We start from the raw sequence: 56,272 nt of genomic DNA on the forward strand, positions 1-56,272 counted from the left end.
CTCGATTACGTTACGATCCATTTTCCCGCGTTCCAGCATCTTTCTCACCACCTGCTACTTATTTTACCTCTTATGAACGAAAAAGCCCAGCTTATGCTGGACTTTTTCGACAGACTGAGCTGGGCAACCCATAACAGGGTTGCCCAGCTCTTTTGTTTTCATGTTACTATGTTACTCTTTCTCACAGCAGGGTCTGCGGAAATACTAAGCAATACTAACAGAAAGTGTGATAGGATCCACCGTCCACACAGTTTTTCCTGAAGAACGTGCGTAGGTTACTGTCATGCCTGTGCCACTTGGGCTTCCATCCCAAACAGCTAAAATTAGGTCTGCTCGTTCTACCATATAGCGGTTTCTTTTCATCATACAATCAGATGTGTAGTGCGTTTGAAGCATGGTTTCCTTATCGCACATCTCGGCAATTCTAAAATACCGATCTCGAAGCGGTTCTGACCATTTGGAAGCCTGTGTTTCACAAGGAATTGCCGCTTCTAATGTAATATGGGGGTAAATCGCTTTTAATTGAAGAACAATCTCGGCAGCGTACATATCCACTCCAATGGCCATGCCTGTAATAAAATGCCAGACGTTTTCTTCTTCAATCATTTTCACAATGCATTCACGAAGCTTGGACTTCAACGCAGCACATCGTTCGTCGCTCTCGTTAAACCGAAATGGAAGATTTTGAGGGCGATGACCTGTAAATGCACAGGTGCGCTTATTTTGAGAAGTTCTGAAATGAAACCTCTTTAACAACATTCTATCTCCTCCTATGTATTAGCGTGTTATTGTATGTCGCTCATACACAGTATAGCATACACTATATATAATTGTGTCGAAAAAAATCGAGGGCCGCAAGATATTCTTGCAACCCTCAAAAAAGTCAGCCTTCTTTTCTTTTTGCCTGTTGAATCAAAAATTCTACAATTTCTAATATCCGCTGCTGCTCCTCATACGGGAGCTCCTTCAGCTTCTCAGAAAGAATACCGGATCGGTATTCGATAGCATGTGTTATAACATCGCAGAAAATCGCATCCGCAGAAGTTTCAAGTCCGTTGATAATGGCGATCAATTTTTCGTATCGGGGAAAAGAAGCACCTCGTTCGACCGTGGAAATGTAGTTCGTTGTCAAACCAAGCTTCTCAGCAAATTGGTCTTGTGTCAATCCCAAGCTTTCCCGACATTGCTTAATTCGCTCACCAATACGCTTATCAATCATTTTACTCTCTGCCTCACCTTCCTATGTCGTTTGTAATTAGTATAAGGATTAGCGGCACATCTAAACAGAAACGCTAATACGTAGTACATGGATTAGCGAATTATAAATTGAAAAAGTTTTTAGACTAAGTCACGTCGGTTAACAATGCGTTAATTTGCCAAGTCAATCAAAATATATCTTCCAGAATGCTAATTGATATGATATAATTTGCTTAAATTATGCCCTCAACTGGCTCAGTGTTTGGGCATGATTATAATTGAAGAGGTCATACCATGAAAGAAAAGCCAGCGCAGTTATGCACTGCATCTTTGATATATGAGGAAATAATCTTGTCTGTTGAGGAAACCACATCTGGCAGTAGATGTGGCTCCTCTCTCGCGGCCTTTTCACGCCCTGCGTCAGCCTGTCCAAATGACAGGGTGTCGCGGGGCATTTTTTATTGTTCGGAAAGAGGTGGCCTGATATGAATTTACCAAAACGAAATAGTGCGGACGGGCGCTGTTACTGGATGAAGCCCGAGGTACAGGAAGAACTGCAACCGCTCTTTGACCAGTGCATCCAGGATGCCATTGACAGGAGAATCACGCGGCTTGATTCTCTCTGGCCTCCGGTAGTGGTCAGCAGCGAAGGCGCGCCCTTTGAGGTGTGGCAACTGCTTCGGACATGGACCGAAGCGCAGCGGGCTGAGACCCTTGACGCGGAAAAGGCCATCGCCTTCAGCGAAAACCTGCGCCGCCAGAGCCGGTGGGGTGAAATTGACCACCATCTACTTGATATGCTGCAACGGGAGCTACAGGAGAAATATTTTATCGTGACAGGCAATGAAGATGACCACTTCTGGGATCGGGAGTATTCCCTAAAACCAGGTATCCGTGCAGAGCAGGTCCCGGAGCCGCTGCTGCGTTTCGCCTGCTATGTGGCGGTGAGCTATAAGGTATATGGTATGGACTTTCAGTATCTGGACGCCAATTACCTCTTTGGATTGGTGGAGAAAGTCCGTCCGGATATGGTGAAAAAGCTCCGGGAACATGGGACCGGCAGGCTGCCGATCTCTCTGCAAAAGAGAAAAACAGAGCACTTCACCGCATCGGCCAACGATGCCTTTGCTGTGATCCGTATTACTGCCAGGGACAACACAGAGGAATGCTGCCGTGAAGTGCTGAACTACCTGTGTGAGCTTCTGGAGCAGGAGGATTTTCCCCGCAGCTATGCGGTGGAGTTCAGAGGACCGGAAAAGAGGTATCTTCCCATCACAGGTCTGCCCAAAAAGGGAGTAAACCAGCTCTGTGCCTGTGCCGTGCAGTACCCCGGCCTCCACCCCCTGATGGAACAGTACGCCCGGCTTGCCATGCGGCAATATGAGCAGTACACCAATCTCAGCGATGAGCAGTGCGCGCTCCCCGGAAGTTTTGCCGTGTTCGCCCTGGGAATGCTGGGGCAAGAGTGGCGGCAGCTGGTATGGGATTATCTCGATCTCTGCGATGATGAGCACTCCCACTTACAGGAAAAATTCCTCCGGGAGTATGTGAAACAGTTCGGATTTACCGCCGATACCGTCCCTGTATTTGTCCGTGGGGTGCTGTCCATGCAGAACATGAAGTATTCCAAGGACTATACCGCGTGGATGGCAAATGCAGAAAGCCTGGGCGCTCTGCTGGAGGCAAAAATCCACCTGTCCGAGATCGTTCCAAGCGGTTTTTCCTCCGACGAGGATGATGACGAGGACGAGGAACCCGCCGAGGAAACAGAAGCCAGCCCGGAGGAAGTGCTGCAATACGCATGGGAAACGGTCTGCTATGTGATCTGGGGCAAAGCCAGCGCCAAGGGTGGTCAGAAAGTGGTGGAAGCAGCTTCGGAGGAACTGAAGGAACTTTACCGACAGATTTTTATTCCGATAACGAAGAACCTGGAAGGAAGTGGTGGCCTGCTATGAGTTTGCCGAAACGCGACGGCGTACAAGGTCGTTATTATTTGATCCAGAAACCAGATACGAACCCCGAAGTGCTGGAACACGCCGATCAGTGCATCCAGGATGTGTTGGATGGAACTGCAAAAGAAAACCATTCCGGCTATCCGGTGGTCGTTCGGAACCAAAGCGGAACGCCCTTTCTTCCCAGCCAGCTCCTGGAGCGGTATCTGTCCAAACTGCCTTTGAAGGGATTCCCCTATGAGGAAGCTGTTACATTCTGCGATGCCCTGCGGCGGTTGGTGGGCTGGAGGGAGATTGGCCACACCTTGGGAAAATACATCAAACACCAGGTGCAGGAGAGGTTTTTTGAGATTGGAGAGAATGAGGACTACTTTTCGCCTTTCCCGCTCTGTACCGCATGGCCGGAGCTGCGTCCGGAGGATGTGGACGAGAACCTGCTGCGCTTTACTTGCTATGTGGCGGTCTGTTATACGGTGTATGGGGCCAGCGATAATACGATTATAACCGAACACTACCTTGATCTGGTTTCCCAGCTTCGCCCGGATATGGTGAAGCAGCTGAAAACAGCTGGCAGCGGCAAATTGCCAAAGGACATCCAGCGGCGTAAGACGGAGCATTTCACCGCATCGGCCAATGATGTGTTTGCTACCATCCGCATCACCGCCAGGGACTCCACGGAGGAGTGCTATGCTGAAATCCTGGACTACCTGTGTGCGGTGTTGGAGCAGGAGGGATTTCCCCGCAGTTATTCGGTGGAGTTCCGTGGGAAGGAAAAACTCTATCTGCCCATTCCCGGTCTGCCCAAAAAGGGCGTCAATCAGCTCTTTGCCTGTGCTGTGCAACACCCCAATCTGCATCCGGCTATGGCGCGATACGCTCGTCTGGCTATGCGGGAATTTGAGTGGTACCAAAACCTCGCAGATGAAGCCTGTGCGATGCCCGGAACCTTCGCCGTGTTTGCCCTGGGGCTGGAGGGAGAACCGTGGGCACCGCTGGTGACGGAGTATCTGGATCTCTGCGACGACGAGCACTCCTCCCTGCAAGGGAAATTCCTTCATGCCTTGATCCGAAAGTTTGGGTTTCAACCATGGACGCTGGGGGTATTGGTGCGGGGCGCATTGTCCATGCAGTGGCTGGAGCCTGCCAGAGAATTCCGCAGCCTGATCGCCAATGAGGAAAGCCTGGATGCACTGCTGGCAGTCAAGCGACGCTTTTCCGCTTATCTCCTGCCGGAAGAAAACGAAGACCCGAAATTCCGGGCCATCGCTTGGCAGAGCCTACTCTGGGCCATCTGGGGGCAAGCCTCTGAAAACGGCGGCAGCAAGGTCATTAAGACGGCTCCGAAGGAACTGAGAGAAAGGTATCAGGAAATTTTTCAATAGACTATAAGGAGGACTCGGATGAGTGAAGTAAGCTATTCAAATGTACCTCCCATGATGGCTGCCATCAAAAGTGGTGACATAGAGGCGATTCGTTCCCTGCTTCACGCAGGGCATTCTCCCAATGAGCCACAATGCTATCAGGTAATGATTGGAGATTGGCCGCGGGATGACGAAGCCTCTCCGCTGGAATTGGCTGTACTGGAAAATCGGATGGACATGGTACAGCTCCTGATCGAATGCGGAGCAGATTTGACCCATAACCCGGAAGAATTGCTTTGTGGTTCCCTGCGCAGTCAAGACCTGACCCTGTTTTCCTTTTTGGTAGATGTGGGAGTCAGAATCCCCGCAACGCAAAGGGATATATGCAGGCTGTTTCTCCACTTGGTGGATCGGGATGAGCCTAATGTACTCCCCATTTTGAAAAGGATGGGCATGGATTTGAAACAATACGGCGGTGAAGCCCTGCGCAGTATGGCGAGCCATGGAAATCAGCTGCTGGTGGAGTATCTGATTCAAAACGGGGCGGACATCAACTATCACAAGCCAGATATGGTGTTTCCCTACGCTTCGACTCCTGTCACTGAAGCTGCATGGCACAACGATTTTTCTATGGTGCGCTGGCTTGTGGAACAGGGTGCAGACATCACCATCCCGGATAAATACGGTGACCGGCCCTACACCGTGGCAGTACAGAACAAAAATCAGGAAATGGCCGCCTACTTAAAAGCTCTGGAGCCGGAGGAATGGCATAACGAACAGGAAAAGGCGCGTCAACTCATGCCTTACAAGCTGCCTGCCAAGCTGGTGGAATACTTAAAGACCGGCCCCTTGCGTCTGGAATTTCCAGATCGGGAACTGGTGAAATGGGCGGAACTGTACCCCTACATGGATTTACAGGAGATGACCTGGAAACGTAAAAAGTTGCTCTCCCTTATGGCGAAAATGGACAATTACAGCGACTATTTGCTGCTGTGGAGTCCCAGAGATAAGAAACTCTGGTATCTGGACATTGAGCATAAGGAGTTTCATCCGTTAGCCAAATGGGAGGAATTTATTGCTGATCCCGGAAAATATCTTAATGGAATGATTGAGGGCGAGTTTGAGGAATAAGGAGAGAACACAAATGACAAAAGATCAACTCTTATCTTTATGGAATGCGGATAACTGGGAGGTAATGAGTTGCGGGGTCTACTTTACGGCTCACCGGGCAGATAAGGAACTGCATATCAACTGCAATGATTATACCGAGGCAGAGATTCTGGCAATGCCCTTCTGGGAGCGATTAGCTCAGGAACTGGATGAGCTGGACCGGCAGGCCCACGAGATCTTACAGAAAGAATTCCCTGATGATGAGGACATCCCCGATCTGCCCCTGACCGACATCACGATAGACAAGTCCGGCTGCTACGGGACATTTTCCCTCTGCTACGATACTGGGGACTCTCCGGCTGGGGAACTCTATCTCAATGTGTCCTTTGACGAGCAGTTCGTGCCAAGCCCGAAGGTTGGCTACGACACCTTTTGATACAGGGAGGCTCCCCTATGGCATTAAAATTGAACTTTCATGAAGTCACCCCGGAAGATACCGAAATTCTTCGTATGATAGCGTTGAGAAACGGGAAAGCAGAAGATTACCTCTGCTGCGATGTTACCAATGAGGATGGTGTAACGCAGACTACCTGGTATAGTAAGGCGGATGTGGCCCTCTGGGGGGAGGATTATATCCGGGCGCACACCACAATGAATTACAGCGATTATAGCGGATGGATCATCATTCTGGATATGGAGCCGTGGAACGATACACAGGCATCACCACGAAAAAAGAAGAAACGGGATTCCTTTCCCCAAATCCCTACCTGGCTGGAGGGCCATGTCAAAGAACGGAAACAAAAGCGCCTGCCCACCGTGACCCTCTGCTCCTCTGCCGGAAATGAACTGCTGGAAGTGTGGTATTACGGAGATTTGCTCACAGTGAAGGGAGAGTCCCAATCCTATATCATAGATAGAGACGAGACCCCCGGACTGGTGGCAGCCCGCGACCCAGAGAGCGGCGAGGAGTTCGTCATCTTCGACGGTGGGCAGCATGGTTATGATAATATGTTCTGCGATGAACACAATCCAGCCCAGCTGGCGCATCGCCCCCTCCAGCGGTATGAGATCCCTGCCTCCAAGTTGGTGCTGGAACTGGGCTACAATATCGACTATGAGGATGAAAAAGAGAGCTTCGAGGTAGACGAGGCTGATACCGTGGAACTGGTTAACGGTGAGCGGATGCCCTGGGAGCAGGTCAAACGGGACGGCATTGACTACATTGCACTTTACTATGTGAATGATAAAGGAAAACAGTTGCAGATTCTGGATGCGGAACTGGCATGAGTACAATAGGACTGTTTTGGTAAGAATTTAATGATTACTGGTGTTGATGATGTAAGCCGAGAAAAGAAGTAAGGTGTGTGATCAATGATTACTGGAAAGTATTTGGAGAATCCAGCATTATATAGTCCCGATGAACTCGAACGATTGGACAACCATATCGAAAAATATTTTGGAAAAGCCACAACAGTGGTTCATGAGTTTTTCAGCGAAGATATTCATGTTGATGTCTCCATCATTCCGCCCCATGAGGAACATAACTATTATACTTTGGTAACCACAGGCATGGGTGCGTTTTCGATGAAGATCCCAAGTGAATACCAAGAGGATGGCCTTCCCTCTCGGATAGAACTGATGATGTGCCTTCCGCCTGAGTGGAACCCTGAAAGTAAGGAAAGCCAAGAAAATTGGCCAGTAGAGTTGCTTCGCTATTTAGCGAGGTTTCCAATCATAGAAAGCACTTGGCTGGGCTATGGGCATTCTATTCAAAACGGAACACCATACGCAGACAATACATTGCTGGCAGGGTGTGTTCTTTTAGGCGTACAGGATGCGCCGGAGGGTGCTGCCGTCTGTAAGCTCTCAGATGGAAGTTGGGTCGGTTTTTATCAGGTGATTCCTCTGACAGAGAATGAACTGGAATACAAGATTCAGCATAGTACAGATGAAATGCTGGAATACATGGAAGATGTAGACCATGTTGTATATTTCCAAAGACCGGATACTAATTTTGAATCACATTAGCAGAATAAGGAGAGAAGCAAAATGGAACAGGCATACTGCACCGCAGTTTTCTGGCGCGGCGGAGAAAAGATTGATCTGAATGGACTAAAACCAGATGCGGTACGGTGTCTGTCTGTGACGGGAGAGCGGAAGGTGAATCTGTCCTTCCTGCGAGATTATCCCAATCTGGAGGAACTGACCCTAATGGAAAAATGTGAGGGTGTAGAAGTTCTCTCCGAGCTAAAGCAGCTTCATACACTGTCCCTATGGCTGTCGGCCCCTGTTTCCTGGGACAATGTTTCTCTCCCCGGCCTGCGTGTTCTCCACCTGCGTGGGGAAAAGAATGGCGACATCACCCCGTTTCTCTCCAGCATTACCAATCTCCATTTGGAGGAAATGCGGAAAACGGAAGATCTCACCCCTTTCCTGACTCCGGCGACCCGGCTTCAGAAACTCTATCTCCAGTCACTACCAGCTGTGCAGAAACTACCGGCTCTGGATGGGCTTCCTTCCCTTTATGCCCTGAAACTCTATGAACTGCATAAACTCAGCGATTTGTCCGCCCTCTCTCACAGCCATTTGCGCTACTTTGCCGCCTCTCTGATCGGGGATAAACTCTCCGCCCAGGCGCTGGCAGATGCTGTGCTGGCAATTCCCGGTCTGGAGGCAGCCGCGCTCCAGCTGGTAGACCGCTCCGGGCGGCGCTATGGCAGTATCCAAAAAGCCTTTGCCGCCGCTGGGAAATCCGGATTGCTGCGGGAGGAAATTAGTGCTTTGACCACATGGCTGTCGCTGTAACCTGGGGATTGGGGCAAGAATGATATGGAACAGTTTTTTGAACATTCCGATTTGGGATTGGGAGCACTGACCTTTCAGAAAGGACCAGGGACCATCCACTGCTGGACTGGAAGAATCGCAGACACAGAGATCCTGTTTTCCATTATTTTGAACACATCTGAACTTCAGTCGGCAAACCTGGATTTTATCCGTTCTGTGCTTCAAAACTGGCGGGAGTATCTTTCAAAAGCGGAGCATGAGATTCAGGCGCAGATTGGTAAAAGCCCTGAGAAGTTTGGATTGCAGCGCGCTCCATTCCCTGAAACGGAGATTCCCGCCGAGCAGCCGCAATTTCTGTTTTATGATGAGACAGAATGGGGCCTGCACTTTGAGATTTGTACCCTTCCTGTGGGGGAGCCATTTGGACTTATGGTTGAGTTTTCAGGGGATACGCCAACGGATGTATATGGCTTGTCGGAAGCGGAAGAAATAGAAGAATAAACGGAATAAGGGGGGCAGTTGGTGTTGAACTTTGCAGAACAAATCGCAGACGCATTGGACATTTTGAAATTTGACGGAGCCCTACAGGACACTCTGGCGGAACTTCGAGGGAAATGGGGCGCACAGGTCCCGGCGCTGCTGGATGAACGCTTTGATGCCGTTGGCGTTCAATATATGAAACTATCCCATGAAAAAGGGGCGGCGGCGTTGGGGCAGGAGCTGTCTGCCTTCGGCTGGGCACTGTATAACCTGGACGATGAGGACGAGTATCTGTTTGCCTTGATCCCAGAGGAAGAACGCAGCGAATGGGAACGCTACTGCAAAAAGCAGGGGCAATATTGTCACCTGATGAAACAGCAAGGACGAAAATGGGGCGACCATGCCAAGGAGCAGGACCCTGGAAAGCTAATGCCCTGCGAGGAATACATACTTCAGGATGAGTACGATTATTTCTTCAACTCCCTGGCGGGTGATTTTGCGGCGGGCGAATGGAAAAACCAGGATGCAGAAGAATGGAAAAACGGCTGTGTGGCCGATCTGCGCCAGCGTCCGCCCCAGGTGACCCGCGCCCACAATTTGCCGCACCTTGGGTGCCTCACTTATTCCGCAGAAAATGGACTCTATGCCGCGTCCAGAGCCGCTGGCAGCGGGACTATTGGGCGGGCATTACTGAGCAAGAATCCGGCTACCCTCAACTGGTTCGAGCCGTCCCCCATTGGATATGACGGTCCGCCCCGGACCCTGTGCTGGGCTGACCATTCCCTCTGGGTGGGCGATCCCACCAACGCCACACGGATTGAACTCACCGACCGGGGCACCTGTCAGGATGTGAAAAACTGGCCCCTGCCGGAAGATGGATGGAGCACCAAATACCATTGTGGCATCGTGACAGACGGGCTGGGCCGGGTCTACTTTTCCAACGAGTGGTACATGGGGCAGATTTACCGCTGGGAAAACGGCAAGGTAACAAAACACACCTTCTCTCTGGACGGATACGACCATCTCTCCGAGGCCGTTCCCGTTCCCGGCACAGGCCGCATTACCATGATCCACGCAGTTAGTGGCAAGGGGCGGATGGAAGAATGCCTGCTGGAACTGGACATGGACACCGGGCGGTGCCGCATCGCCCCCCTGCCCGGAATGGGCGAGGGGCTGAAACTACGCTGGTTTACCGGGGACTGGCTGCTGGTGCAGGGAAACGGCGAAATCCTCTCCGATGACTTTGCCCAGCTCATCAATAGGAACACCCGTGAAGTGCTGCGTATCCGTCCGGAAATGTTCGGCGGGGAGAAAATGCAGCACATTGGAATACTCACCGATGGCACGGTGGTCATCGTCACCCGGCGGGACAGGGTTGGGCCGGTATTTCGTTATCCCATCGACTTCTGGGGCTTCCTTCGGACGGCAAACAAGCCCAAAAAGCTGGAATGGCGGGAGTACAAAGAAGTGTACCCGAATCTGCCCATCTTTCTACCGTCCAAGGCCACGGAGCGAAAAATCATTCTCAAAAAAGACAGCCTGACAATCCTGGGGGCGGTATTTACGCCGCCGCTTACTCTGTCGCAGCTGGCGGAAAAGTTGGGGCCTGCCCACATTGTCCTGCAAAATGGAACACGAAAAAGCCCCATTACAGGCCGAGAGAGTCCCTATACCCAGGCACTTGCTTTGTGGGACGAGCTTGGACTACAGGGCTGGTTGGACGAAGATGAGCAGACCATCAAAACCCTTGGTGTCCGGGTAGCGGCACAGGGAGAGTATGCGGTCCGGCAGACATTTGACGGAGCAGTTTGGATCGGGTCCAAGGACTACCGAGAGGCCAGCTGGAAGGATTTCGCCGGATTTGCCCATACCCTCAAATTAGGCGGCTTTACCGTTTATACCCGCTTGCCGGGTCCTGTTCCAGAGGAGCAATCAGCGCAGAAAGCAAAGCTGGAGGCCCTCTCCGCCATGGTACAGATCAGCTGGAAAGAGCCAGAGAATAAGGCGGCGAAAGCGCAGAAATACAAGTTATCCAAGCCGACGGAACCAGTGCTCACCTTTACCAGCTTCAACTTCAAGCTGGCGGTTATGGAAGTCCTGATGTACGAGAAAGGCTTACTGGCTCCTAAACTGGATGCACATGAGTTTGCCAGAGAGTATAGCCGACGCAAGATCGACATTGACGCGGAAGGGTATGAACCCATCCCAGAGATTCGAAAGTGGCTGGAACAATACCCTGTCCCGGAGCGGCTGGCCCAGTCGGTCACAGAGATCGAGATGGATGGCGGCAGCGAGATTTATACCCAGCTCTGTCCGTTCTGGGATGGCGAGGATGGAGCCTTTGATCTTAATACCATTACGGAGGCGGAACTGCGCCAGTTCCCCAATCTCAAACATATTACTCTCATGTCTTCCAAGCCGGAAGAGGTGCTGCCGGTTCTGGAACGGTGCGGTATCAAGGTAGACTTGCTGTAAGGTGAAAGTATGAAAGCGAAACTAAAAGTGATAAAGAACTGGGAGTTCGAGGAATTTGAACTGACGGGAACTTCCTTCAAATACAGCCCGACTGGATGCAAGGGTATGGTAGCCCGCGGTGAGGATGAAATTGTGTTTTGGACCTATCATCTCGCGCAAAAGTGCAGCGGCGTTTTGTGGGTCAAAGGCGAAGTTTCCAGGTGGATTCCCAGCCCGGAGCCGAAAGAGCAGCAAGATGTTTGGGAAGATCCAGTCTTGCTCTCATGCGACAGAGGAATCCTGTTGGTTTGCCCGGCCAGTAAATCCCTTTGGTGGATGCCGCAGATGGATGGAGAGTGGATTCCGATCCCCATGGATAACTGGTGTGCCCAGGGTATTCCCAAGCCGGTGGCAGTCACCGGAAGCCAGGGCGTTTTCCCTATTGTGTGCCGAGTGGACAACTCCGCTGATGCGACCAACAGTTTTACCAGCCTGACGGTAGACTTTGAAACCATGACTGCACACTGGGCAGAAAGCGGCTCTTGCGTATACAGCAAAGCAGGAACCCGACAGACCCATTTGGCGGCTGTAGAGCGTGCTGGCGGAAATTTTGCCCAAGCAGACTTTCACTACAACTATCCTATGATTGGCTCCATACTGGAACAGAATGGACAGTTTTATGCCTTTTTGGAAAGCAGCACCATCAATCCGGCGGGTCTTTCTCTCATGGGCTACTATTGGTATCTGGAACTGGAGGAAAACGGACTATTCAAAAAGAAACTGTGGGGCAAAGATAATTTAAGCCGCCTGCCCGGAAAACACGGGATGCGCGGAAAATTCTCCGGTGACAGGACTTGCCTGATCCTATCTCCCATTTTTAAGAATGATGACTGGAAGGGTAAACAAAAGGTGCTGCGCCTTTCGGATCTGGTGCTGATCGACCTTGCCATGCCCCGTGGATACGCTTCCTTCCATGTGTTGGATGTATGGGGAAATCGGGCATTTCTCAGCGATGAGAAAGACAAGCTGGTTCTTTGTGAAATGACCTTGGAGTAGTTATGAGGGCTGAGTATGTTTTTCAAAAAGAGTAGGAAAAGAAGAATTTAATTGCTGTGAGACGAGGGAAAATGATATGGCATTACAGGAAAAGAAAATAATGCCTCCCCCTTGGCTGGCCCACCGGGAGATCGAGCGATACTCTATTGGCTGGCGCATGGGCTACGGGGAGGATTACATATACCGATTTGGCGATTGGCTGGACACCCTCTCCCCGGATGAGCGGACGGAATACCGCACCCTCTTTCCCGAGCCGGTGACCTGGAAGGGCTGGTGGGATGATGAAGATAGCAGCGAAGTGCTGGAACATGGGGACTTCTGGGTGAATGCGTGGCAGCCGGAAGGAATCCCTAAATACACCCGGCAGTGGCTCCAGCAGGAGTTTGCCGCTGGGAGAAAGCGGGAATTTTGCTTATTCTGGGGCCATCAGCCTTCCGAGGACGGCCAGCTGACAAAAAGCTGCCTCAGCCAGTGGTGGATGGAGGATTTCTGGTCCATTGCCAATACCTATCTTTGTATGGAGCAGTATATGATGGCGGCCAAGGCGGAGCTCTTTGGCGATAGTGAAATCCAGGAGCAGATATTGAAGTGTAGTGACCCTAAACAGATCAAGGCCCTGGGCCGCAAGGTGCGGGATTTTGATCAGAAGGTATGGGACAAGTTCAAATACGCCATTGTATTGAATGGCAACTGGTGCAAATTCAGCCAGAACCGCGACCTGCGTGAATTTCTTCTCTCCACCGGAGATAGTGTGCTGGTGGAGGCCAGTCCCTATGATAACATCTGGGGTATTCGTCTCGCAGCCAGCTCCCCCGAGGCGCAGGACCCGATGAAGTGGCGGGGGCAAAACCTACTGGGCTTTGCTCTAATGGAGGTACGGGACGAACTGCGCCGGGTCACGCAGAATGAAATGTTGTGCGACTGGAACGCAGTCTGAGGTAAAATGATGGAATTATTTGCAAAAAGAATGACTTGGGAGCTGGACAATGAGGAAGGACTGTCCTGCCTGTCCTTTGAACTGGAGGATGGCTACTTTACACTCTCCCGCAAGACCGGCGCGGATGCACTCCGCTTGGAAATGAATGATCCAGCCAATGGTCAGTTGATTGACCCGGACTGTTTTGAATATGCCCTTGATAATACCAGGTTTCGTCTAAATATCGTGTGGAACAACCGAAAGGTTCTGCGGTATCTGGAAGAACACCACATCAACACGGAGTTGTATGGGGAAATCGTCCTTCACTACACTCCTCTCAGCAAGCCACAGCTTGAAACATTATCTGCCGTGGTTCTTAGACTGTTTTTCGGTGAACTGCTTTTTTAGGCGGAAACAGAAGTGTCGTTGGCAGAAATCATACGAGGGGATAACTATGGTTAAAATTCATCGTATTTGGTTCAATACGGAGAGAATGGACAGAGAGGATCACTACAAAATCACATTATTCAGTCGCCCTCGTGTATCTATTCATGTGGACGAGTACATTTGGAGTTTCATCGAAGAAAATATTCTGAAGCCACACAAGCTTATGCGCAGTGAGAAGTATGGGTATCTATTGGACATTTCGTTTGACCAGTTTGACCCGGCAAAACACCGATATTTTCCGCTTTCCTCATACAACGGCTTGCTTCGGGAAGGGGTCGAGATGGACAGCGCCAACAGAAGCTATTTCCGCGAGGACTTTGCAGGCGGCAAAGATCGGACTACCTGGTTCTCTCCCAATAAAATATGGACAAACTGCGGCGACAAGGTTCTGAATGTGGACATCAAAGCTGCCAATGTGAGCGAGAATATTACCCCCAGAGAATACGCAGATTTGCTTTTCGATGGAATTGGAGCGGCCTTAGTGTTCAATTTCAAAAGGCTCAAGCGCGAGGAGTTTGATGGACTGAAGCCCAAGATTGACTGGAGCATCGTAGAAAGCTTCCCCTTTCCCGCACCCTTTGAGGAACAGCGGTACATTGGGGATGAAGGCGAAATTCATGTGTATTCCTGGGATGGCCGAAAGGAAACGACCCTTGTTGGTCCCTATTCCGTGCGGAAGTTGTACCTGGAGCATTTCAGAGAATCGTGAGGAGGAATTTTGCCGTGCAAGTCTGGTCAAAGATGGATTTTGACACTGGAAAGGTCATTTTTCTGGATGCCACGCGAAAAGAAGATATGCTGCAAGTGGAATATCCGAACTGCTTTCTGCTGGATATGGGCTGGTATCAGGACAGATACATCATTTCTGTCATTCATAACTTCGATTGGGCGAATCCAGTCCAGCAGTATGAAACGACAGAAACAAATCAGCTTCCCAAGCTGTTGACGGAGGCGGTTCGCCTTGTGGAAAAGGAATCACAGTCTGCCGGAGCAAATTGAAAGAGGTCTTGTTATGAACGAGAATTTATTTCGCCCACAATTTGATACATTAAAGCTGTCAGATAAGCTCTGGCTGATGCAGACGCTGGCGACTCGTTATAATTTGACATTCAAAGAACTATACGCCTTTTCCCGCTGGGGACAAAGCTGCACCACCGGCCTGTTTGAAAAAGGTGGCCGGGAGTTTGTCTTTGTCCCAGGTGATACCGTGATTCTTGGCTGGGAGGGCTTTGTCCAAGGGATGGACAAGGCCAACCAAGAGGAACTGGCGGATATGTTTGCGGAAATCGAATATGAGGGCACTGCGGAGGAATTTCTCCGGCAGGGTATGACCCCAGTACGCCAGGTGACCATTGGCCCCATGTTTGTGGGCAGAAAGCTGGAGGAGATCGGCTGGGAAAGTGTACCCATGAACGACCCTCGCATCACCGCCCACCCCGACTGGCTGGAGAACTTGCAGAAGTGGGCGGGCCAGAACAGCCAGAGTTTTGAGATACATGAAACTGTCCGCTTTGAACGCAATGGTGATAGCTGGCGAGCGTGGCTGTGCCATCCAATGACCTACCCAGAGTTTCAGCGATCCCTGTTGTGGGAGGTGGCAGCCAGCCTTCCCACGCCGGATGAGTGGGCCTATCTGTGCGGAGGCGGATGCCGCACCCTGTTTCCCTGGGGAGATGGACTGGATTACTCCATGCATCTGCACCACTTTGAAAGCGAGGAAGATCAGGGCAAGCCATACAACATGGAGCAGGCTAACTTCTTTGGTCTGTCTATTGCCTACGACCCCTATAAGCGAGAGTTGGTAGACGGGAAAACATTGACCACCTGCGGCGGTGACGGTGGCTGCAATGTCTGCGGTGGCATGGGTCCTTTGCTTGGATATTTACCCTGTTCCCCTCACTGTAAACCGGAGGTTCGGGAAGATAACGAGATTCACAATGACTATGACTTTTTCCGTCCTGTTATCCGGGTGCAGACATCCGGGTGGAGAATGGTAATAGATAGAGCGCAAGAGTAAGGAGGTAAACCATGGAATGGCCAAAACGGACACGAACAGCGGATTGGGAAAACGGTGTCCTAACTTTAGATGGAGAAAAGAAATTTGATATTCCGAAGCTGACCGCAGAGATTATGGAGCGGTTGGCCGGTTACACCCTGGTGGGCTTCCATGTGAAAGGGTATCCGGTGACGGATGAACTGCTGGCCCCCTTTGCCGGGCATAAAAGCATGGTCAACTTCGGCGTGGAAAACGGCACCCTCACCGACGCCTGTTTCCCCGTTTTTTCCGCCATGCCCAAGCTGCGCATCCTGCTGCTGACCGGGAACGCCGGGATCGACGGCAGCGGCCTGTCCGCCCTACAAGGCTGTAAGCTGGACCTGCTGACCCTTGACCACACTGGGCTGGATGATGCCGGTCTGCTCCAGGCAGCCTCCATCCCCAAGCTCTCTCATATCTGGATCGACCACACTGCTGTTACTTATGATGGACTGCTGGCTGTCGCCGGCAACAACTACATCAAGCCGGTGGCCCATGTGCAATTTAGCAAGGAGCAGATGGAACACTTCTCCCAGCTCCAGCGGGAAAAGGCCAAAAAGCCCGTCCAGCTGGATGAGCAGGCAGCGTCGGAATGCCGCAGTGTGTTGTCCGCTTTCTTTGCCGAAATGACAGAATGGGAGCAGTACATGGAGCAGGTTGGGTTTGAAGATGCCGAGGCTGTGCCCCGCCTGCTGGCGATCTGGGAGAAGTATGTGAGCGAAAAGCCCCGTCTGGGCTATCGGCCTCTGGCCCTCTCATACAGCGCCCAGGGCACCTACAACGGGGAAGAATTCCTTGACGCGGAGCAGATCACCAAGAACAAGCTCTATATCTACACCAGAGAGAAAAATACCGGCTTTGACCGCCGTTTCCTCATGAAGCATGTGGGCGAGGTTTGGATGATCGACGCGGTGCAGGAGCGGCTGAACGGCTGGCAGCGGACAGGATTGTGAGGCATCACATGGCTTGGAAATATGAAACCTTTGGCCCAGACGGTCAATGCAAATTGTTCGGTGTGAACATCTTTGACTACGACTGGCAAACCACCGGCAAGCGAGTAAAAGTCAAAGACCCGATCTACCACCAAGACCATACCTTTGAGGTCTGGCAGGTGGAGATTGACGGGCAGAATTACCGCTTTGCCGCTGGAGAGTTCTCCAACTGCGTATGGGGATTCTATTTAGAAACTCAATCATAAACGAGGGGGTCATGATATGGATTTATTGAAACAATGCCAGCAATGGTTTGAACAGGATGAAGCGCAGAAGGTAATCGACGCCCTGGAAGTGATTCCTGCCGAGGAGCGCACCCCGGAACTGGACAGCGAATTGGCCAAGGCATATATTGCTGTTGCACATATAGGAGAACGGGAGCCTTTTGAAAAGGCGCTGGAACTTCTGGCTCCCCATGAGGAGTATTTTGCCGAAGATCACTGCTGGAATTATCGGATCGCTTCCGCTTATTATTTTCTGGATGAGGAAGGCCCCGCCCTTCGTTACTTTGAAAAGGCTCTGAAAGCCCGCCCCGGAGACAAAGATACTCAGGAGTACATAAACGATTGCCGCCGTCGTTTGTCCCTGCCCCGCTTTGAAAAGAACTTCCATGAAAGGACGCAGGACGCATGGGCAGCCTTTTCTCAAATTGAGGCAGAACTGCGTCAAATCATAGATACTGACGAAACACACCAGCGCGGCGAAGAACTGGTTGAAAAATGTGGGAATGCACTCAAGACGGCCCTGCGTGATACTTCCTTTGAACTGGGCTTCAATGGCGAAAAGCATGAATTGATCCTCAGTCCAGAGGGGCTTCGCTCCCGCCTGTTCCCGTTGGTGTACTTCCAGAAGCAGGCCCCGGAATCGGTGCTTGAGCATTGGAATATCTGGGTAGGCCGCCAGCCCTGTGAGGGGTTCGAGCTGCGGGCTGGAGAGATCGAAGTTCGGGCTGATGATGTGCAGATGTGGGCAGAGGAAACAGAGGATCATCAGGTAAGTCTGGTCCTTTACTGTGAAAAGCTGACCCCGATCTTGAAAGAGGACACAGACAAGGTCTGGTGGGCACTCTCTATGCTGGTGGATCAAACTATCGGAGAAGTTTCCGCTATCGCCTTTGTTGCTGGGTTTGATGTTTATGCTCAGCCGAAAGACGAACCGGCCAAGCTGCTTTCTGAACTGCCGGAGTTGCTGCAAAGCATGGGGCTTTCTCTCTGGCGGGATGGCAGCGACTACCTGGAAAACAGTTATCTTGCCTATGAACTGGAACCGGTGGAGGACCCGGAGGCTGACTGGCGGCTGGATGTCTATACTGGAAGCTGCCGCCTGCCAGTGCTCATCAACGACTACCTGACTGCCCGCAGTGATATGGTGGATGAGTACCACAAGGATGGCATTGCCGCTGGATTCCTCCTGTACCCGCTGTCCGGTTTTACCGGTGAGGAACGAGTGAAAGCCATTCTGGATTTCCGGGATAACCTGCGGGATGCCATCCTACGGGATGCAGGAGAGGAAGCCGTAACCTTTCTGGGTGGGGCCACTGGTCTGTATTGCGGGTATCTGGATTTTATCGCCTGGGATCTGCCCGCTGTACTAACAGCGGCACAGGCATTTTTTGAGGGAAGCGACCTGCCCTATGCCCACTTCCACGCATTTCGGCGGGACGTGGGCGGTGTGCCGCTGCTGGATGAGGAGAAAATAGAGCCTGATATTCATGAGGAAACTGGCTCCCTGCTCTCGGCAGAAGATATTGAAACGCTGGAATCCTTTGATGAAGGAGTTTCCGGCTACTTTGGGAAAATGCTCCGCTGGCTGGAGGATTTTATCAAAAGCGGCGTAGAAGAAGGAAGATTCACCGAAAAACAGGCCCATCAGGATTTGCAGATCGCCCTCTGGTATTCCTTCGCCAGCAACAATCTGGATGACTATATCCACTACTACCGTGCCGCGGAGTGGATGAAGGATTCGGAGAAAAACGCCGCAGGCTGTGCCACCTGGTACTACCGGTATTCTGTGGCGCTGATGTACTGCGGCAGGCTGGAAGAAGCACTGGAATATGCGCAGCGGGGCGCCCAGGAGGAGCCGGACTACCCCTGGGTCTGGCTGCAGGTGGGCAAGCTGCGGGCGCATTTTGGCGATAAAGCGGGTGCACTGGATGCCGTCAAACAAGGGTTAAAACTGGAACCGGGAGATTATGAGTTCCTGACCTTAAAAAAAGAGATCAAAGCCGGAGCCACCCTGGAACAGATGGAATATCATTGGATCAATCCCGATGCTGACCAAACGCTCCAGCGGGGACTGGACGAGAATGCGGATGATAAACAATGCGCCATAGCCTGCATTCGGGTGGACGAAGCGGGACTTGCCGAATTTTATGAGCTGTTCTGCCCGGAGCGGTATGGCTATGAGAAAAATGCCCCCTGCTGTGAATTCCGATACCCGGTGAAGGAACACCTCGTGGAGCTTTCCTTCCGTATGAACGAAGCCGGACTCTCCAAGATGGGAACGGAATGGCTACGGCAGCTCAAGGAACGGCTGGACAGCGGGGAATGGCTGACCCACAACCCTGAAGGAGAACCAGAGGGCATTCTAACAGGTGTGTTTGTGGACCAGACCCGCCACATTGGTCTTGTCTATCAACAGCCTGGAGAGGAGCAATATTTTCAGATTTTCCTGAATCCAGACGGCACAAAGGCAGATGCCATCTGGTCCTCGACGGATAGCAGGGGCCCGGAGGTTTATACAGAAGATGAGATGTCCGCAATCGAGCAGCACATCAAAAACACCTTTGGCGAGTTTGAGAATGTGTTCCATGAGCTGGTTTCCCCCGACATTCATGTGGACATCTGCGTTGTTCCACCCTCTGAGTCGCGGGACTACTACACGCTGGTGACCATGGGCATGGGCGCCCACCGGATGAACGTACCGGAGGAGCTGGCGGAATACAAGCTGGAGCGGGCGGAGCTGGCCATCGCTCTGCCGCCGGACTGGAAACTGGATGAGGAATCCCTGAAGGATGAGCGGTGGTACTGGCCTATTGGCCTCTTGAAGGTGTTGGCCCGCCTGCCGATTTCCGGTGATACCTGGCTGGGCTTTGGTCACACGATGGACAAGCAGTCGCCGTTTGCGGAGAACACGATGCTCTGCGGCGCACTTCTGGTGGGCCCGCAGGATGTTGTCTGGAACGGAGGCGAAGTCTGCACTTTGCCAAGCGGCGAGGAGGTCAACTTCTATCAGGTGATCCCGCTCTATCATAATGAGATGGAGTATAAGATGGAGCATGACGCGGACGCTCTGCTGGAAAAGATGGCAGGCATCAGTTTTGTGGTCAATCCCACCCGACAGAATGCCATTACCAGAGGAACGCTTGCAGAGGAGGAGTTCACCGGCGATATGGACGATGCCGCCTGGCACCTGGAATCCATTCAGGAAAAGGGCCTGCCGGTGGATGAGATCAATGCATACAACCACATGGCAATCTATCTGCGCTGGTGCATGGAGCATGATCTGATGAGCGCGGAATTTATGGAGCGGTACTGGGAACAGGTGCAGCCGTTTATGGCAGATCTGAGCCGCGCCGATCTGCGTGGCTTTATCCGGGACCAGCTGAAAGGACAGCTCTTTGGGGCACTGTTCAACAAGGAGGGCGCAGCCTTTGCTGGATATTACTATGGCGAGGCGGACAGCCCGTACTTCCCCAGCGACATTGATAACTATGCCCTGGAGTATTTCGGTTCAGAGCAATATTATTCCGATAAGTTCCAGAATGAAGCCTATCTGTTCATCCCATTTGATGAAAAGTATTATCAGGCTATGGCAAAGGTCATGGAAAAGCGATTCGTCAACTGGCAGGGACAGGATTTTGACGAGGACAGTTTGGAGCCTTCCGATTTGGCTCAAGCCATCATGAAGTATTTGGGCTGTGAATGTACCTATTTCCCCTCAATGACGGATGATGACCCCATCATGTCGGCATACAACTATGCCAAACGGGAAAGTGTCAAAGAGGGCTTTGTGCCGGTTCTGATTAAGGCGGATGACGAAATCCTGTGGGAATGCCTGATTATGAATTCTGACCCGGACAGTGATGGCGAGGACGACTATGCTTTCGACCCGGACAAAGTTGCCGAATACCGGAAGAAAATGCTCTCCGCCCCTGTCGAGAACAGTAAGGCAGTCCTGGAGGAAATGATTGGGCAGCGCAAGGAAGAAGCCGAGGATGACGATATGGACTGGGATGAGGAGATCCTGGGCGAGATGGAGGGCGGATATGATAACCGTCGTTTTTCAAGCTACTGGAACTCCGATAATAATATGACCTATCCTCTCATTCTGGCTAAAATCCCCGTGAAGAATCCTTGGGAGATTTTTGCCTATCTGCCCTTTGGTGGCTGGAATGAATGTCCTAACACGCCGAAGTTAATGGCAGTTGCGAAATACTGGTTTGAACAGCATGGGGCGGTGCCCGCTGCCATGAGCCACGACGAGTTGGAGTTCCTGCTCCCGGCTCCCGTTTCCGAGGAGAAGGCTATGGATGCAGCAGTGGAACTGTATGGCTTCTGCCCCGATGTGATTGACCAGGGGCCGGAGGACGCCACCGTGGGCGCTCTGGCCGATGTGCTGCGGCAGTCCACTGTTTGGTACTTCTGGTGGGATTGAGCCGGAGGATGTGTCTATGAACGAATACCTAAAGCAATATATTGAACTCCAAAAGCAGTTTCGAGAAACAAAAGGAAAAGCGGATAGTGTTCGTGCGCTTTATGCGTTCAAAGAAGAATTAGAGCAGAGCGAAGATACACAGGCTAAAGAAGTATTGGTATATGTCTGGTATTCACAGGAAGAGAAAATAGTATCGACCCAGCCAAGGCCAGGTTATCAAGAGATCGGCTTTGCATCCCTTGAAGAATGGTTTAATTTCATTCAGGCCCTGACAAAAGACGGATATCGGATCACCTGACATACCATTCTGGGAAATACATGAAGCATAATATTTCATTGTCAAAGGGTGTCATCAAGGAGAAGTCCCCTCTCCCCTACTCTCATTCAATTTTCTGCAATACGGAGAAATGAAAGTTGTGAGTTCTGTTTCCCTATGCTATACTGAACATACCAACTGGAACTAACCGAAAAGGACTGGTGAGCTTAATGGCTGATTCTGAAACCAAGCGTGTACGCCGTACACCGGAGGAAAGAGCCGCAGAGATTGACTCCAAAATCGGAGTAATCACCCAGAGCATTGAAGGACTCGAAGCAAAGAAACAGTCCGCTATCGCCTCTTTTGATGAAAAAATTGCGGCTGCCCAGGAGCGAATCAAGGTATTAGAAGGAAAGAAACAAGAAATCCTTGCGCCAAAACCGCCACGGAAACCGCGTAAGACTAAAAAGCAAAAGATCCAGGAGATTTTGAAAGAAGCGCAAAAAAGCGGGATGAAGCCCGAAGAGATTGCGGAGAAATTGGGCATCAATCTTTCTGAATAAGTAAACGCCGAGCATTGCGTCACATCCGACCCATGCTCGGCGTTTATTATTACTAATTTCTCCTGTTTCTGATTTTACGACAGGACTGGTGCAAAGTTATAATAGGAGCATCGAGGCAACGGCTGAGTTGCCTCTTCTTCACAATGAGGAGCACAAAGAATTCAGGAGGAAAATGTCATGAGCTACACAGAAGCCGAGAAAAAGGAACTTGATAAGGTGCAAATGGTTTTCGCCGCACACCTTCAGCAGTGTCCAGACTACGAGCTGCTTTGGTCAGATAAGGTTGGCTATGTTTGGTTGGCCATCGGCCTCGAACCGCTTTATGTGGATACCGGCCGGCGAATTGAGTCCGCAGAAGATCTATGCCGTGAGTGCCTGGAGAGTATAGCCACCGATGTCCTATACCTTACTGACAATGACCACGGGTTGGAGAACGCAGATCCTCTGGAACGGGCTGAAATCCGCAGGCGCTGGAAACCCTTCATTGAGCAATTGCCGCAATTCTCTTACCTCTGCAGAGAGATTCTTCCTTCAAAAGACTGATAGAAAAATGCGGACCTTCTCCACCCTTTATTAGTCTTGCCGCATCCGCTGCGCCCACAGAGCAGGACACACTCCCCATCCGCGATGGTCAGGTCAATGTCCCGGAGGCCATCATGCTCCTGCCCCTGATAGGTAAAGGATACCTGTTTCAGTTCAATCATCCAAACACCCCCTTCCCATAGAGGCCCGCCGCGAAAAAGGCGCCAAAACAGAGGATTGCCGCCGCATCCGCCGGCCCCATGCGGATCTGCACCAGGCAGGTCCTGGGTTTTGGGTTCTCGATCCCCCGGGTGATGGAGGCGATGGACAGCTCATCCGCCGCCTTGGATGCCGCCATCATCAGCGGGACATAGATGCACTCTACGGTCATGCCGGGATGGGTCAATAGCCCTTTCAGGGAAGGCGACACGTCCCGCAGCCGCATGGCGTCCTTGATGAACCGCCAGTCCTCCTGAATGGTGGGGATATAGCGGAGCATGACCGCCAGCGGGATCACCAGATTTTTCGGCGCATGGACACGGTTCATGGCTGACAAAAACTCGCTGACCTTAGTGGTGGAGATGACGATGCCTGACAGCATCCCGCAGGGGTACACCTTGTGGAACAGGCCAAGGAATGCGATGAACATGGTGCGCCAGGTCCCGGTCATGGTGTCCATGATCCAGAAAGTGAGCAGGACAATCAGCCCGTAGAACGCCGCGCCCTTCCAGGCGTACTTCCACTTTCCGCAGCAGGCGCCAAACAGCCCAATCAGCACCACGAGTCCCAGCTCATAGTACAGAGACGGGGCCATCATGGCGGAGAGGATGCAGAGCAGGAGCAGCAGGATTTTCGTCCTTGGATCCAGCCAGAGTCTTTGCCGTGGAGATGTTCCGCCGTTCATGCGGTGATCCCAGCCTTCTCGAACTGTTTCTTCAGCATCTTGCCGCCGACCCACCCGCTGAAGGCCGCGATGACCAGCGTGCCGACGACGATGACCGCCAGCAGCCAGGAGGGCGCGGAGGCGCTCATGGTGTCAATGTAGGACTGCTCCGTGCCGTTATCCAGCATGGTGCTGGCCCAGCCCTCCGGGTCGATAAAGAATACCACATAGGTGTAGATGCCGCCCAGGGAGATCAGCATGTAGGACAGCAGGTTGATGGCCTTGTTGCGGTAGTGGCCGGCGCCGGCCACAAGGTCCGCAATGATCCCCATGCCGATGTACCCCAGAGAGAACGCCCAGTGCATCCCCGTGGCAAACCAGATGATTCCCATGATGATGCCGAGGATGGTGACGCTCCAGCGTTTCTGCACCTTAGCGACCATCAGCAGATAGATGGGGCCGCACAGCAGCGCCGCACCCATGGGCATGTAAAAGGTCAGAACCGGGTTTGGCGCAAAGGGCAGACCGCCAATCAACGTAAAGACAAAAAAGATGGCGCTGAAAATGCCAGTGGTCACAAGGTCCTTGACCGTAAGGCCCTTCTTCAGTGAATTGGCTTGGTTGCTCATAGTTTTCCTCCTGTTTCATAACGTGTTGACTTTTCATAGGCGATGTGCTACCATTCGGTTAGATGCCGCTAACCACCGCCTATACACTACACGCGGTCTGGACATCTTGCAAGGGTTTGAGACGAGGTTCGTCTCTTCGTTGCAAAAGTTCGTCCAATCGTTGTAAAGAGGAGAAGAGTCTTTTGTTATGCCCGAAATGACGGAGCCATACTATGTATCCATGCTGAAGGGCCACGGTTTTACCCCCGACCCCGACGATCACCAGTATGGGGCCTTGGGCCTCTGCTGGAAAATCTCCCAGGAAATCGGGGAGGGTTCCTACTGGACCTATGGACAGAAGGACCTCTACGACATTAAGATCCACAACTTTTCCTTTCATAAGGACTCCCTGCTGGAGTTCTCCCTGCCGGAGTGCCTGAGCATTACTCGCTATGACTCCATCTCCGGGGAAGAGCTGTCGCCCTACCGCCGGCTGTCCGCCGGGTGCATCAAGACCTATATCGGCGGGTATGAACCGTATCAGGTTCTGATCCACAAGAACATCCCCATCCGCTCCATCGGCATCGAGATCATGCCGGCCTACTATGAGGACTACCTCAAGAAGCAATACCCGGAAGAATACCGAAACCCAGTGGAGGCGTTCCGCAAAATCGACCAGACCACTGATTTCCCGGAGATGTCCAGACTGCTTTCTGAAGTCCAGAACTATCGCGGGGATGGGATCGCCGCCAAGCTGTTCTATGAGAGCAAGGTGGCGGAGGCCCTGTCCCTGGTGGTGGAGTACCAGAAAAAACGTCCAGCGGCCCCCAGCAAACTGTCTCAGGCGGATCTGGAGCGCATCCAGACCGTGGCCGCCTATCTGAGCGACCACTATGCCGCAGAGATCCCCATGGAGCGGCTGACGCAGATTGCCTGCATGGGAACCACGAAACTCAAGAGCAGTTTCAAAAAGGTTTACGACTGCACCATCACAGAGTACATCCAGCAGCGCCGCATGAGCCAGGCGGAGTACCTGCTGACCAACACAGACTTATCCATCGGCCAGATCGCTCAGACCGTTGGCTACTCCACCTCCAGCCGCTTTGCGGAGCTGTTCCGGAAGAGCACCGGGCTGCTGCCGGGAGAGTTCCGGAAAGTGGGAAGCCGGTAATAGGGCATGAAAAAGGAACTGGATACCGCCCTTTAATGGGTGGCATCCAGTTCCTTTCAATCTTCCATTCCCGATTGCCTGTTATGAATATCTATTTTATAGCCTGCACCCACCACCGTCTTGATGTATCCCGGATGTTTGGGATCCTCCTCCAACTTTCTTCTCAGACGCCAAATGATATTTTCCACGGAGTTTGTTCCGTGGAGATATGCCTCCCCCCAGGCGGCCTCATAGAGCTGCGCTTTGGAGAACACCTGCCCTGGTGAGCTGGCCATGCAATAGAGCATGGCATACTCCCCATGATTGAGTTCCACTTCCCTGCCTGCCATGAGCACCCGGCGGTGCTTATGATGGATCTCCAGTTCCCCGATGCGCAGCACGGAGGTGGACATATTGGTAACATCGACCACCTCTGCCCTTTTACCGTTCAGCGCGTCCATGATAGCCTTGAACACGCTGCCGTCCGGGTCAGTGGCCCGGATGACGATAATCTTCTCCATGCTGCTCACCTCTATTGTTTCGTTATCTGGATATCTCAATTCAATACAATAAAGATTATGATTCAAAATGAAGTGATTACATCCTTGTCGGGGTGGCTCCAAAATGACTCTGATTTAGATGATTCATTGTAAATGCGGTGACACTGGCCACCACATGACTGACCAGAACCGCAACCCAAATTCCATTTAGGCCAAGGCCCAGATAGGAAAGTAAATAGGCCAGAGGAATCCGGACTGCAATGTAATAGAAAATCATCAAAAACATACTCTTTGACGGCTTTCCCATGCCATTGAGGGCGCCTAAATAGCAATTTGTGACGGTGTTAAGAACATATCCAATGCTGACAATCAAAAAATATGTTCCAACGATAGTGGCCACATCCTCACTGCGAACAAATAGAACGGAAAGCCGTCTTGAAAACCCGACCACCAAAACAGAAAGAATTACAAGCAAACCACAGCCGTAACCCAATGCACATTTCAGATAGTCTTTAGCCCTGTCGTATCGACTTCCGCCAACGCACTGCCCGATGATGGTAGTTAAGACCATGTTTAGCGCCATCGCCGGGTAGAAAAGTATGGTTTCCAATTTTCCTGTTACCCCATAAGCCGCTATTGCAGTGACGCTATATGTGCTGACAAGTGCGGTGAGAGAAGTTGTGCTGATGGCCGGGATGCTTTGCTGAATGACAGAAGGAATTGCCTTCTGAATAAGTGGCAATATATCACTCTTATCAAATGCAGAGATTTTGAACGCAAACAGATTCTTCTTTTTCAGATAGGCCAGCATGAACAGTAAGCAAATTACCTGAGAAAGTAGTGTAGCAATCGCCGCGCCGTGAAATCCGATGAAGTGGATAAAAATAGGATCGAGGATCGCGTTCAAAATTGTTGACACCAGCATGGCTACTGCTTGAAACATAGAATTGCCGAAGCTCCTCAATACAGCGGTAAAATAAAGGTAAAGGTAAACCGCCAAATATCCGAGGATATAGATCGCCAAGTAGCTGTATGCCATATCATAAGTTTCAGCTGGGGTGTTCAAAACCTTCAAAATTCCCGGAAGCAAAGCCTCAAGCAAAATCGTCACGAGAAAGGAGAAAGCTACCGCAACGCTGAATGATGTAGCAATCAAACTCTCTGTTTTTTTCTTATCCTTTGCACCAATCGCCTGGGAGATCAGGATCGATACACCATTAGTCGCTCCCATCGCAACGGAAGTCAAGATTAGAATAATGGGAGTGGAGTTTGTCAAAGCGGCATAAGCCGTTTCTCCGAGCAAATTTCCGATCCACAAACTGTCTACGAGGTTATACATCATATTGAGGAACATGGCGGCAATCATCGGAAGGGCCATCGCCATAAGGCAACGCTTTGTGTTCCCGCCTATAAAGTCGATTTTAGTTGGCATGACAATCACCTTTCTTAATAATTGAATGAATAACATTCATTAACAGGTCCTTAAAAATCCCCCGCCCCAGAGCGGGGGATCAGTTTCAAAGGTGTAATGCAAATATAAGAAATTCACGGATCCTTTTTGACTTATCATCTTGTGTCAAATCGTCTGCCAGCAGGATACCAAGCTGCCCATATACACAGAACATCGCAGCGGCCTGAATATCATCAAACTGGATTTCACCCTTTTGCCGAGCGCGTAGCAACAATTTTTCTACAAGCGGAACCAACTTCTCACAGACTTTGAGAGAAAGCTGATCGTGGAATTTCTTGTTTTCTGCGCCGTGAAAGACTGAATAATATTTTGTGTCCCGTTCTTCCATAGTGGCAGGCATATCTTCAATGATCTGCCGTAAGGTCTTGTGATCGTCCTTTTCAGCACCGATAAACTGCTCCACCAGGACATCCGCATATTGTTCAATCGCGCTGTCAAACAGCGCCTCTTTAGACGGAAAATAGCGATAGCATAGACCCTGTGCCACACCGATTGCTTTTGCTATATCCGTAATCGAGGTCTTTTCATATCCATTTTCCCCGAACAATTTGAGGGCAGTATCTAAAATCTCCTGCTTGCGTATTTCCGGCTCCTTTGTAACCCGCATAGTCTGAGCCTCCTTTCTTTCTATGATAGCACTCCCTTTCTAAAAAATCAATGAGTGAATATCAATCATTTTTCACCCATAGCAATACACGCCGTGTTATCAACCTTCTCCCATGATACATTATGAAAAAATGCTGAAAGCATGGAGACGAGTTCGGCTTCAGAGTAAATCTTCACATCTCCTTCTTTACTATGACGCATATAAAAATTCATGATCACGCGACCTACAAAAGGTTGCCAGCAATCTCCCATCAGGAAAGTGCCGCCCGGCTTCAATACTCGGTTTATCTCCCTTAATACATCTTTCGGTGCAGGATAATGATGAAAAGAGTCGTTGCAATACACAACATCAAAGGCGTTGTCCGGGAAAGGGAGTGCCTCGCTGTCCCCCAACAATAGCTTGACTTGTTCCGGTAGTTTCGATTTCGCAACAGCAAGCATTTCCTCTGATAGATCAATGCCGCACAATTCTTTATGGGGATCTTTCTGCAAAATGAGCTTTAGCATTTCACCAGTCCCGCATCCCAAATCGAGGGCAGATTGAAACGGAATGTGCGACAGCTTTTCCAGCAGGACGGGATAAAGAGAGCGGGCGTGCTGGCCCTTAATATCTTTATCATAGGTGGCAGCCTGCTGATTAAATGCAGCTTTCGAGTTTTCTTTTATGGTGTTCATGGTTTGACCTCCTTTCCACCAATTAGTATAGCACCCTTTTTTGAAATGTCAATGAATAATGTTCATTCATTTTTGCTAATTACAAGTAAAAGATTAACTATCGCTTCTCCCCTCTTCTTCAATGCGGATAATCCAGACGATACCCTGTCCCCACCACTGTTTTGATGTACGCCGGATGCCTGGGGTCCTCCTCCAGTTTTCTTCTCAGCCGCCAGATGGTATTCTCCACGGAGTTTGTCCCGCGTAGATATTCCTCGCCCCAAGCGGCCTCATAGAGCTGCGCTTTGGAGAACACCTGCCCTGGTGAACTGGCCATGCAGTAGAGCATGGCATACTCCCCATGATTGAGTTCCACTTCCCTGCCCGCCATGAGCACCCGGCGGTACTTATGATGGAGCTCCAGTTCCCTGATGCGCAGCACGGAGGTCGCAGGGGCAGCAACATCGACTACCTCTGCCCTTTTACCCTTCAGCGCGTCCATGACGGCCTTGAACACGCTGCCGTCCGGATCCCTCGCCCGAATGACAATAATCTCCTCCAAGCTGCTCACCTCCCCGGGATTTTCTGCGGCATGATCAGTTTTGCAGAATTGCCGCCGCCTCTTCCTCGCCGAGATGCCCGTATTTCACCATCTGCTGGAGAACATACTGCTGCCGCTGCGCAGCCAGATCTGGGTTCGCCGTCAGCGAGTAGACGGATGGCGCATTGGGGATTCCGGCCAGCAGCGTGGCTTCCTCATCCGTCATGTCCGCAGGCTCCTTCCCAAAGTAGCCCTCGCTGGCGTCCCGGACACAGTAATAGCCGTCGCCAAAGTAAATGGAGTTGACATACAGCTCCAGGATCTCGTCCTTTGAGTAGGTCCGCTCCAGCCGAAAGGCCATGAAAACCTCCGCAGCCTTACGGATAAAACTCCGCTCCTGGGTAAAATACAGGTTCTTGGCAAGCTGCTGAGTGATGGTGCTGCCGCCTTCCCGCAGGCTCCAGGACTTGATGTTGTTCCAGGCAGCTCTGGCGATGGCGATGATGTCGATGCCGCAATGCTGTTCAAAGCGGTGGTCCTCCACTGCCACGACCGCATCAAGATAGATTTCCGGCAGGTCTGCAAGCGCCGTATAGCTGGGATCTGCCTGCACCTCTGCAACCTTGTCCTCCAAGCTCTGCTCCTTGAGTGCGTCACGATACATCAGGTAGCCCAGAACAGCCACCACACTGCCGCACAAAATCCCGGCGGCTACGATCAGCAGAATGATCCGCACCAGTAGTTTTTTCAGTATCCGCATGACGCACCTCACAGTTTACTCGATCTGAATGGACACGCTCCCGGTCACGCCCACGGCCCAGACGCCGAGATAGACGCTTCCACCGCCCACCTCGATGGTGCCGGAGTAATCCCCGCTCTCGGACAGCAGGAGCACCGGTTCCTCCGAGCCGGAGCACAGGAAGATGGCGGCCTCTCCTTCCTCAATATCGAGGGAGCAGGTGAGTTCTACCGTGTTCCCGGCCTCCCGGTTCAGCGTGGTGCCACCGAAGAGCAGTTCCGTACCGGAGAAGTCCTCGTAGTCAGCCGCATAGGTGCCGGTGTAGTCGTCCTCGCCCCGGACACGCTCCCCCTGGAGGGAGCGGTCCGGCGTCAGCGCCCAGGAGCCGGCGGTATCCATCAGCGAACTGTAGGCATCCAGAATGGCGTCCTTCACTGAGTCATCCGTCGCGTCGGCCGCGGCGTCGAGGGCTGCATCTGTCATATCCGCCAGAGCGCCGGCGATCTGATCCGTCCCCTCCGCCAAGCCATTGAGTACCGCGTCCGTCCCATCCGCCACTGATTGCATCATGCTGGAACAGCCGGACAGCAGAAGGGCGCAGAACAGGCCGCAGGTCAGGAGCGGCGCACATCGTTTCCGAGTCTTTCTCATCGTGTTCTCCTCCCTGCCTGCCGACGGCCCCGGCCCTTGGCCTTTTTCGGTTTTACCTGCGCTCCCTTGTTGCTGGGGCGGGACATCAGCAGGAGCACCGCAGTCAAGGCGATGACAGCCCCCATACCCAGAAGGGACAGTGGGATGCTGGGGGCCTCGGTGGCCCCGTTGTATTCCTGCATATCAAAGCCGGCCAGCACCAGCGCCGCGGAGAAAGGGTAGGCGGAGAGCAGGAACCCGCTCTTAAAGAACAAAATGCAGTATCCCAGGAAAAAGGTCAGGATGGAGCCGCCCAGATAGGCGCCCCGCATCTGCCCGAAAATCAGGATCATGGGCATACACACCAGGAAGGTGGTCAGCGACGCAGCCACCACCTGTCCCCCCTGCTGGAGGATCACCCCAAGCGTCAGCCCTGGGAGGCCCGCCCGCGTTCCCGTGAGTACTGTCACAGCCACACTGTAAAGGCCGAACAGCAGGGACAGCAGGCCGGTGACCGCCAGCTTGCCCCCAAGGAGTTTTGGATAGGACACCGGGACGGTGAGCAGGTTCTTCATGGTATCGTGGGTATTCTCCCGGTCGATCAGCCACCCGCCGATCATCACCAGGGAGATGGGGAGAAACACCTGGGTGTTGCCCCACACTACACTGGAAAACAGGTGGAGCATATCATAGTTGGGGTCCCGGATCTCCGGGTTCACAATCAGCTGGGTGCCGTACTGCACCACCGGACAGAGGGCCAGGGCCACAATGCCCACCAGCAGGATCTGGCACCGCCGCAGCTTCCACCACTCTGTTTGAATCATCTTCCACATACGCAACACCTCCTCAAACGCCCTGGCGCTTGTAGACCAGCGCGATCAGGGCCATGAACACCGCAGCCTCCGTCCCGGTCACCAGAAACGCCTGGGCGGTGGTGACAAAATAGGGGCTGACCCGCTCCAAAAGTCCCAGCATCTCGGCGCCGGCGTTGGAGAAGTCGAGATACTGGAAGTACCACCGGAAGGTCAGCGGCCCGGGCAGCAGCGTCCCCAGGTTCAGGCCGAAGGGCTGGGTGATAAAGAGGTCGTTCAGGCCGAAGATGTAGTTGACAGATGTGTAGAAGAAGGTGATGATGACGGAGACGATATAGCTCCGGTTCAGCAGCACCACCAGCAGGATGCAGGGCAATGCCCCGGCCCACATCATGATCCCCTGGCCGACGCCCACAAAAAAGAGCCGCCAGAAGCCCACCGGCTCCCACCCGGCGGCCAGCACGATCAGCAGGATCACCAGGCCGCCCACCGCCATGAAAGCGATGGAAAAGAGAAACAGCAGGGCCATTTTTGCCAGGGCCAGGGTCGGTTTGCTCACCGGCACGGTCATCAGGTTCTTCAGCGTGTCGTTGTCCTGTTCCTCAAAAAGCAGGTTGGAGGCCAGCACTACCAGGGCGGGCATGAGCAGCAGATAGGCGCTCATCTGGAACAGGGTGGACATCATGCCGTCCACCGCCTCCGCCCCGCTGGTGAACTCCTGGAAGTCCGGCAGGAACAGGGCGCACCCCAGGGGGATCAGGGCGGACACGGCAGCAGCAGCGAAGAACAACGGCTTGCGCCGCAGCTTGGCAAACTCACACCACAGGAGTTTAAGCAATGCCCTCACCCCCTGTGATGCGCTTGAAGTAGTCCTCAAGGGTGTCCTCGTAGAGATGGGCGTCGGACACCACCAGCCCCGCCTCCACGAACCGCCGCACCGCCGCGCCGGTGTCCAGGCGGAGATCCCGGACGGTCAGTTCCTGCCCATTCTCCACAGCTACATCCCGCACGCCCATCTCCTGCTGGAGCAGCTGGGCGGCCACCGGTGCATTGGACACGGTGAACCGGAGGACCTTCCCGTTCTTCTGCTCCAGCTCCGCCAGGCTCTCCTCCTCCAAGAGGACGCCGTGGTCGATGATCCCAATGTCATCTGCCAGCAGGGCGATCTCGGAGAGGATATGGCTGGAGAGCAGGATGGTCTTTCCCCGTTCGTCGCACAGCGCCCGGATGAAGTCCCGCACCTCGGCAATGCCGATGGGGTCCAGGCCGTTGATGGGCTCGTCCAGGATCAGTAGCTCCGGGTCGTGCATCACCGCCAGGGCGATGGCCAGCCGCTGTTTCATGCCCAGGGAGTACTGGGCGTAGCGTTTCTTGTCCCGGTAGGGCAGGTTCACCAGCTCCAGCGCCCCTTTGATATAGTTGGGACTTTTGAGGCCCCGGAGCCGGGCGAAGATCTGCAAATTCTCCGTCCCGGTCAGGTTGGGGTAAAACCCGGGGGACTCGATGAGACTGCCGATGCGGGGCAGGACGCGCTTTTCGTTCCCCTTCAGCGGCCGGCCGAAGATGGTCACTGTGCCGGATGTGGGGACGGTCAGCCCCAGGAGCATCTTCATGGTGGTGGTCTTGCCCGCCCCGTTGCGCCCCAGGAGGCCGTAGATACGCCCCTTCTGCACATGGAGATCCAGACTGGAGACGCTGACCTGCTCCCCATACCGTTTGGTCAGGCCCTTGGTTTCAATGATACAGTCGCTCATAAGCAGTACCTCCTTTGCTTGGTAGCAACAGGATAGCACCCGCACCTTGAGATAACGCTGAGCCAACCTTAATTTTTCTCTGAGATTTTGCGGAGGGCATGGGCAGGCCGACACTTTAGCGGTATAATATGGGCAAAGGAGGGGGGTGTCCCATGATGGAGCATAAAATCTTATTGGTAGACGATGACCGGGACCTTTTGGAGATGCTGTGCTCCATCTTCCGGCGGGCAGGCTATACCGATCTTGTGACCGCCTCCTCCGGACAAGAGGCCCTCCAGATCTGGCGGGAGCAGCAGCCGGCGCTGATCATTTTGGATGTGATGATGCCGGGGATGGACGGTTTCGAGGTCCTGCGGGAGATCCGCCGCACCAGCCGCGTGCCCGTCCTGATGCTCACCGCCCGGGGCGAGGCAGAGGATCGCATCGAGGGGCTGGAAATCGGAGCGGATGACTATCTTCCCAAGCCCTTTTTGCCAAAGGAGCTGCTGCTCCGGGTGGGGGCCATTCTCCATCGGACTTACCCGGAGCCCAACCGGAAGGTGGAACTGGCAGCCTCCACGGTGGACTTGGAGAAAGCCGAAGTATGGAAGGACGGCGAACGGACGCCATTAACGGCAAAGGAATTGCAGCTGTTCGAGAAACTCTATGAAAATGCCGGCCGGATCGTCACCACCGGCATCCTGTGCGAGACGATCTGTGGGGAGTTCTGGCAGGGCTACGAGAGCACCCTCTCCACCCATATCCGCCACCTGCGGGAAAAGATCGAGGCAAATCCCTCCAAACCTGTCTCCCTGGTGACGGCCAAGGGGCTGGGCTACCGGCTCAATCTGAAGGGGGCGAAGTCGTGAACCCGGTACAGCGGTTTTTCCGGCGCTACATTTTCTCTACCATTGGTATTTTGACGCTGTTCTTCGTGGTAAATCTCCTGCTGGCCCTGACTGTTCTGACCGCCGGATACATGAGCGGGACAGACAACGGGCTGTCTGTCCGGGAGGTGTCCGGCCATGTGACGCAGCAGGGCGGCACCTGGACGGCAGACGATACGGCGCTGGCGCTGCTGCAAGAGCATGATGCCTGGGCCATGCTCCTGGATGAGAGCGGCACCGTGGTCTGGGAGCAGGGGCTTCCCGAGGAGCTGCCCCGGTCCTACACCAGCGCCCAGGTGGCCTCCTTCAGCCGCTGGTATCTCCAGGACTACCCGGTGAAGGTGTGGAGCCGGGAGGACGGCGCTCTGATGGTGGTGGGATTCGCACCGGGCACTCTGGTGAAGTACTACTTTTCCATGGAGACTCCCTCCCTGATGATGTTCCTGGTGGGGGCCATCGCGGTCTTTGTGTTCAACCTGCTGCTGATGGTCTTCCTGATGCTTCGGAACACCCGCCGGGTGGAGAAAGCCATGTCCCCCATCCTACGGGGCATCCAAGACCTGAGCCGGGGCAGTTACCAGCCCCTGGACGAGCGCGGGGAACTGGCGGAGATCAACGCGGGGCTGAACCGAGCCGGGGATTACCTGATGCAGAAAGACAACACCCGGGCAGAGTGGATTCGCGGGGTATCCCACGACATCCGCACTCCCCTTTCCATGGTGCTGGGTTACGCCAGTGAATTGGAGGACGACGACACTCTCCCCACGGAGGCCCGGCAGCATGCCGGGATGATCCGGCGGCAGGGGGAGCGGCTGAAATCCCTGGTGGAGGATCTGAACCTGACCACCAAGTTGGAATACGCCCTCCAGCCCATCCGCCGGGAGGCAGTAGATCTGGTGGAGATCGGGCGGCAGGCGGTGAGCGAGGTGCTCAACGACGGTCTGCCGGAGCGGTATGAAATCACATTTTCCGAGACGCATCCGGGCCGCGCTGCCAGAATAGAGGGTGACGCCGCCCTTCTCCGGCGGATGCTGGACAACCTGATCCGCAACAGCATCGTCCATAATCCCCAGGGCTGCCATATCTCCGTCACGATAGGCGCGGAAGATGGGCGATGCACCTGCACAGTGACAGATGATGGCGTTGGAATGGATGCCGCCCGACTGGAGGCGCTGAACCGGGAAGCGGATGTCTCCAGCACCCAGGGCGGTGAGCACGGCTTGGGCCTCAAGCTGGTGCGGCAGATCGTGAAGGCCCACGGGGGAACGGTGCGGTTCCGGCAGGCTGTGCCTCATGGACTGGAGATTTGCATTTCTATCCCCACAAGGAATGTCTGAAAAGGGCGGGCGGCTTGCGAAGGGCCGCCCGCCCTTTGTTTGCCGTTCTCCCTGCCGCCTATTTACTCCGCCGCCACATCGTGCCGCCGGAGATGGTGGACGGCCAGGAGGGTGAACACCGCCGTGTAGACAAAAGCGGAGAGCAGGAAGGGCGTGAAGTCCAGCTCCATATTTGGGTTGTTGGCCCGCATCCCGATGCAGAGAAGGGAGTACGGGAAGGCATATCCGAAGCCCTGCGCCGTGACCATCAGCCCCGCGATGCCGCCAATCAGGCCGAAGGCCACGGTTGGGGCAAAGGCCCGGATGATCAGGCTGAAGTAGAGCTGCACTGCGCACACCGACACGCCGCCCACGGCTCCGCACGCCAGCCATCCGGGCAGCTCCGGCGGGATGGGGCCTGCGAGGCCCACCAGCTTCCCGCTGATAATGAACAGCGCCCCGATCCAGGCCTGGGAGAGCAGGGACATGACCGCCGCCCAAATCAGCTTGGCAAGGCACAGGGCCCCCACCGGCACCGGGGCGGTGAGGAAGCTGTTCCAGTTGTGGTCCGTGTGCTCCAGCCGCCACTGCCAGGCGCAGAACACCCCCAGCAGGGCCGGCAGGAAGAACATGGAAGAGAACAGGGTGTGCTGGCTCCACAGGCTGTACCACTCGCTCCGCAGCAGCCCCAGATTCCCCAGATAGTTCATGGTGCCCAGGATGGCCGGGAAAATGGGCAGCACCACAAAGGCCAGCCACACCGGCGACCGGCGGAATTTGATCAGTTCCGCCCTCAGACAACGCAGCAGCATCCCTCACACCTCCTTCCGCACAAACAGCGCCCGGCCCACGATCAGGAACAGCGCCGCCCACAGGCACAGGAGCGCCGCATCCATCGGCGCCGGCCACTCCCAGTAGAACCAGGTGAACCGGGTGTCCGGGTCCCAGTTCATCCCCACCAGGGATAAAAGACCGTAGTAGCCCCAGGGGATACACCGGGTCAGGGCCGGCGGGAACAACAGGGACAGGATGCCGAGAAAGCTCCCGGAGATCCCGCACACCAGGGCCACTGCCTGGTTTGGAAAGCGCAGGGACAAGCCCTGCTGCAGGGCGTAGACCATCATGGACACCGCCCAGGAGATCAGGGTAAATATCCCGAACCGCCCCCAGGGAACCTCCCCCGGGAACTGCCACAGGATGCCTACCCCCATGAAGAGCGCCCACCGGATGATCAGCAGGGCCGCCAGCACCAGGGCGCCCCAGGTGAGTTTAGCCCCGTAAAGCCGCCCCGGCGCCGCCATGGTCTCCAGCAGTTTCAGGGTCGTCCCCTTGTGCTCCAGCTCACAATTCCGGCTGGCGATGGTGGCCACGCTGATGGGCATGATGATGGCGTCCACCATGGCCAGGTTATAGAGCAGCAGCATCCAGCCCTGGCGGAGATCCTCGGCGTCCTGCCGGAGGAAGGTAGTGACGAGCCACAGCAGCTCCGCCGCGAGCACGGCGGCGCACACCAGCAGGATCTTCCGCCGGCGGCACTTGAAAAACTCCAGTCTCAGCAGTTTCACAGGCTCGCCGCCTTTCCCGTCAGTTCCAGGAAAATGTCCTCCAAACTCTTCTGCCGCTCCTCTAAGCGGATGACGCCCAGATTGCGCGACCCCAGCAGACGGGTGAGCTGGGCGGCGATCTCGTCGGAGAGGATGGGGAGGATGAGATAGCCCTCTTCCTCCTGGCAGGGCACGGACTTCTCCTGGAGAACGGCCCGGGCCACGGCGTTGTTGGTGGTGCGCAGGGCCAGGTGGTGGCGGCTGCGGCCGTGGAGGGCCTCCAGGGTGTCCTGGAACACCAGCTCCCCCTCCCGGATGATGGCCACATGGTCCGCCATCTGGTCGATCTCGCTCAAGAGGTGGCTGGACACCACCACCGTCATGCCGAACCGCTCGGGCAGGGAGCAGATCAGTTCCCGCATCTCCTGGATGCCCGCCGGGTCCAGGCCGTTGGTGGGCTCGTCCAGGATCAGCAGCTTGGGATAGCCCAGCAGGGCCGCCGCCAGACCCAGCCGCTGCTTCATGCCCAGGGAGTAGTGGGCTACCCTCTTGCCCCGCTGGCCGTCCAGCCGGACGATCTGCAGCACCTCCCGGATGTTTTTCTCCGGCACGCCCCGGAGGGTCTGGACGATCCGCAGGTTTTCCTCCCCGGTGAGGTGGCCGTAGTAGCTGGGGCTCTCGATGAGGCTCCCCACCTGCCGGAGCACGGCCAGACGGTTCCCGCCGTCCATCTTCTTCCCCAGCACCCGGATGTCCCCCGCCGTGGGGCGCACCAGGCCCAGAATCATCTTCAGGGTGGTGGACTTCCCCGCCCCGTTGGGGCCCAGAAAGCCGTAGACGCTGCCCTCTGGCACGTCCAGGTCCAGGTGGGCCACCCGCAGGGCGTTTCCATACTGCTTGCACAGGTCGTGTGTCTCAATGATGTTCATGGCAAGACCTCCTTATGTCCCCAAGGATAACACCCCTGCCTTACGCCCCCATGAAGCCTACCTTACGTTTCCCTTACTTTTTCTTCCGGCTCTGGACGGCGAAAGATTTTCTTTTTATAATGGGTGTAGTTGAGCATAAAGGAGGCCGCAGTATGGCCTATCGCATTTTGATCGTGGACGACGAGGCCGCCCTGCAGAACATGGTGAAGGAGATCCTAACCCAGGCCGGCTATGAGACAGCATCCGCCCTCACCTGCGCCCAGGCGCTGGAGCAGTTTCAGATTTTGCCGCCGGACGCGGTGCTGCTGGACGTGAACCTGCCGGACGGGGACGGCTTCTCTCTGTTGGGGAAACTCCGGGAAAACCGGGACGTGCCGGTGCTGTTCCTCTCCGCCCGGGACGAGGACGCCGACCGGCTCCAGGGGCTGGGCCTTGGGGCGGACGACTATATCACCAAGCCCTTTCTGCCCCAGGAGCTGCTGCTCCGCCTGCACGCGGTGCTCCGGCGGGTATACCGGGAGGAGCCCCAGACCGCCCGACTGGGGGACGCGGAGATCGACTGGGGCAAGAGCGCAGTCCGTCGGAACGAGGTGGAAACCGCCCTCACTGCCAAGGAGTTCACCCTGCTCCGCAAACTGTGGGACGCCCGGGGCAATATCGTCACCATCGACACCCTGTGCGCCGCATTGTGGGACGGGCCACTGGTGGGCTATGAGAACACCCTTATGGTCCACATCCGCCGCCTGCGGGAGAAGATCGAGGCGGACCCCTCCCACCCGAGGTATCTGCTGACGGTGCGTGGCCTGGGCTACCGCTTGAACCGGGAGGGGACGAAATGAGTTTGCGAAGCATTTTCAAGGGGGCCATGCTGGTGACCGCCTCGGCGGCGCTCATCGCCGTTATCACCATAGCGGGCATCCTGGCCCTCGCCTTCTACTACTCCGACGGCGGCCGGAGCTGGAGCGTCTCTGTCACCCGTGTCTCCGACGCCCTGACCTATGATGGGACGGAGTATGACTTTTCTGGTGATGCGCTGCTGGGGGATGACCGCTGGGCCATCCTGATCGGCGAGGACGGGCAGGTGGTCTGGTCCCTCCGCAAGCCCTCCGACGTGCCGGAACAGTATGCCCTCACGGACGTGGCCTCCTTCACCCGGTGGTATCTCAATGACTACCCGGTGCAGTGCCGCATCCGGGAGGACGGACTGCTGGTGGTGGGCTCGCCCAAGGGGAGCGTGTGGAAGCATGACATCTCCATGCAGTCCCGTCTGCTCCACGACGCACCCCTGTGGATCGGCGGCATCTTTCTGCTGGCCCTGGGGTGCGTGCTGCTTCTGGCCTACTTCGCGGTGCGCCGGTGGTTCCGGCAGGCCCAGCGGGTGCGGGACGCCGCCCGGTCCGACTGGATCAACGGCGTGTCCCACGACATCCGCACCCCGCTCTCCATGGTCATGGGCTACGCCGCCCAGATGGAGGGGGCGGAGGATCTGCCGCCGGAGCGCCGGAGGCAGGCGGGGATCATCCGCGCCCAGAGCCAGGAGATCCGGGATCTGGTGAACGACCTGAATCTCACCATGCGGCTGGACTGCGCCATGCAGGCCCTGCGGAAAGAGCCCCTCCAGGTGGAGGCGTTCCTCCGCCAGACCGCCGCCGACTTTCTCAACGGCGGCATGGGGGAGGGCTTCGACTTCGAGATGGATCTGCCGTCGGAGCCTCTGCCCCAAATCGAGGCAGACCCCTTCCTGCTCCGCCGGGCGGTGAACAACCTGCTTACCAACTGTGTGCGGCACAACGCGCCGGGCGGCTCCATCCGCCTGGGGGCCAGGGCCGAGGGCAGAGAAGTCGTCCTGTTCGTGGAGGGCGGCGCGGCGGTGACTGCTCTGGCAGCGGTTGATCCCGCCCGCCAGCTGGAGGCCGACGGCGGCGCCGCCCACGGCACGGGCCTCAAGCTGGTGCGGCAGATCGCCGAGGCCCACGGCGGGACGGTGCAATTTCGGCAGGGGGCGTCCCACGGACTGGAGGTTTCCATTTCCCTGCCCACAAGCAATGCCTGAAAGAAGGCGGGCGGTTTTTTGGACCGTCCGCCTTCTTGCTTACTCACGGCCGTGATACAGTGGACTATAAGGTACTGAAATAAGTCTCTGCCATTGGAGAAATCTTACCAGCGAAATATAAGGAAAGTATCAGGGCGGGTACTATTTTGAACAAGTTATTCCCCCATCAGCCGCTACGCTGACTTTTGCTTTTGCATCCAAGTACTTCCCTTCCAAATCAGCGAGGTAATTCTGACGATATTCAGCTACTCGGCTACGATTTGATGTCACAAAATAGCCATAGCGGGTCTTATCAATAAGGCCGAGGCGGCACAGTTCACTGAATGCCTTTCTAACGGTTTCCGGACTACTCCCGGCCGTTTTTGAAAGCTCTGTGTAAGAGGGCATTTTTGTCCCCAACCCATATTCCCCATGAAGGATACGAAAGAAAATCTCATTGGCAAGGCGCTGATATACTTTCTCGCGTACTTCAATGTCCCAGCTCATGCAGTGTCTCCTTATCCGAATGTCTTTTTGATCTCGTCCAACTCTTGCGCGTCTTCCACCCAATTCTCCACATAACCGCAATTACAGCAAACATAGCGGATCACTGGAATTTTACCGAACAAGGTCATCCTTGTGGTATAGATGTTGTTCCCACTGGCGTGTCGTGCCGGATGATCCGGCACACGCACGATATTTTCCGAATGACATTTGGGGCAGCACCTTGAGTTTTTCATCGTCAATCTCTCCTTGTCACAACAAGCAAAACGCAGCACTCCGTTAGCAAAGCCGCAGCCCAAATCCAAAGAGCCGGCGGCCATATCCCAACCAGTGCTGCAGCCAGCAGCATAATCAGCGGAACGAGATATTTGCGGGGATGATGCCACAGATCGCTTTCGGTTTTCCAGCCACGGATCGGATACCTCCACTCCAGAACGACCGAAAGGATGGCGCTTTGCAAAGCAAACAGAAGAAGCGTTATCCCATGGAAAAAGCCAGCGCCGCCGTTGATGAGCTGCCAGCTGCAAAGGTAGATGCAGGCGACAATGCTGTTGATTGCAAAGATAAACAGGCAATACTTTCGGCAAAACCGCCCCGCCTGTCCGGGCAGCACGCGGATCGCCTGCTCCAGATCCGGGTCGCAGGACAGCAGTGTGCAGATGGGCGTGTTGAGGCAAAGGATTGCAAGGCCGATGGGAAACATATTCATGCCTTGAACTTCACCAAACAGCAGCGGTAGAAAACCGGCGACCGCGGCCAGGCCCGCAGTGTTGATAAGGTATGTCTTGTTCGCCATCAAATAGCGCAACAGGTAGGTGAAGACGTTCCCGGTGCGGCCTGTATGCCGGACAGCTTTCTTTGCAACGCCGGCACTATAAAAATCATAGGCATCCGCAAAAGCCAGATACAGCACCGCGGCAATCGCGCTTACCGCCGCCGCAGAAAGGACCGCCGCCCACTGGCGCAAGAGCAAAATAGCGGCCAGGATACCGGCGACCCAAAGGAGCGGCAGCACAGCATGACCTCTCCGGCACATCCGATACCCCGCCGCTGTCACTGCACACGCCATACAGCCGCACAGAACCGCAAGGGTGATCTCCCCTATGTTCCATGAGGCGGCCGCAAAGAACAGCGCCCAGACCAGCAGCGTTTTGGTCGCCAGGGTATGCGCCCCCAGCACCAAGACATAGCCAAAGACAAAACCGCGGTGATCGAACGGGAGCATCAACATTCCCTGCATGGCCTCCATCTGCCGCCGTCCGGTAAGCACCTGCCACATGACGCCGGCGGTAAACAAGGTGGACGTCAGATAGAGGATCGCGGGGGCAACCGCAACCCGAATTTCCGCTACGTAGATGGCGATAAACAGGATCGCCGCCGCCAGAAGACTCTTTCTGGCGCTCTCATACTTGGCACCAAAGAACTGCTTGGAGAGTGCCTTAATGGTGTTCTTCATCAGCCAGCACCTCCCGGATCTTCCCGGCAGCGATCTCCGTGCCGGTAAACGTCCGGCCGATCCTGCCCTGCTCCAAAACCAGCACGCGGTCAGAGGTCAAACAGATGCTCTCCAAAATATGGGACGAAAACAGGAGTGTCCCATACTGCTGATAGCCGCCCATGAGCTGGTACAAAAATTCCGTGCTTTGGAAATCGAGCCCGTTCACAGGCTCATCCAAGAGCAGCAGCTTGGGCCGCAGGGCAAATGCCGTAATGAGATAGGCCTTTTTCAGATTGCCGGTGGACAGTTCCTTTAAGAGCACGTCGGTATAGTCCTTGAAGTGGAAGCCTTTCACCAGGCCGGTCACATCCGGCAAGGCCACGCCATAGGACGCAGCCACATACGCCAGATACTCCCGGAATGTGAAATACGGAAACGACCGATCCTCCGCAAAGACAATATACCGGCTCCGCTTGAACGCCTTGTCCCGGAACGAGAACGGGTGGCCGTCCCATGTCGCCTCATCGAGGTAGTAGCCCGGCAGTAGGCCTGCCACGGTCTTGATGAAGGTCGTTTTCCCGGCGCCGTTCAGACCGATCAGCCCGACAACTTCATGCTCCCCCAAATCCAGCGAGAGGCCGGAGAGTACGGGATGGTCGGCAGTGTACCAGACGCTTAAATTGTTGAGGGAAAGAAGTGCCGTGCCGCTCATGCCGCTCACCCCCGATCCTCTTTGTCCTTCTTCCAGATGGAATAGGCGGAATACAGGAAGGAACCGCCAAGGAAGATATACAGCAGCGCAAACGGGATGTTCATGGTGGCGAAGCTGAAAATCATACAGCCGATAAAAACGATGCCGAGGATCAAACGGAAATAAAAGTGACGCATATGAATAACCTCCTACCCTTTTGCTTGTTTGCGGGCTTCTTGTTTACAATGCAAGCATACACCAAAAGAAGCCCGCCGGCGGGAATGTCCGCAAACGGTAGGTTTTTGACCGCGAAAAAGCGGCGGGCGCCCAAAAGGCCGCCCGCCGCATCTCAAATGGAGGTTATTTCGTTTTGATCGCCTGGAAGGACAGCGTAACGACCGATTGAAATATGCCGTCCTTATCATCGGTGCTGATGGTCCCATCATAGCGATCCGCCGCCGTCTGTACGCTCTTCAGTCCCCATCCATGAAATGCTCTGTCTGATTTTGTGGTCAGTAGCTTCCCGTCCTCCCGTTTCAGGTCATGCCCATATCCGTTTTCCACTTTGATGATCAGCATAGCGTTGATCCGCCGGATGGTCAGGTTGAGAAAGCGCAGGCCATCGGGTGCGGCTTGCGCCGCCTCCAAAGCGTTGTCCAGCAGGTTCCCTAAAATGGTTGTCAGATCAACGCTGCGAATATTGGTATTGTGGGGATACTCGATGTTGACCTTCGTTTTGATCTGCTCCTGCTCCGCCAATGCCATTTTACTGCTGATCAAGTAGTCAAGGGCCTTATCGCCCGTCCAAACCGTTTGGGAAATCTCCCGGACAGGGGTTCTCAGATCCTCACAGTACCGGGCCGCCTCCTCCGTATCCCCTTGCAGGAGGCATTGATAAATAGCCTCGATATGATTGTGCAGATCGTGATAGAGCTTGGCGTTGCCCTCATAGGTGCGGCGCAGCGCCTGATAATCCCGCTCCACGATCTCTGCCTGCTCCTGCTTCAGCCGAGCGATTTCCGACTCCATCTCACGCTGGCGGTTGACTCGATAAAACAGGATTGCGAACATCAGCACCATGGAGAGGATGATCCAGGTCCCCACCAGGTTCTCGTCCAGCGGGAGCGTCTTTTGCTCAGACAAGGTCACCGCTCCGACCATGCCGAGGACGACAAGGACCGACAAGCTCCGCATGGCCCCGCCGCTTTGCCCACTCTGCCGGATCAGCATGACTGCGCCGCCCAGCATCAGCGCGCGCGTCAGCCAAACGCCGGCCAGGGATTCCAAGGCCGCCGGGTCAAGAAAGCTCTGTGAATGAAACAGGATGCCCAGGCCGGCTTGCAGCAGGAAATCCCACAGCCCAACCCCAACTTCATAAAAGAAGGCCAGGAACAGGCATAGATTGAGCTTATCCCGCAGGTAATACCATGAGACGGCGGTTATCACCAGCAGCTCAACGGCCAGCGGCCCAATCGTGGAATGGGACACCGTTTGCAGGGCTGTGACCAGGACACCTCCAACGCCGGCAAGCAGCATGGCAGCCCTTCTCGGCTGAAAGCCTGTCACCCTGGATACCAGGAAAAGCCCGGCAAACAATCGCAGTTCATTGGTGAAAAAATAGGAGAGCGTCAGCAGCCATGCCATCATATATGTGCCCCCCAGAACTCATTGATCTTCTGCTTTACCTCCTGCAGGTGGGAGCGGCTGATGGGCAGCTGCTCGCCATTCTTGAGCACCGCCATCCCGTCGCTGATTTTCATAATGTGAATGATATTGACAATACAGCCACGGTCAATAAAGATGAACTCCGGTGTGTTCAGTTCGTCGAATACCTGCTGCAGGCTCTTTCTGACTTTCGCAGTCCCGGCGCTTGATACAATCATGGCGTTTTTCCCATCCCGCTGGACATAGAATATATCCTTGAACGGGATCTTCTCCATGCGGCTGGCGGTCTGGATGGTGTACTCCTGTCCGGCTTCCAACTCGATCAGCCTTGCGGCGTCCAGCACCGCGGCGGGCAGCTTTGCTCCCAGGTTGTTCTTTGGAACATAGCGGAAGATGGACAATTCAAAAGCGTCGATGGCATATTCCGTGTGCGAGGTCACAAAAATGATCCTGACGTTGGGTAAAAATCCCTTGATCTGCTGCGGGAGTTCCATGCCGCTGATCCCCGGCATTTCGATATCCAGCAGGATCAAATCATAGAAAAAGGCGTCGTCGGTTATGTCATAAAGCAGATTGCGGCTCTGGGTATAGGTCGTGATCTCACAGCCAATCCCCGCCGCTTGCAGGCACTCCCTGACCATCCGCTCATGTAGGGCAACAGACTTTTCTTCGTCGTCACATATCGCAATCTTGACCAAAATCCATCCCCCTCCCTATTCTGGAATTATGTCAGTGCTCAGCGGTTCCTGGAGGCACCGATCCTATCCCCTATTATATGTTCTATTGGTTGGGAAGACAAGAGCATCCTCAAAAGGCTGCCGGCTTGACGTGTAGGACTACAATAGATATTGGACAGAAGGATAAAAAAGGATGAAGGATAAGGCCTCATCGGTTATAGTTGGAGTTGCAGACAACAACTTGACGAGAGGGGGCCATATCCTTCATGAGCAAGAGTATAACACAGGACATGGCATATCGGCAATCCCTGATGAAGTACGCGGAGAAATACGGCGTCAGCCGTGCCAGTCGGAAGTATAACAAAAGCCGATCTTATATCTACTTCTGGCGGGCTCGCTGGGATGGTAGAGCAGAATCCCTGGTCTGCCAGTCCCGGCGGCCCCACAGCCATCCAAACCAGCATACAGAAGCAGAACTAAAACTGATCCGGGATATGCGCCGCCGCAATCCAAATCTGGGTATGGTGGAGCTGTGGCACCGGCTGCGGCAGCGCGGCTACACCCGCCGCCCGGAGAGCCTGTTCCGGGTCATGAAAAAGCTGGGACTGTTCCCACCGAAAGAGAAGAAACCGGCCTACAAGCCAAAGCCCTACCAGCAGATGACCTATCCAGGACAGCGTATCCAGGTGGATGTAAAGGTGGTCCCCCGCCGCTGCATCGCAGACCCTGAGCTGCGCCTATACCAATACACTGCTATTGACGAGTTCACACGCCTGCGCTTCCTGGCTGCCTACTCAGAGCAGTCCACCTTTTCCTCTGCCGATTTTCTGAAGAAGCTGTTCAAGTGGTTTGCCCGCCGTGGAATCCGCGTGGAATGCGTCCAGACGGATAACGGCTTTGAATTTACCAATCGTTTCTCCAACAGCAAGCGGGATCTCCCTACTCTGTTTGAGACCACTGCTGTCCAACTGGGTATTCGCCACAAACTCATCCGCCCCTATACGCCTCGCCACAACGGCAAAGTGGAGCGTAGTCACCGAGAGGATCAGAAACGCTTCTATTCCTGCCACAGCTTTTACTCCCTGGATGACTTCGCCAGACAGCTCGCTGCCCACAACCGCCGCTCTAACAACTTCCCTATGAGGCCCTTAAACTACTCTTCTCCTTCCCAGTTCGCCGTCCAATTTGTTTGATAAACCTACAATCCTCAAAAGGCTGCCGGCTTGACGAAGCCGGCAGCCTTCTTTCACACGGGAAGCGCCCTCCCGTCTGGAGCCGTTCCGATGGCCTTTTTGAACAGCAGCCAAGTGCTGAGAAAATAGCAGAACAGCAGTACCAGGATACCTGTTGTCACGGCGATCTGCGCCATCAGGGCGCTGAACCCGATGTAGGCGGCGATCTCCGCGGACACGGTCTGCAGGAAATAGACGATCACCACCATTGAAACGAGAATCGCTACGGCGATGGGAAGCCCAAACCACACTCCAAGCTGCCGGAGCACCAGCCTTCCGATGCGTCCCTCCTCCACACCCAGTTTCCGCAGGACGGAGAAGCGGTAGCGGTACTGGCCCGCGTCCAGGAGCTGCTGCAGGGACAGTACCGTGAGGCAAATGACCATCAGCACTACGGCCCCGTAGAGCATGGCGGCCTGCAGGACAAAGTTCCCGGCCTTCGTGCTGTTCACCTGCAGGGTGCTCAGCCGGATGGAGTAGGATACGCCGGTGTCAGCCAGCTCCGGGTACTGGCCGGTAAAGGCCTGCTCCAGTTCCCGGGCGTTGTCATAGGAGATGGCCTCCTCTGTTGTGATGTAGCGGTTGCACATCACCGGGAGCAGTTGCTCACACACGCTGTCCGGGAAGATGTAGAGGACATCCGTGTAGGAGTTGTAGGCCGTCTCCCCGATGGAGTCCTCATAGAAGGGCTGCGCCGAGAGGGTCAGCGTACCGGCGTCGGTCTGCACCTGCGGATGCTCCCGCAGGAAGCTGTCCCGCTCTTCCTCCGTGGCGATGGCCTTCCACTGGGTCGCAAATTCTCCGTCCGCCAGGGTGATGGGCGTATAGCCCAGCATCTCCCGGATGGCGTTGTAGTCGCTCAGGGCGATGGCCGCGACGGGGAACTCGTATTTCACCCGGTTGTGGAAGTCCGCCCGCTCCGGCAGGTACAGGCTGAAGGCGCAGTCGCCGGCCACGGGGATATGGTGCCCGGCAAGGTACGCCGTGACCTCGTCATAGTTGTCGTCGGGCAGGTCCGCCTCCTCATACACGTCGTTATACCGGGAGAAGATCTGCACATCGTACATGGAGCGCTCGTCCAGGTATCCGGAGGCCCACCCCACCAGGACCGGCGCGGCGATGAACAGAAAGATGGCCAATACCAGGGTCACACAGGTCAGCGACATCGTCTTGCTGGTGGTGCTCAGCTTGGAGATGATCTGCCCAAAGAAGAACAGGTTTTCTCCCTTGTAGCGGTGCTCCGGCGCCCCCTCCTTCCACGCCACGAGAAAGCTGCTGGCGAGATAGAGCAGAGCGCAGATTAAGAAGATCAGATCCACCAGGACAAAGAGCAGGTACTGATTGACGCCCCCACCTCCCAGGGCCAGAAGATAACGGCTGTTCAGCGCCGGCACGCTGGCCGCCGCAATGGTATTCAGAAGGGCGCAGAGCAGAAGTCCGGAGAGGAGCGCCGGGAACCCGCCCTTCCTCCGCCGGAGCGCCCAGAGGACGGGCCACAGCAGGCTCATGGTCGGGAACAGGATGTTCCCCCAAAACATGAGCTGCACGGGCAGCGCAAAGCGGCTGTCCCAGTAGAACAGGACCTTCTGCACCCCGGTCACGCACATCCAGACCGAGAACACTTCAAAGAAAATCGCAAGCACCCAGATCCAGCGGCTCCTGCGAAACTCCGGCCCATTCTCCCGGTCCGCCGTGAGCATGTCGATGATCTTCATCTTCCGGATGGCCCGGGTGTTGGAGAGGCCCACCACCAGGAAACTGAGAATGAAAAATCCCGCTGTCAGCAGCACGGTGTCAGGGAACAGCGTCCAGGTGATCTCATACTGCTTTCCATAGGAGGTGAGCAGCAGCGCCGTGATAAACTGGGAGCAGAACACCCCCAGAAAGATGCCGGCGGCAATGGACACCAGCCCCATCAGGAAGGTTTCCGCGAAGAAGAGCCGGCCGATGGTCCGCTGCTCCATCCCCATGACGGACTGGAGGGCAAACTCCCGCTGTTTCCGGCGGAGCATATAGTGGTTGACGAAGCGGATCAGAAACAGCAGGATCAGAGTAACAGCGCAGATGGCCAGCTTCATGCCGTCGCTGAGCATGGTGAAGTCATACTCCGTCCCAATATCCGGCACGTAGTAGCTGCTGGAGATAGAGAGGAAGGAGTAGAACAGGGTGACACAGACGGTCATGGTCAGTAGGTAGACCAGGTAGTCCTGGATCGACCGCCGGGCGTTTCGGAGGACGAGCTTAGCATACATGGCTCTCCCCTCCTCCCAGCAGGGTCAGGACATGCAGGATCTTCTCAAAGAAGGCGCTCCGGCTGTCGCTGCCCCTATTCAATTCCGTAAAAATCTTCCCGTCCTGCAGGAACAGAATTCGGCTGGCATAACTGGCGGTGAAGGCGTCGTGGGTCACCATAAGGATCGTGGCACCCAGCTGCTCATTGACGCTCTGAATGGTGGATAGGAGCATCTGCGCCGAGTGGCTGTCCAGCGCGCCGGTGGGCTCGTCAGCCAACAGCAGCTTTGGGTGATTGATGATGGCCCGGGCGCAGGCACACCGCTGTTTCTGGCCGCCGGACACCTGGTAGGGGTACTTATCCAGGATGTCCCGGATATTCAACTTCCCGGCCATCTCCCGGATGCGGGGCTCCACCTCACCGGCGGGCGCCCCGTTGATGGCGAGGGCCAGCGCGATATTCTCGGAGATGGTCAGGGTATCCAACAAATTAAAATCCTGAAATACAAAGCCCAGGTTTTCCCGGCGGAACCGGGCCAGGGATTTGGGCCGCAGCTCCGTCACGTCCGTCCCCTCCAGATAGATGTGGCCGGCGCTGACGGTGTCAATGGTGGAGATGCAGTTGAGCAGGGTGGTCTTACCGGAGCCGGAGGCCCCCATGATCCCCAGGAACTCCCCTTCCGAGACGGAAAAGCTGATGTCCTGGATGGCCTTCGTGACATTTCCCCCGTTGCCGTAGTATTTCTGGATGTGCTCCAGCTTCAAGATAGGCTCCATGTGTCCTGCCTCCCATGTTCGTTTCTTGCCCCTATTGTACCTGCCGCGCGGCCGCTTTTGTATCAACTTTTCTTTCACAGTTCTTACAAAAATGTAAGAAGTGCAGAGCCGGTCAGCTCTGCACCCCTGTGATAAAGTCGTTGATATGGAAGGAGAGGGTGATGGTGGTCCCGCTGCCCGATGAAGATGCCGCCAGCCCGATCCCCAGCTTGTCGCACAGACGCTTGCAGAGATACAGGCCGATGCCGGTGGAGCTGTGGATGGTCCGCCCGTTCTGGCCGGTAAAGCCCTTCTCGAAGATCCGCGGCAGATCGCTCTCCGGGATGCCGAGCCCGTTGTCCGCAACAGACAGGAGCACCTGGTCCCCCGACCGCTCCGTGAAGATGTGCAGGACGGGCTGCTCCGGGGAGCGGTACTTGACTGCGTTGCTGATGATCTGATTGAGGATAAAGCGCACCCATTTATCGTCGGCATAGACGACTATCTCCAGGTCATCCACCGTGATGGCCATATCGCACTGCCGCAGCAGATACTTATTGTCGGCGATGGCCCCATGCACCACATCCGCCAGGCTCATCTCCCGGATGGAGTAGTCCTTCTCTGTGTGCTCGCTGCGGGCGTAGTAGAGGGCCTGCTCCGCACAGCGGTTGATGTTCTCCAGCTCCGCCAGCACCTCCCGGGAAAAGGGGGAGCGGTTGTTCTCACACAGCAGCTTCAGCGCGGTGATGGGCGTCTTGACCTCGTGGACCCACTGCTCGATGTAGGTCCGATATTCGCCCCGCTCCCGCTCCACCTCGCCGATCCGCTCCAGCATGGACTTCCCGGCCAGCTTCAGGAGCTGATAGTACACCTGCTCCTCCGCCTGGTCCGGCACCGGCATGACCTCGGGGAGCAGATACCGCTCCTTCAGCTGCGTGGCCATTTCCAGCAGTTTCTCCAGCCGTTTCTTTCGGGAGACATAGCCGGCGGCAAGGTACAGGGCCAGGACAAGCACCCAGGCGGCCAGGATGAACAGGATCGTCTGAATGTCGTTCCCCACCGCCAGCAGGAACATGGACAGAGCCAACGCGCCCAGCAGATTCAGCAGGATGACAGGCAGATGGTTTTTGAGAAATAATTTCCCGCTCATATGGTGTACCCCTGCCGGTGCTTGGTCTTGATAAAATCTGTCAGGCCGAGGCTGGCCAGCTTCTCCCGGATGCGGGTGATGTTGACGCTCAGGGCGTTGTCATCCACATAGAGCTGGTTGTCCCAGAGGAAGTCCACGATGTCGCTGCGGGAGCAGATCTTCCCGGCGTGTTTGAAGAGGTAGTAGAGGATCTTGACCTCGTTCTTGGTCAGTTCCGCCGCCTTCCCGCCGTATGCGATGGTGCTGTTCTCCAGGTGCAGCTCGGCGCCATTCCAGGTGAGGACCTCAGCGGCCTGGGAACTGGCTCCCGCCTTTCGCAGCAGGGAGGCGATCTTGGCCAGCAGGATCGCCGGATTGTACGGCTTTGTGATAAAGGCGTCCCCGCCCAGCATGATGCTGTTGAGCTCGTCCATGTCCGTGTTGCTGCTGGTGACAAAGATGATCGGCAGGTCGGAGAAGGCCCGGATCTGGGAGCAGATCTCAAAGCCGCTGCTCCCAGGGAGCTTGATGTCCAGGAGGACGAGGTGGGGCGCAAACGCCCGGAATTGCTCCACAGGATTCGTAAAGTCCGTGACCGCTTCCACCTCATACCCGTTTCCGGCCAGGAGGTTTTTCAGCTGTGCCTGGATGGTGGAATCATCCTCGATAATCAGAATTTTCTCTCTCATAACGACACCTCCCGGAATTTTTATTATACTGTATCCGTGAGCATTTCGCAATCAGCCAAATGACAGAGGACACACTACAAACTGAGGAGGTATAAAGTCATGATCTACACGGAAACCGAGAAAAAGGAACTGGATGAAGTCCGCAGGGTATTTGCGGAGCATCTCCGGCAGAGCCCGGATTATGAGCTGCTGTGGTCGGACAAGGTGGGTTACGTCTGGCTGGCCATCGGTCTGGAGCCGCTCTATGTGGATACCGGCCGCCGGATCGAGTCGGCGGAAGACCTCTGCCGGGAGTGCCTAGAGAGCATCGGGATGGATACCCTGTATCTCACCGACAACGACCACGGGCTGGAGAACGCCGATCCTTTGGAGCGCGCCGAGATCCGCCGGCGCTGGAAACCCTTTATGGATCAACTCCCGCAGTTTTCCTATCTCTGCGGGGAGATCCTCCCGCAAAAGGACTAATGTAAAAACCTGCCGGCTGCCCCTCATGGGACAGCCGGCAGGCTTCAGTTGAACGGCAAAACCAGTTCCGCCCTGGCGCCGTGATCGGTATTGGCCAGATTGGGCGGCAAATCCCATTCACTTGCCTTTGTCGGACTCGGCTGTGTCCTCTAATCAAATCAGTTCAATACAGCCTGATATCCATTTGTCTGATCCCCGGTGATGGTAATGCAATAGGATTCACCAAAGTGTGCCTCCCAAGAGATCGGCTCCATATACTTTGTGATGTCATCCGGATATACATTTTCATAGTTGGGCGCCACATATTCGGTTATGATTCTAAGCTGCATGGTCAGCTCGAAGGGATCGGAAGAGAGATTGAGTTCCTCCCGATTCCACACCACAATGTTATCTGAGTCGTGCTGGATCAGCGATCCGTCCGCGTTGGATATGCCGCCGCTGTATTCGTGGCCGCCTGCGCGATAATCATAAACCAGCAGCCCAACATCTTCTTCTGTGTCCAATTTTAGATGCAGGGCAATTTCATCATCAGCAAGCACATATTCGTCAGGAATGATTTGATTGTAAATAACGAGGCTCAGGCCCAGCACAATCACAGCCGCGGCAGCCATTCCGATGATCTTTTTCATTTGAGAAACACTCCTGTTGATCCATTCAATCCTTTTTGCGCGTGAAGAAGATTCCGATGAGTGCGGCGATCAAGATAACAGGCGCCACTCTGACAAACAGCCATTCAAAGGCGTGGAACGCCACTCCCAGGACAGCGGTTTCAGGGTCACTGTAATCCCAGCCCAAATAAGGACTGTTTACTATAATCAGGGCCGCAAACATCACGAGGATCATGGCGCATATAGAAATCAGCAGCCAGCGAATGATAGCTCTTTTCGTGGTCTTTCTTTGTGCCAGCTGCAAATTGATCACCTCCAATTTTTCAGAAATTGCTTGTAAGCGATCCGCCTCCGACTCCATAACTGTTTCTCCCAGCAGCGTGCTCACAGGCGTTTCCAGCGCCTGCGATAGGGCAATCAATAGATCGGCGTCTGGAACCGACAAGCCTTGCTCCCATTTTGAAACTGTTTGCCGCACAATGTTCAGCTTGACGGCAAGTTCCTGCTGGGAAAGGCCCTTTGCTTTTCTGATCGCTTTTATGTTTTCGTTGAGCATAAAGGACAGCCTCTTTTCTTTCCGTCGCTGCCGTTATTGTAGCCGAAATTGCCCGTTGCCGCAAGCAACGGGTCTTAACATCCCCAGAAAGCGGCAATAAAGCCTGCCGGCTGCCCCTCATGGAACAGCCGGCAGGCTTCAGTTGATCGGCAAAATCAGCTCCGCCCTGGCGCCGAGGCCGGTATTGGCAAGGCGCAGGGCCCCGCCGTGGCGCTTCGCGGTCTGGGCGGCGAAATAGAGGCCCATCCCCATATGGCCCTCCTGGGGCCGGCTGGCATCGCTGGTGTAGAAGGCCTGCTCCCCTCGGGCCAGGCCCTCAGCGGAAAAGCCGGGGCCGGTGTCCTCCACGGCGATGGTCAGCGTCTCGCCGTCCGCGGTTACGGACAGGGTGACGGTGCCACCTGCGGGCGTGTAGCGCGCTGCGTTGTCCAACAGATTGCTCACTGCCCGGTCCAGGTCCCCCCGGTAGACCGCCAGCTCCAGCCGGGGCACCTCCGGGCAGCGGAACGCCGCCGGCTTTGCCCCGCAGAGGCTCTGGCCCACCTCCCGCCAGCCCTCGGCCAGCACCGGGAGGGAAACCCTCTCCTTCTCCCGGCTGAGGGCGGCCTCGGAGCCGGTCATGGCCCGCAGCTGGGCCACATAGTCCTGGAGGCGGAGGGCGCTGCGGAAAATGGCGTCCACACTCTCCCGCTGGCCCTCGGTCAAGGCGTCCTCCCCCAGCAGCTCCGCGTTGCCGCTGATGACGCTGAGGGGGGTCTTGAGGTCATGGGTCAGAGCCGCCAGCTCCAGCTGGCGCTGCTGCTCCATGCCCCACTGGCTCTCCAGGGACTCCGCCAGGTTCCGCCGCAGGTCGTCCATGGCCTTTAGCGTCGCCCCGAACTCCCGCACCCTCGCCCGCCCGGTGATGGGCACGTCCAGCCGCCTCTGGGCGATGGCCTCCGTGGCGCCGGTGAGCAGGGCGGCGTCCCGCCGCAGAAGGCCGGCGAAGTGATGGGTGGAGATGGCCCCCGCCGTCAGCCAGGCAAGCAGCAGAACGATGGTGGCGCAGGTCTGGAACTCCGGCAGGCGGCGCTGAAGCACCTCGGCGCCGTAGGGCATGGAGTAGTCATATTGGATTACGCAGGTGGTCCCGTCCGGCAGCTGGGTCAGCCGGTGGTACTGGGAGTAGAACATTCCCTGGGGGTCCCGCTCCCCGGCCAGGGCGGCCTCGGCGTAGTCCAGGTGCTTCTCATCCATGTTCCCCGGGTCCCGCACCTGCCCGCCCCCGTCAAAGATGGCCCAGCGGTAAAAGTAGGGGATCTCCTCCGTGTCCAGTTCCCCGGAGGAGAGGGCCTGGGCCACCGCCTCCACCCCGCTGGCGGCGGTGTTGGCCGGATACACGATGCCATACCGCATCATGGTGGTCATGCCAAACCACCAGAGGACCGCCAGCAGGATGACCACGACGCCGGTGGTGATCAGATACCGCCAGAACAGCGCGGTGAGACCGGCGGGCCGTCTTATCCATTTTTCCACTTGTAGCCCACCCCCCAGACGGTTTCAATAGGGCTCTCCCCTGCCGGGCGCAGCTTGGCCCGGATGTTCTTGATGTGCTCCGTCACGGCCGAGGCGTCCGCCTCGCCGTCGTAGCCGAAGGCCGCCTCATAGAGCTGCTCCTTGGAGAAGGTCTGGCCCGGGTGCATGGCCAGGTACTCACAGATGGCGTACTCCCCCTTGGTCAGTTTCAAGGGCGTGTCCTTCCAGTACACCGCCCGCTCCCCCAGGTCGAAGTCCAGCGCCCCCCGGCGCAGGCGGGCATGGGGCGTGCGCTGCTCCCGGCGAAGGTGGGCCGCCACCCGGGCCCGCAGCTCCGCGACGCGGAAGGGCTTGGTGAGGTAGTCGTCCCCGCCCAGCCCCAGGCCGGTGAGCACGTCGGCCTCCTCGGTCTTGGCGGTGAGGAAGAGGATGGGGCAGTCCGCCAGCCCCCGGATGCGGCGGCAGAGGGCGAACCCGTCCTCCCCCGGCATCATCACATCCAGCAATATGCAGTCCGCCCAGAGGCAAGCGGATTCGTCCACCTCCCGGCCGCTCAGGCGGGTGGACACCTGGTGCCCGTCCCGCTCCAGGGCGGTCCTCAGCAGTGCGCAGAGATCCTTGTCATCATCCACCACCAGGATATGGGCCATCATGTCACCTCAGTTCAGCAGAAGGTACAGCCCCCAGGAGAGGGCGTAGAGAATGTAGATGTGGGCGGGATAGAAGGCATAGAACAGCAGCTTATGCCCGCCGCCCCGCCGGCCATTATACCACAGCATCAAGGGCGCCGCCAAGATGCCGTAGATCTCATAGTACTGGGTGAAGAGCTGCCACCAGACGAAGTCCGGGGCCATAGCGGAGGCTATGGCGGCCATATAGACTACGCCATAGAGGATGTAGTAGACGGAGAAGGCCGCCACCTGCACACCCCGGCGCTTTCTAAACAGGTAGAGCACCAGCCCCATCACCAGCACCGGCCAGCCGCTGTCCCCGGTGGTGCCCCATGTGGGCAGGACCGAGTAGGCGGCAAAGCCCAGCGGCGTGGCCAGAGCGGGAAAGGCCACAGACAGCTGGCTTGCCAGGATGGGCCAGGCCAGGGGGAGGATCACCGCCGCCAGGCCGGGCAGGACCTTTTTCTGTCCCAGCCAGTCGATGCCCTGCCAGATCACCATGAGCACCGCGAAGGTGGTCATCATGCCGTTCCCCGGGTAGAACCCGTCGGGCCGCACCAGGATGCCGCCGAAGGCCATGAAGAACAGCAGGGCGGACATGGCGGCGGAGAGGATGTAGACCTTGGCGAAGTACTTCTTCCGGCTGTGGGTGTGGGTGAAGCCCTCCACCAGGCAGAAGAGGAACAGGGGCGCTCCCAGCCGCCCCAACATGCTGAACCACTCCGGGATCATGCCGGTGAAGCCGAAGAAGTAGTGGATGTGGTCCATCACCATGGTGACCAAGGCGATCCACTTGAGCCCCGTCTCGGTGATGCCGCCGGTCTTAGTCAATGCGCGTGTCGTTTCCATAGCAGAAGTCTCCTTATCAGATTCTGCAGCTATGGTAATAGGCAATTCTAAGGAAAGTATCAAGAAGAATTGGAAAATCTCCAGTCGGACTCTGAAGTTACTCCCTGCTGCCGCCCCCCCTGCGTAGTCATCACCCCGGCGGCTAAACGAGTTCTCTCCGGCGGTCCCTCTATTTGATAAGTTCGGATTTTTGAATATAAAATCTATTGAAAAGTCATACTATATGCAGTATAATCCTATTGAAAAATCTGTTCATCAGGAGGTGCCGTATGCTTTACCGAAAAATAGCCTCTCTGATCGAGGCACATCTGCAATCGGACTCGAACAAGATCCTGCTCATTGACGGCGCCCGTCAGGTGGGCAAGACCTACATTGTCCGCTATGTGGGACAGAAGCTGTTTGAGAACTACATCGAGATCAACCTGGTGGAGGACGCGCTGGGTGCCGGGCTGTTTGCCAACGTCCGGACGGTGGAGGACTTCTACCTGCAGGTGAGTATGCTCGCCGGCGACAGGATGAAGGAAAAGGAGAACACGCTGATTTTCCTGGATGAGATCCAGGCCTATCCCCACCTGCTCACCATGCTCAAGTTTCTGGCTCAGGACGGCCGGTTCACCTATATCGCAAGCGGCTCGCTGCTGGGCGTCACGCTGGCGCAGACCCCCTCCATCCCCATGGGCAGCATCCGAAAGGTCCAGATGTTCCCCCTGGATTTTGAGGAGTTCCTGTATGCGAATGGGCTGAATGAATTCGCCATCACCGCTATGCGGCGGAGGTTT

General features: G+C 55.3%; 61 protein-coding genes (1 of these 61 cut by a window edge). 29 read left to right on the forward strand and 32 right to left on the reverse strand.

Annotated features, from left to right (window positions below; translation table 11 throughout):
• Positions 1-204: 204 nt before the first annotated feature.
• Positions 205-759, reverse strand: a complete 555-nt coding sequence (locus B5G40_RS12810) for an SLOG family protein (protein ID WP_087399860.1) — start codon at positions 757-759, stop codon at positions 205-207.
• Between the two features lie 124 nt (positions 760-883).
• Positions 884-1,219: a helix-turn-helix domain-containing protein gene (locus B5G40_RS12815; protein WP_087399861.1), complete on the reverse strand. Its 336-nt coding sequence runs from the start codon at positions 1,217-1,219 to the stop codon at positions 884-886.
• Positions 1,220-1,727: 508 nt separating this feature from the next.
• Here B5G40_RS12815 and B5G40_RS12820 point away from each other — a divergent pair.
• The 21 genes from B5G40_RS12820 to B5G40_RS12920 all read left to right on the forward strand — a co-directional run bounded on the left by B5G40_RS12820 (position 1,728) and on the right by B5G40_RS12920 (position 22,802).
• Positions 1,728-3,152, forward strand: coding sequence for a DUF6138 family protein (locus B5G40_RS12820; protein WP_087399862.1), 1,425 nt, complete (start codon positions 1,728-1,730; stop codon positions 3,150-3,152).
• Positions 3,149-4,531, forward strand: coding sequence for a DUF6138 family protein (locus B5G40_RS12825; protein ID WP_087399863.1), 1,383 nt, complete (start codon positions 3,149-3,151; stop codon positions 4,529-4,531). Before B5G40_RS12820 ends, B5G40_RS12825 begins: the two co-directional genes overlap by 4 nt.
• Positions 4,532-4,549: 18 nt before the next feature.
• Positions 4,550-5,641 carry an ankyrin repeat domain-containing protein gene (locus B5G40_RS12830; protein ID WP_206407243.1) on the forward strand — a complete coding sequence of 364 codons (1,092 nt, stop codon included), beginning with the start codon at positions 4,550-4,552 and terminating at the stop codon, positions 5,639-5,641.
• Between the two features lie 64 nt (positions 5,642-5,705).
• Positions 5,706-6,056 (forward strand): hypothetical protein, encoded by a 351-nt coding sequence (locus B5G40_RS12835; protein ID WP_242959426.1) that lies wholly within the window; start codon positions 5,706-5,708, stop codon positions 6,054-6,056.
• Positions 6,057-6,073: 17 nt separating this feature from the next.
• Complete coding sequence (locus B5G40_RS17385; protein ID WP_087399864.1) at positions 6,074-6,907, forward strand: hypothetical protein; 834 nt, start codon at positions 6,074-6,076, stop codon at positions 6,905-6,907.
• A gap of 84 nt (positions 6,908-6,991) precedes the next feature.
• Complete coding sequence (locus tag B5G40_RS12845) at positions 6,992-7,648, forward strand: suppressor of fused domain protein (RefSeq protein ID WP_008394719.1); 657 nt, start codon at positions 6,992-6,994, stop codon at positions 7,646-7,648.
• 21 nt (positions 7,649-7,669) lie between these two features.
• Positions 7,670-8,425 carry a hypothetical protein gene (locus B5G40_RS12850; protein WP_087399865.1) on the forward strand — a complete coding sequence of 252 codons (756 nt, stop codon included), beginning with the start codon at positions 7,670-7,672 and terminating at the stop codon, positions 8,423-8,425.
• A gap of 24 nt (positions 8,426-8,449) precedes the next feature.
• A complete protein-coding gene (locus B5G40_RS12855) occupies positions 8,450-8,905 on the forward strand; it encodes a hypothetical protein (RefSeq protein WP_087384885.1) in 456 nt (151 codons plus the stop codon).
• Positions 8,906-8,968: 63 nt separating this feature from the next.
• Positions 8,969-11,359, forward strand: coding sequence for a DUF6892 domain-containing protein (locus tag B5G40_RS12860; protein ID WP_242959427.1), 2,391 nt, complete (start codon positions 8,969-8,971; stop codon positions 11,357-11,359).
• A gap of 9 nt (positions 11,360-11,368) precedes the next feature.
• The gene (locus B5G40_RS12865; RefSeq protein WP_087399867.1) at positions 11,369-12,394 is read left to right on the forward strand and encodes a hypothetical protein; all 1,026 of its coding nucleotides are present in this window, start codon (positions 11,369-11,371) and stop codon (positions 12,392-12,394) included.
• A gap of 76 nt (positions 12,395-12,470) precedes the next feature.
• The gene (locus tag B5G40_RS12870; protein ID WP_087399868.1) at positions 12,471-13,331 is read left to right on the forward strand and encodes an NADAR family protein; all 861 of its coding nucleotides are present in this window, start codon (positions 12,471-12,473) and stop codon (positions 13,329-13,331) included.
• Between the two features lie 9 nt (positions 13,332-13,340).
• Positions 13,341-13,718, forward strand: a complete 378-nt coding sequence (locus B5G40_RS12875; protein WP_242959428.1) for a hypothetical protein — start codon at positions 13,341-13,343, stop codon at positions 13,716-13,718.
• Between the two features lie 46 nt (positions 13,719-13,764).
• Positions 13,765-14,466, forward strand: a complete 702-nt coding sequence (locus B5G40_RS12880; RefSeq protein WP_087399870.1) for a hypothetical protein — start codon at positions 13,765-13,767, stop codon at positions 14,464-14,466.
• 14 nt (positions 14,467-14,480) lie between these two features.
• Complete coding sequence (locus tag B5G40_RS12885) at positions 14,481-14,756, forward strand: hypothetical protein (protein ID WP_242959429.1); 276 nt, start codon at positions 14,481-14,483, stop codon at positions 14,754-14,756.
• 13 nt (positions 14,757-14,769) lie between these two features.
• Entirely contained in the window at positions 14,770-15,774 is a 1,005-nt protein-coding gene (locus B5G40_RS12890; protein WP_087399871.1) for a hypothetical protein, read from the forward strand.
• A gap of 11 nt (positions 15,775-15,785) precedes the next feature.
• Positions 15,786-16,745: an NTF2 fold immunity protein gene (locus B5G40_RS12895; RefSeq protein WP_087399872.1), complete on the forward strand. Its 960-nt coding sequence runs from the start codon at positions 15,786-15,788 to the stop codon at positions 16,743-16,745.
• A gap of 8 nt (positions 16,746-16,753) precedes the next feature.
• Positions 16,754-16,990, forward strand: coding sequence for a hypothetical protein (locus B5G40_RS12900; protein WP_087399873.1), 237 nt, complete (start codon positions 16,754-16,756; stop codon positions 16,988-16,990).
• A 16-nt stretch (positions 16,991-17,006) separates the two neighbouring features.
• Positions 17,007-21,440: a suppressor of fused domain protein gene (locus B5G40_RS12905; RefSeq protein WP_087399874.1), complete on the forward strand. Its 4,434-nt coding sequence runs from the start codon at positions 17,007-17,009 to the stop codon at positions 21,438-21,440.
• Between the two features lie 16 nt (positions 21,441-21,456).
• Positions 21,457-21,738 carry a hypothetical protein gene (locus tag B5G40_RS12910; RefSeq protein WP_087399875.1) on the forward strand — a complete coding sequence of 94 codons (282 nt, stop codon included), beginning with the start codon at positions 21,457-21,459 and terminating at the stop codon, positions 21,736-21,738.
• A 188-nt stretch (positions 21,739-21,926) separates the two neighbouring features.
• Positions 21,927-22,259 (forward strand): hypothetical protein, encoded by a 333-nt coding sequence (locus B5G40_RS12915; RefSeq protein ID WP_087399876.1) that lies wholly within the window; start codon positions 21,927-21,929, stop codon positions 22,257-22,259.
• 177 nt (positions 22,260-22,436) lie between these two features.
• A complete protein-coding gene (locus B5G40_RS12920) occupies positions 22,437-22,802 on the forward strand; it encodes a hypothetical protein (RefSeq protein WP_087399877.1) in 366 nt (121 codons plus the stop codon).
• A 157-nt stretch (positions 22,803-22,959) separates the two neighbouring features.
• Here B5G40_RS12920 and B5G40_RS12930 read toward each other — a convergent pair whose 3' ends face one another.
• A complete protein-coding gene (locus B5G40_RS12930; protein ID WP_087399879.1) occupies positions 22,960-23,685 on the reverse strand; it encodes an energy-coupling factor transporter transmembrane component T in 726 nt (241 codons plus the stop codon).
• Positions 23,682-24,293, reverse strand: a complete 612-nt coding sequence (locus tag B5G40_RS12935) for an MptD family putative ECF transporter S component (protein WP_087376596.1) — start codon at positions 24,291-24,293, stop codon at positions 23,682-23,684. The genes B5G40_RS12930 and B5G40_RS12935 overlap by 4 nt, the downstream gene beginning before the upstream one ends.
• Positions 24,294-24,480: 187 nt before the next feature.
• Here B5G40_RS12935 and B5G40_RS12940 point away from each other — a divergent pair, with 187 nt between their 5' ends.
• The gene (locus B5G40_RS12940) at positions 24,481-25,443 is read left to right on the forward strand and encodes an AraC family transcriptional regulator (protein ID WP_087399880.1); all 963 of its coding nucleotides are present in this window, start codon (positions 24,481-24,483) and stop codon (positions 25,441-25,443) included.
• A 56-nt stretch (positions 25,444-25,499) separates the two neighbouring features.
• Here the strand turns inward: B5G40_RS12940 and B5G40_RS12945 are convergent, their stop codons facing one another.
• The 10 genes from B5G40_RS12945 to B5G40_RS12990 form a co-directional block, all read right to left on the reverse strand.
• A complete protein-coding gene (locus tag B5G40_RS12945; RefSeq protein WP_087399881.1) occupies positions 25,500-25,943 on the reverse strand; it encodes a winged helix-turn-helix domain-containing protein in 444 nt (147 codons plus the stop codon).
• A gap of 76 nt (positions 25,944-26,019) precedes the next feature.
• On the reverse strand, positions 26,020-27,354 hold the full coding sequence (locus tag B5G40_RS12950; protein WP_087399882.1) for an MATE family efflux transporter: 1,335 nt from the start codon (positions 27,352-27,354) through the stop codon (positions 26,020-26,022).
• Positions 27,355-27,439: 85 nt separating this feature from the next.
• Positions 27,440-28,000, reverse strand: coding sequence for a TetR/AcrR family transcriptional regulator (locus B5G40_RS12955; RefSeq protein ID WP_087286213.1), 561 nt, complete (start codon positions 27,998-28,000; stop codon positions 27,440-27,442).
• A 65-nt stretch (positions 28,001-28,065) separates the two neighbouring features.
• Positions 28,066-28,674: a class I SAM-dependent methyltransferase gene (locus B5G40_RS12960; protein ID WP_087399883.1), complete on the reverse strand. Its 609-nt coding sequence runs from the start codon at positions 28,672-28,674 to the stop codon at positions 28,066-28,068.
• Between the two features lie 118 nt (positions 28,675-28,792).
• Positions 28,793-29,215 (reverse strand): winged helix-turn-helix domain-containing protein, encoded by a 423-nt coding sequence (locus tag B5G40_RS12965; RefSeq protein WP_087399884.1) that lies wholly within the window; start codon positions 29,213-29,215, stop codon positions 28,793-28,795.
• Between the two features lie 34 nt (positions 29,216-29,249).
• Positions 29,250-29,954: a biosynthetic peptidoglycan transglycosylase gene (locus tag B5G40_RS12970; protein ID WP_087399885.1), complete on the reverse strand. Its 705-nt coding sequence runs from the start codon at positions 29,952-29,954 to the stop codon at positions 29,250-29,252.
• A gap of 15 nt (positions 29,955-29,969) precedes the next feature.
• Positions 29,970-30,584 (reverse strand): hypothetical protein, encoded by a 615-nt coding sequence (locus tag B5G40_RS12975; RefSeq protein ID WP_087399886.1) that lies wholly within the window; start codon positions 30,582-30,584, stop codon positions 29,970-29,972.
• Positions 30,581-31,396 carry an ABC transporter permease gene (locus tag B5G40_RS12980; RefSeq protein WP_087399887.1) on the reverse strand — a complete coding sequence of 272 codons (816 nt, stop codon included), beginning with the start codon at positions 31,394-31,396 and terminating at the stop codon, positions 30,581-30,583. The genes B5G40_RS12975 and B5G40_RS12980 overlap by 4 nt, the downstream gene beginning before the upstream one ends.
• A gap of 13 nt (positions 31,397-31,409) precedes the next feature.
• Entirely contained in the window at positions 31,410-32,222 is an 813-nt protein-coding gene (locus B5G40_RS12985) for an ABC transporter permease (protein ID WP_242959430.1), read from the reverse strand.
• Complete coding sequence (locus B5G40_RS12990) at positions 32,206-33,129, reverse strand: ATP-binding cassette domain-containing protein (protein ID WP_087399889.1); 924 nt, start codon at positions 33,127-33,129, stop codon at positions 32,206-32,208. The genes B5G40_RS12985 and B5G40_RS12990 overlap by 17 nt, the downstream gene beginning before the upstream one ends.
• Before the next feature lie 152 nt (positions 33,130-33,281).
• On the opposite strand from B5G40_RS12990, the gene B5G40_RS12995 reads away from it, so the two are divergent.
• Positions 33,282-33,977 carry a response regulator transcription factor gene (locus tag B5G40_RS12995; protein WP_087399890.1) on the forward strand — a complete coding sequence of 232 codons (696 nt, stop codon included), beginning with the start codon at positions 33,282-33,284 and terminating at the stop codon, positions 33,975-33,977.
• Positions 33,974-35,332: a sensor histidine kinase gene (locus tag B5G40_RS13000; protein WP_087399891.1), complete on the forward strand. Its 1,359-nt coding sequence runs from the start codon at positions 33,974-33,976 to the stop codon at positions 35,330-35,332. The genes B5G40_RS12995 and B5G40_RS13000 overlap by 4 nt, the downstream gene beginning before the upstream one ends.
• A 62-nt stretch (positions 35,333-35,394) precedes the next feature.
• On the opposite strand, the gene B5G40_RS13005 is transcribed toward B5G40_RS13000, so the two are convergent.
• The 3 genes from B5G40_RS13005 to B5G40_RS13015 are packed head-to-tail and all read right to left on the reverse strand — an operon-like array spanning position 35,395 to position 37,784.
• A complete protein-coding gene (locus B5G40_RS13005; protein WP_087399892.1) occupies positions 35,395-36,123 on the reverse strand; it encodes an ABC transporter permease in 729 nt (242 codons plus the stop codon).
• A 3-nt stretch (positions 36,124-36,126) separates the two neighbouring features.
• Complete coding sequence (locus B5G40_RS13010) at positions 36,127-36,876, reverse strand: ABC transporter permease (RefSeq protein WP_087399893.1); 750 nt, start codon at positions 36,874-36,876, stop codon at positions 36,127-36,129.
• Positions 36,873-37,784, reverse strand: coding sequence for an ABC transporter ATP-binding protein (locus tag B5G40_RS13015; RefSeq protein WP_087399894.1), 912 nt, complete (start codon positions 37,782-37,784; stop codon positions 36,873-36,875). Before B5G40_RS13015 ends, B5G40_RS13010 begins: the two co-directional genes overlap by 4 nt.
• Positions 37,785-37,936: 152 nt before the next feature.
• Between B5G40_RS13015 and B5G40_RS13020 the strand changes: the two genes are divergently transcribed.
• Positions 37,937-38,623 carry a response regulator transcription factor gene (locus B5G40_RS13020; protein WP_087399895.1) on the forward strand — a complete coding sequence of 229 codons (687 nt, stop codon included), beginning with the start codon at positions 37,937-37,939 and terminating at the stop codon, positions 38,621-38,623.
• On the forward strand, positions 38,620-39,837 hold the full coding sequence (locus B5G40_RS13025; RefSeq protein ID WP_087399896.1) for a sensor histidine kinase: 1,218 nt from the start codon (positions 38,620-38,622) through the stop codon (positions 39,835-39,837). Before B5G40_RS13020 ends, B5G40_RS13025 begins: the two co-directional genes overlap by 4 nt.
• A gap of 141 nt (positions 39,838-39,978) precedes the next feature.
• On the opposite strand, the gene B5G40_RS13030 is transcribed toward B5G40_RS13025, so the two are convergent.
• The 6 genes from B5G40_RS13030 to B5G40_RS13055 all read right to left on the reverse strand — a co-directional run bounded on the left by B5G40_RS13030 (position 39,979) and on the right by B5G40_RS13055 (position 44,812).
• A complete protein-coding gene (locus tag B5G40_RS13030) occupies positions 39,979-40,323 on the reverse strand; it encodes a winged helix-turn-helix domain-containing protein (protein ID WP_087399897.1) in 345 nt (114 codons plus the stop codon).
• Between the two features lie 235 nt (positions 40,324-40,558).
• Positions 40,559-41,776, reverse strand: a complete 1,218-nt coding sequence (locus tag B5G40_RS13040) for a hypothetical protein (RefSeq protein ID WP_087399898.1) — start codon at positions 41,774-41,776, stop codon at positions 40,559-40,561.
• Positions 41,760-42,470 (reverse strand): ATP-binding cassette domain-containing protein, encoded by a 711-nt coding sequence (locus B5G40_RS13045; protein WP_087399917.1) that lies wholly within the window; start codon positions 42,468-42,470, stop codon positions 41,760-41,762. Before B5G40_RS13045 ends, B5G40_RS13040 begins: the two co-directional genes overlap by 17 nt.
• A gap of 5 nt (positions 42,471-42,475) precedes the next feature.
• The gene (locus B5G40_RS17100; RefSeq protein WP_164496953.1) at positions 42,476-42,646 is read right to left on the reverse strand and encodes a hypothetical protein; all 171 of its coding nucleotides are present in this window, start codon (positions 42,644-42,646) and stop codon (positions 42,476-42,478) included.
• Positions 42,647-42,809: 163 nt separating this feature from the next.
• A complete protein-coding gene (locus B5G40_RS13050; protein WP_087399899.1) occupies positions 42,810-44,096 on the reverse strand; it encodes a sensor histidine kinase in 1,287 nt (428 codons plus the stop codon).
• Entirely contained in the window at positions 44,093-44,812 is a 720-nt protein-coding gene (locus B5G40_RS13055) for a LytR/AlgR family response regulator transcription factor (RefSeq protein ID WP_087399900.1), read from the reverse strand. Before B5G40_RS13055 ends, B5G40_RS13050 begins: the two co-directional genes overlap by 4 nt.
• A 269-nt stretch (positions 44,813-45,081) precedes the next feature.
• Between B5G40_RS13055 and B5G40_RS13060 the strand changes: the two genes are divergently transcribed.
• A complete protein-coding gene (locus tag B5G40_RS13060) occupies positions 45,082-45,984 on the forward strand; it encodes a DDE-type integrase/transposase/recombinase (protein ID WP_242959431.1) in 903 nt (300 codons plus the stop codon).
• 53 nt (positions 45,985-46,037) lie between these two features.
• Here the strand turns inward: B5G40_RS13060 and B5G40_RS13065 are convergent, their stop codons facing one another.
• The 4 genes from B5G40_RS13065 to B5G40_RS13080 form a co-directional block, all read right to left on the reverse strand.
• Entirely contained in the window at positions 46,038-48,275 is a 2,238-nt protein-coding gene (locus B5G40_RS13065) for an ABC transporter permease (protein WP_087399901.1), read from the reverse strand.
• Positions 48,265-49,032 (reverse strand): ABC transporter ATP-binding protein, encoded by a 768-nt coding sequence (locus B5G40_RS13070; RefSeq protein ID WP_087399902.1) that lies wholly within the window; start codon positions 49,030-49,032, stop codon positions 48,265-48,267. Before B5G40_RS13070 ends, B5G40_RS13065 begins: the two co-directional genes overlap by 11 nt.
• A gap of 112 nt (positions 49,033-49,144) precedes the next feature.
• Complete coding sequence (locus B5G40_RS13075) at positions 49,145-50,161, reverse strand: sensor histidine kinase (protein WP_087399903.1); 1,017 nt, start codon at positions 50,159-50,161, stop codon at positions 49,145-49,147.
• Positions 50,158-50,829 carry a response regulator transcription factor gene (locus tag B5G40_RS13080; protein WP_087399904.1) on the reverse strand — a complete coding sequence of 224 codons (672 nt, stop codon included), beginning with the start codon at positions 50,827-50,829 and terminating at the stop codon, positions 50,158-50,160. Before B5G40_RS13080 ends, B5G40_RS13075 begins: the two co-directional genes overlap by 4 nt.
• 99 nt (positions 50,830-50,928) lie before the next feature.
• On the opposite strand from B5G40_RS13080, the gene B5G40_RS13085 reads away from it, so the two are divergent.
• On the forward strand, positions 50,929-51,294 hold the full coding sequence (locus B5G40_RS13085) for a hypothetical protein (protein ID WP_087399905.1): 366 nt from the start codon (positions 50,929-50,931) through the stop codon (positions 51,292-51,294).
• Positions 51,295-51,452: 158 nt separating this feature from the next.
• Here the strand turns inward: B5G40_RS13085 and B5G40_RS13090 are convergent, their stop codons facing one another.
• From B5G40_RS13090 to B5G40_RS13110, 5 genes are all read right to left on the reverse strand, one after another.
• On the reverse strand, positions 51,453-51,923 hold the full coding sequence (locus tag B5G40_RS13090; protein WP_087399906.1) for a hypothetical protein: 471 nt from the start codon (positions 51,921-51,923) through the stop codon (positions 51,453-51,455).
• Between the two features lie 25 nt (positions 51,924-51,948).
• On the reverse strand, positions 51,949-52,458 hold the full coding sequence (locus B5G40_RS13095; protein ID WP_087399907.1) for a helix-turn-helix domain-containing protein: 510 nt from the start codon (positions 52,456-52,458) through the stop codon (positions 51,949-51,951).
• Positions 52,459-52,596: 138 nt separating this feature from the next.
• Positions 52,597-53,973, reverse strand: coding sequence for a sensor histidine kinase (locus tag B5G40_RS13100; RefSeq protein WP_242959432.1), 1,377 nt, complete (start codon positions 53,971-53,973; stop codon positions 52,597-52,599).
• Positions 53,958-54,623, reverse strand: coding sequence for a response regulator transcription factor (locus B5G40_RS13105; RefSeq protein ID WP_087399908.1), 666 nt, complete (start codon positions 54,621-54,623; stop codon positions 53,958-53,960). Before B5G40_RS13105 ends, B5G40_RS13100 begins: the two co-directional genes overlap by 16 nt.
• Before the next feature lie 9 nt (positions 54,624-54,632).
• On the reverse strand, positions 54,633-55,493 hold the full coding sequence (locus B5G40_RS13110) for a TraX family protein (protein WP_087399909.1): 861 nt from the start codon (positions 55,491-55,493) through the stop codon (positions 54,633-54,635).
• A gap of 269 nt (positions 55,494-55,762) precedes the next feature.
• Between B5G40_RS13110 and B5G40_RS13115 the strand changes: the two genes are divergently transcribed.
• Positions 55,763-56,272 carry the beginning of an ATP-binding protein gene (locus B5G40_RS13115; RefSeq protein WP_087399910.1) on the forward strand. 822 nt of this gene lie beyond the right edge of the window, so only the first 510 of its 1,332 coding nucleotides appear in the window; the start codon lies at positions 55,763-55,765; its stop codon lies off the right edge, out of view.

Source organism: Flavonifractor sp. An9 (assembly GCF_002161245.1).
Taxonomy (GTDB): domain Bacteria; phylum Bacillota; class Clostridia; order Oscillospirales; family Oscillospiraceae; genus Flavonifractor; species Flavonifractor avicola.

Coding starts and splice junctions, on each gene's coding strand:
- B5G40_RS12990 (WP_087399889.1), bottom strand. CDS start 33,129: ATGAGCGACTGTATCATTGAAACCAAGGGCCTGACCAAACGGTATGGG.
- B5G40_RS13065 (WP_087399901.1), bottom strand. CDS start 48,275: ATGTATGCTAAGCTCGTCCTCCGAAACGCCCGGCGGTCGATCCAGGAC.
- B5G40_RS12875 (WP_242959428.1), top strand. CDS start 13,341: ATGGAATTATTTGCAAAAAGAATGACTTGGGAGCTGGACAATGAGGAA.
- B5G40_RS12995 (WP_087399890.1), top strand. CDS start 33,282: ATGATGGAGCATAAAATCTTATTGGTAGACGATGACCGGGACCTTTTG.
- B5G40_RS12845 (WP_008394719.1), top strand. CDS start 6,992: ATGATTACTGGAAAGTATTTGGAGAATCCAGCATTATATAGTCCCGAT.
- B5G40_RS13090 (WP_087399906.1), bottom strand. CDS start 51,923: ATGAAAAAGATCATCGGAATGGCTGCCGCGGCTGTGATTGTGCTGGGC.
- B5G40_RS12895 (WP_087399872.1), top strand. CDS start 15,786: ATGGAATGGCCAAAACGGACACGAACAGCGGATTGGGAAAACGGTGTC.
- B5G40_RS12870 (WP_087399868.1), top strand. CDS start 12,471: ATGGCATTACAGGAAAAGAAAATAATGCCTCCCCCTTGGCTGGCCCAC.
- B5G40_RS13015 (WP_087399894.1), bottom strand. CDS start 37,784: ATGAACATCATTGAGACACACGACCTGTGCAAGCAGTATGGAAACGCC.
- B5G40_RS12815 (WP_087399861.1), bottom strand. CDS start 1,219: ATGATTGATAAGCGTATTGGTGAGCGAATTAAGCAATGTCGGGAAAGC.
- B5G40_RS12835 (WP_242959426.1), top strand. CDS start 5,706: ATGAGTTGCGGGGTCTACTTTACGGCTCACCGGGCAGATAAGGAACTG.
- B5G40_RS13075 (WP_087399903.1), bottom strand. CDS start 50,161: ATGAGCGGGAAATTATTTCTCAAAAACCATCTGCCTGTCATCCTGCTG.
- B5G40_RS17385 (WP_087399864.1), top strand. CDS start 6,074: ATGGCATTAAAATTGAACTTTCATGAAGTCACCCCGGAAGATACCGAA.
- B5G40_RS13025 (WP_087399896.1), top strand. CDS start 38,620: ATGAGTTTGCGAAGCATTTTCAAGGGGGCCATGCTGGTGACCGCCTCG.
- B5G40_RS13105 (WP_087399908.1), bottom strand. CDS start 54,623: ATGGCCCATATCCTGGTGGTGGATGATGACAAGGATCTCTGCGCACTG.
- B5G40_RS12940 (WP_087399880.1), top strand. CDS start 24,481: ATGCCCGAAATGACGGAGCCATACTATGTATCCATGCTGAAGGGCCAC.
- B5G40_RS12905 (WP_087399874.1), top strand. CDS start 17,007: ATGGATTTATTGAAACAATGCCAGCAATGGTTTGAACAGGATGAAGCG.
- B5G40_RS12910 (WP_087399875.1), top strand. CDS start 21,457: ATGAACGAATACCTAAAGCAATATATTGAACTCCAAAAGCAGTTTCGA.
- B5G40_RS12880 (WP_087399870.1), top strand. CDS start 13,765: ATGGTTAAAATTCATCGTATTTGGTTCAATACGGAGAGAATGGACAGA.
- B5G40_RS12935 (WP_087376596.1), bottom strand. CDS start 24,293: ATGAGCAACCAAGCCAATTCACTGAAGAAGGGCCTTACGGTCAAGGAC.
- B5G40_RS12980 (WP_087399887.1), bottom strand. CDS start 31,396: ATGTGGAAGATGATTCAAACAGAGTGGTGGAAGCTGCGGCGGTGCCAG.
- B5G40_RS12810 (WP_087399860.1), bottom strand. CDS start 759: ATGTTGTTAAAGAGGTTTCATTTCAGAACTTCTCAAAATAAGCGCACC.
- B5G40_RS12855 (WP_087384885.1), top strand. CDS start 8,450: ATGGAACAGTTTTTTGAACATTCCGATTTGGGATTGGGAGCACTGACC.
- B5G40_RS12830 (WP_206407243.1), top strand. CDS start 4,550: ATGAGTGAAGTAAGCTATTCAAATGTACCTCCCATGATGGCTGCCATC.
- B5G40_RS17100 (WP_164496953.1), bottom strand. CDS start 42,646: ATGCGTCACTTTTATTTCCGTTTGATCCTCGGCATCGTTTTTATCGGC.
- B5G40_RS12960 (WP_087399883.1), bottom strand. CDS start 28,674: ATGAACACCATAAAAGAAAACTCGAAAGCTGCATTTAATCAGCAGGCT.
- B5G40_RS12975 (WP_087399886.1), bottom strand. CDS start 30,584: ATGAGAAAGACTCGGAAACGATGTGCGCCGCTCCTGACCTGCGGCCTG.
- B5G40_RS12920 (WP_087399877.1), top strand. CDS start 22,437: ATGAGCTACACAGAAGCCGAGAAAAAGGAACTTGATAAGGTGCAAATG.
- B5G40_RS13110 (WP_087399909.1), bottom strand. CDS start 55,493: ATGGAAACGACACGCGCATTGACTAAGACCGGCGGCATCACCGAGACG.
- B5G40_RS13040 (WP_087399898.1), bottom strand. CDS start 41,776: ATGAAGAACACCATTAAGGCACTCTCCAAGCAGTTCTTTGGTGCCAAG.
- B5G40_RS13085 (WP_087399905.1), top strand. CDS start 50,929: ATGATCTACACGGAAACCGAGAAAAAGGAACTGGATGAAGTCCGCAGG.
- B5G40_RS13020 (WP_087399895.1), top strand. CDS start 37,937: ATGGCCTATCGCATTTTGATCGTGGACGACGAGGCCGCCCTGCAGAAC.
- B5G40_RS12890 (WP_087399871.1), top strand. CDS start 14,770: ATGAACGAGAATTTATTTCGCCCACAATTTGATACATTAAAGCTGTCA.
- B5G40_RS12930 (WP_087399879.1), bottom strand. CDS start 23,685: ATGAACGGCGGAACATCTCCACGGCAAAGACTCTGGCTGGATCCAAGG.
- B5G40_RS12865 (WP_087399867.1), top strand. CDS start 11,369: ATGAAAGCGAAACTAAAAGTGATAAAGAACTGGGAGTTCGAGGAATTT.
- B5G40_RS12825 (WP_087399863.1), top strand. CDS start 3,149: ATGAGTTTGCCGAAACGCGACGGCGTACAAGGTCGTTATTATTTGATC.
- B5G40_RS12915 (WP_087399876.1), top strand. CDS start 21,927: ATGGCTGATTCTGAAACCAAGCGTGTACGCCGTACACCGGAGGAAAGA.
- B5G40_RS13080 (WP_087399904.1), bottom strand. CDS start 50,829: ATGAGAGAGAAAATTCTGATTATCGAGGATGATTCCACCATCCAGGCA.
- B5G40_RS13045 (WP_087399917.1), bottom strand. CDS start 42,470: ATGAGCGGCACGGCACTTCTTTCCCTCAACAATTTAAGCGTCTGGTAC.
- B5G40_RS13070 (WP_087399902.1), bottom strand. CDS start 49,032: ATGGAGCCTATCTTGAAGCTGGAGCACATCCAGAAATACTACGGCAAC.
- B5G40_RS12955 (WP_087286213.1), bottom strand. CDS start 28,000: ATGCGGGTTACAAAGGAGCCGGAAATACGCAAGCAGGAGATTTTAGAT.
- B5G40_RS13060 (WP_242959431.1), top strand. CDS start 45,082: ATGGCATATCGGCAATCCCTGATGAAGTACGCGGAGAAATACGGCGTC.
- B5G40_RS13050 (WP_087399899.1), bottom strand. CDS start 44,096: ATGATGGCATGGCTGCTGACGCTCTCCTATTTTTTCACCAATGAACTG.
- B5G40_RS12945 (WP_087399881.1), bottom strand. CDS start 25,943: ATGGAGAAGATTATCGTCATCCGGGCCACTGACCCGGACGGCAGCGTG.
- B5G40_RS13095 (WP_087399907.1), bottom strand. CDS start 52,458: ATGCTCAACGAAAACATAAAAGCGATCAGAAAAGCAAAGGGCCTTTCC.
- B5G40_RS12970 (WP_087399885.1), bottom strand. CDS start 29,954: ATGCGGATACTGAAAAAACTACTGGTGCGGATCATTCTGCTGATCGTA.
- B5G40_RS12950 (WP_087399882.1), bottom strand. CDS start 27,354: ATGCCAACTAAAATCGACTTTATAGGCGGGAACACAAAGCGTTGCCTT.
- B5G40_RS12900 (WP_087399873.1), top strand. CDS start 16,754: ATGGCTTGGAAATATGAAACCTTTGGCCCAGACGGTCAATGCAAATTG.
- B5G40_RS12850 (WP_087399865.1), top strand. CDS start 7,670: ATGGAACAGGCATACTGCACCGCAGTTTTCTGGCGCGGCGGAGAAAAG.
- B5G40_RS13005 (WP_087399892.1), bottom strand. CDS start 36,123: ATGCTGCTGCGTTGTCTGAGGGCGGAACTGATCAAATTCCGCCGGTCG.
- B5G40_RS13030 (WP_087399897.1), bottom strand. CDS start 40,323: ATGAGCTGGGACATTGAAGTACGCGAGAAAGTATATCAGCGCCTTGCC.
- B5G40_RS12820 (WP_087399862.1), top strand. CDS start 1,728: ATGAAGCCCGAGGTACAGGAAGAACTGCAACCGCTCTTTGACCAGTGC.